General features: G+C 52.4%; 41 protein-coding genes, 2 rRNA genes and 1 riboswitch (1 of these 44 only partly in view). Of the genes, 32 read left to right on the top strand and 11 right to left on the bottom strand.

The annotated features are described in order from the left end of the window. From ETV65_RS20120 to aceK, 6 genes are all read left to right on the top strand, one after another. A 23S ribosomal RNA gene (locus ETV65_RS20120) occupies nucleotides 1-119 on the top strand; the annotation flags it as partial. Between the two features lie 136 nt (nucleotides 120-255). Next, nucleotides 256-371: ribosomal RNA gene (gene rrf, locus ETV65_RS20115) — 5S ribosomal RNA — on the top strand. A 293-nt stretch (nucleotides 372-664) separates the two neighbouring features. Continuing rightward, nucleotides 665-1,594 carry a homoserine O-succinyltransferase gene (gene metA / locus ETV65_RS20110; protein WP_129954852.1) on the top strand — a complete coding sequence of 310 codons (930 nt, stop codon included), beginning with the start codon at nucleotides 665-667 and terminating at the stop codon, nucleotides 1,592-1,594. A 372-nt stretch (nucleotides 1,595-1,966) separates the two neighbouring features. Next, nucleotides 1,967-3,565 carry a malate synthase A gene (aceB, locus tag ETV65_RS20105; protein WP_129954863.1) on the top strand — a complete coding sequence of 533 codons (1,599 nt, stop codon included), beginning with the start codon at nucleotides 1,967-1,969 and terminating at the stop codon, nucleotides 3,563-3,565. A gap of 40 nt (nucleotides 3,566-3,605) precedes the next feature. Further along, nucleotides 3,606-4,928, top strand: coding sequence for an isocitrate lyase (gene aceA, locus ETV65_RS20100; protein WP_129954851.1), 1,323 nt, complete (start codon nucleotides 3,606-3,608; stop codon nucleotides 4,926-4,928). A 52-nt stretch (nucleotides 4,929-4,980) separates the two neighbouring features. Beyond that, nucleotides 4,981-6,696, top strand: coding sequence for a bifunctional isocitrate dehydrogenase kinase/phosphatase (aceK, locus tag ETV65_RS20095; protein WP_129954850.1), 1,716 nt, complete (start codon nucleotides 4,981-4,983; stop codon nucleotides 6,694-6,696). Nucleotides 6,697-6,741: 45 nt separating this feature from the next. Here the strand turns inward: aceK and iclR are convergent, their stop codons facing one another. Continuing rightward, nucleotides 6,742-7,584, bottom strand: a complete 843-nt coding sequence (gene iclR, locus ETV65_RS20090; protein ID WP_129954849.1) for a glyoxylate bypass operon transcriptional repressor IclR — start codon at nucleotides 7,582-7,584, stop codon at nucleotides 6,742-6,744. 247 nt (nucleotides 7,585-7,831) lie between these two features. Between iclR and metH the strand changes: the two genes are divergently transcribed. Further along, on the top strand, nucleotides 7,832-11,533 hold the full coding sequence (metH, locus tag ETV65_RS20085) for a methionine synthase (RefSeq protein WP_129954848.1): 3,702 nt from the start codon (nucleotides 7,832-7,834) through the stop codon (nucleotides 11,531-11,533). A 53-nt stretch (nucleotides 11,534-11,586) separates the two neighbouring features. Here the strand turns inward: metH and ETV65_RS20080 are convergent, their stop codons facing one another. Next, on the bottom strand, nucleotides 11,587-12,297 hold the full coding sequence (locus tag ETV65_RS20080) for a UTRA domain-containing protein (RefSeq protein WP_129954847.1): 711 nt from the start codon (nucleotides 12,295-12,297) through the stop codon (nucleotides 11,587-11,589). A gap of 202 nt (nucleotides 12,298-12,499) precedes the next feature. On the opposite strand from ETV65_RS20080, the gene ETV65_RS20075 reads away from it, so the two are divergent. From ETV65_RS20075 to ETV65_RS20045, 7 genes are all read left to right on the top strand, one after another. Continuing rightward, nucleotides 12,500-13,558 (top strand): ABC transporter substrate-binding protein, encoded by a 1,059-nt coding sequence (locus ETV65_RS20075; RefSeq protein WP_129954846.1) that lies wholly within the window; start codon nucleotides 12,500-12,502, stop codon nucleotides 13,556-13,558. An 80-nt stretch (nucleotides 13,559-13,638) separates the two neighbouring features. Next, nucleotides 13,639-14,436 carry an alkaline phosphatase family protein gene (locus ETV65_RS20070; RefSeq protein WP_129954845.1) on the top strand — a complete coding sequence of 266 codons (798 nt, stop codon included), beginning with the start codon at nucleotides 13,639-13,641 and terminating at the stop codon, nucleotides 14,434-14,436. Between the two features lie 26 nt (nucleotides 14,437-14,462). Further along, nucleotides 14,463-15,305, top strand: coding sequence for an ABC transporter permease subunit (locus ETV65_RS20065; RefSeq protein WP_129954844.1), 843 nt, complete (start codon nucleotides 14,463-14,465; stop codon nucleotides 15,303-15,305). A 22-nt stretch (nucleotides 15,306-15,327) separates the two neighbouring features. Then, nucleotides 15,328-16,113, top strand: a complete 786-nt coding sequence (locus tag ETV65_RS20060) for an ABC transporter permease (protein WP_129954843.1) — start codon at nucleotides 15,328-15,330, stop codon at nucleotides 16,111-16,113. 2 nt (nucleotides 16,114-16,115) lie between these two features. Further along, a complete protein-coding gene (locus ETV65_RS20055) occupies nucleotides 16,116-17,108 on the top strand; it encodes an ABC transporter ATP-binding protein (RefSeq protein ID WP_129954842.1) in 993 nt (330 codons plus the stop codon). Continuing rightward, on the top strand, nucleotides 17,105-17,761 hold the full coding sequence (locus tag ETV65_RS20050) for an HAD family hydrolase (protein WP_129954841.1): 657 nt from the start codon (nucleotides 17,105-17,107) through the stop codon (nucleotides 17,759-17,761). Before ETV65_RS20055 ends, ETV65_RS20050 begins: the two co-directional genes overlap by 4 nt. A 15-nt stretch (nucleotides 17,762-17,776) precedes the next feature. Continuing rightward, the gene (locus ETV65_RS20045; RefSeq protein WP_015699010.1) at nucleotides 17,777-19,429 is read left to right on the top strand and encodes a Na/Pi cotransporter family protein; all 1,653 of its coding nucleotides are present in this window, start codon (nucleotides 17,777-17,779) and stop codon (nucleotides 19,427-19,429) included. A 66-nt stretch (nucleotides 19,430-19,495) separates the two neighbouring features. Here the strand turns inward: ETV65_RS20045 and panS are convergent, their stop codons facing one another. Together panS and lysC are read right to left on the bottom strand one after the other, a co-directional pair. Further along, complete coding sequence (gene panS, locus ETV65_RS20040) at nucleotides 19,496-20,413, bottom strand: ketopantoate/pantoate/pantothenate transporter PanS (protein WP_129954840.1); 918 nt, start codon at nucleotides 20,411-20,413, stop codon at nucleotides 19,496-19,498. Between the two features lie 93 nt (nucleotides 20,414-20,506). Next, the gene (gene lysC / locus ETV65_RS20035) at nucleotides 20,507-21,895 is read right to left on the bottom strand and encodes a lysine-sensitive aspartokinase 3 (RefSeq protein WP_129954839.1); all 1,389 of its coding nucleotides are present in this window, start codon (nucleotides 21,893-21,895) and stop codon (nucleotides 20,507-20,509) included. Nucleotides 21,896-22,001: 106 nt separating this feature from the next. Beyond that, a riboswitch (Lysine riboswitch) is annotated at nucleotides 22,002-22,192 on the bottom strand. 228 nt (nucleotides 22,193-22,420) lie between these two features. On the opposite strand from lysC, the gene pgi reads away from it, so the two are divergent. The 4 genes from pgi to ubiA all read left to right on the top strand — a co-directional run bounded on the left by pgi (nucleotide 22,421) and on the right by ubiA (nucleotide 26,263). Beyond that, entirely contained in the window at nucleotides 22,421-24,067 is a 1,647-nt protein-coding gene (pgi, locus tag ETV65_RS20030) for a glucose-6-phosphate isomerase (protein WP_129954838.1), read from the top strand. 251 nt (nucleotides 24,068-24,318) lie between these two features. Next, a complete protein-coding gene (gene psiE / locus ETV65_RS20025) occupies nucleotides 24,319-24,726 on the top strand; it encodes a phosphate-starvation-inducible protein PsiE (RefSeq protein WP_129954837.1) in 408 nt (135 codons plus the stop codon). A gap of 89 nt (nucleotides 24,727-24,815) precedes the next feature. Continuing rightward, complete coding sequence (ubiC, locus tag ETV65_RS20020) at nucleotides 24,816-25,355, top strand: chorismate lyase (RefSeq protein ID WP_129954836.1); 540 nt, start codon at nucleotides 24,816-24,818, stop codon at nucleotides 25,353-25,355. Between the two features lie 41 nt (nucleotides 25,356-25,396). After that, nucleotides 25,397-26,263 (top strand): 4-hydroxybenzoate octaprenyltransferase, encoded by an 867-nt coding sequence (ubiA, locus tag ETV65_RS20015; protein WP_205951617.1) that lies wholly within the window; start codon nucleotides 25,397-25,399, stop codon nucleotides 26,261-26,263. Nucleotides 26,264-26,362: 99 nt separating this feature from the next. Here ubiA and plsB read toward each other — a convergent pair whose 3' ends face one another. Continuing rightward, a complete protein-coding gene (plsB, locus tag ETV65_RS20010; protein WP_129954834.1) occupies nucleotides 26,363-28,846 on the bottom strand; it encodes a glycerol-3-phosphate 1-O-acyltransferase PlsB in 2,484 nt (827 codons plus the stop codon). Between the two features lie 235 nt (nucleotides 28,847-29,081). On the opposite strand from plsB, the gene ETV65_RS20005 reads away from it, so the two are divergent. The 4 genes from ETV65_RS20005 to ETV65_RS19990 all read left to right on the top strand — a co-directional run bounded on the left by ETV65_RS20005 (nucleotide 29,082) and on the right by ETV65_RS19990 (nucleotide 32,224). Next, entirely contained in the window at nucleotides 29,082-29,450 is a 369-nt protein-coding gene (locus ETV65_RS20005; protein ID WP_129954833.1) for a diacylglycerol kinase, read from the top strand. A gap of 119 nt (nucleotides 29,451-29,569) precedes the next feature. Continuing rightward, nucleotides 29,570-30,178, top strand: coding sequence for a transcriptional repressor LexA (gene lexA, locus ETV65_RS20000; RefSeq protein ID WP_129954832.1), 609 nt, complete (start codon nucleotides 29,570-29,572; stop codon nucleotides 30,176-30,178). A gap of 282 nt (nucleotides 30,179-30,460) precedes the next feature. Continuing rightward, complete coding sequence (gene dinF / locus ETV65_RS19995; protein WP_129954831.1) at nucleotides 30,461-31,825, top strand: MATE family efflux transporter DinF; 1,365 nt, start codon at nucleotides 30,461-30,463, stop codon at nucleotides 31,823-31,825. 189 nt (nucleotides 31,826-32,014) lie between these two features. After that, complete coding sequence (locus ETV65_RS19990) at nucleotides 32,015-32,224, top strand: CsbD family protein (protein WP_013577368.1); 210 nt, start codon at nucleotides 32,015-32,017, stop codon at nucleotides 32,222-32,224. Between the two features lie 151 nt (nucleotides 32,225-32,375). On the opposite strand, the gene zur is transcribed toward ETV65_RS19990, so the two are convergent. Together zur and ETV65_RS19980 are read right to left on the bottom strand one after the other, a co-directional pair. After that, complete coding sequence (gene zur / locus ETV65_RS19985; protein ID WP_129954862.1) at nucleotides 32,376-32,885, bottom strand: zinc uptake transcriptional repressor Zur; 510 nt, start codon at nucleotides 32,883-32,885, stop codon at nucleotides 32,376-32,378. Between the two features lie 99 nt (nucleotides 32,886-32,984). After that, nucleotides 32,985-34,172, bottom strand: coding sequence for an ROK family transcriptional regulator (locus ETV65_RS19980; protein WP_129954830.1), 1,188 nt, complete (start codon nucleotides 34,170-34,172; stop codon nucleotides 32,985-32,987). Between the two features lie 109 nt (nucleotides 34,173-34,281). Between ETV65_RS19980 and ETV65_RS19975 the strand changes: the two genes are divergently transcribed. From ETV65_RS19975 to pspG, 5 genes are all read left to right on the top strand, one after another. After that, the gene (locus tag ETV65_RS19975; RefSeq protein ID WP_129954829.1) at nucleotides 34,282-37,536 is read left to right on the top strand and encodes a DUF5107 domain-containing protein; all 3,255 of its coding nucleotides are present in this window, start codon (nucleotides 34,282-34,284) and stop codon (nucleotides 37,534-37,536) included. Nucleotides 37,537-37,554: 18 nt separating this feature from the next. Continuing rightward, the gene (locus tag ETV65_RS19970) at nucleotides 37,555-38,454 is read left to right on the top strand and encodes an aldose 1-epimerase (RefSeq protein ID WP_129954828.1); all 900 of its coding nucleotides are present in this window, start codon (nucleotides 37,555-37,557) and stop codon (nucleotides 38,452-38,454) included. 9 nt (nucleotides 38,455-38,463) lie between these two features. Further along, nucleotides 38,464-39,903 carry a sugar porter family MFS transporter gene (locus ETV65_RS19965; protein ID WP_129954827.1) on the top strand — a complete coding sequence of 480 codons (1,440 nt, stop codon included), beginning with the start codon at nucleotides 38,464-38,466 and terminating at the stop codon, nucleotides 39,901-39,903. Between the two features lie 129 nt (nucleotides 39,904-40,032). Next, nucleotides 40,033-41,037 carry a tRNA dihydrouridine(20/20a) synthase DusA gene (gene dusA / locus ETV65_RS19960; RefSeq protein ID WP_129954826.1) on the top strand — a complete coding sequence of 335 codons (1,005 nt, stop codon included), beginning with the start codon at nucleotides 40,033-40,035 and terminating at the stop codon, nucleotides 41,035-41,037. 191 nt (nucleotides 41,038-41,228) lie between these two features. Continuing rightward, nucleotides 41,229-41,465: an envelope stress response protein PspG gene (gene pspG / locus ETV65_RS19955; protein WP_129954825.1), complete on the top strand. Its 237-nt coding sequence runs from the start codon at nucleotides 41,229-41,231 to the stop codon at nucleotides 41,463-41,465. A 510-nt stretch (nucleotides 41,466-41,975) separates the two neighbouring features. Here the strand turns inward: pspG and ETV65_RS19950 are convergent. Then, complete coding sequence (locus tag ETV65_RS19950; protein WP_129954824.1) at nucleotides 41,976-42,959, bottom strand: quinone oxidoreductase; 984 nt, start codon at nucleotides 42,957-42,959, stop codon at nucleotides 41,976-41,978. A gap of 182 nt (nucleotides 42,960-43,141) precedes the next feature. On the opposite strand from ETV65_RS19950, the gene dnaB reads away from it, so the two are divergent. Next, the gene (gene dnaB, locus ETV65_RS19945) at nucleotides 43,142-44,548 is read left to right on the top strand and encodes a replicative DNA helicase (RefSeq protein ID WP_129954823.1); all 1,407 of its coding nucleotides are present in this window, start codon (nucleotides 43,142-43,144) and stop codon (nucleotides 44,546-44,548) included. Between the two features lie 179 nt (nucleotides 44,549-44,727). Then, on the top strand, nucleotides 44,728-45,807 hold the full coding sequence (gene alr, locus ETV65_RS19940; RefSeq protein WP_129954822.1) for an alanine racemase: 1,080 nt from the start codon (nucleotides 44,728-44,730) through the stop codon (nucleotides 45,805-45,807). A 3-nt stretch (nucleotides 45,808-45,810) separates the two neighbouring features. On the opposite strand, the gene ETV65_RS19935 is transcribed toward alr, so the two are convergent. After that, entirely contained in the window at nucleotides 45,811-46,590 is a 780-nt protein-coding gene (locus ETV65_RS19935) for a transporter substrate-binding domain-containing protein (protein WP_129954821.1), read from the bottom strand. A 135-nt stretch (nucleotides 46,591-46,725) separates the two neighbouring features. On the opposite strand from ETV65_RS19935, the gene ETV65_RS19930 reads away from it, so the two are divergent. Then, nucleotides 46,726-47,190 carry an Lrp/AsnC family transcriptional regulator gene (locus ETV65_RS19930; protein WP_129954820.1) on the top strand — a complete coding sequence of 155 codons (465 nt, stop codon included), beginning with the start codon at nucleotides 46,726-46,728 and terminating at the stop codon, nucleotides 47,188-47,190. Nucleotides 47,191-47,435: 245 nt separating this feature from the next. Further along, a complete protein-coding gene (locus ETV65_RS19925; protein WP_129954819.1) occupies nucleotides 47,436-48,068 on the top strand; it encodes a YitT family protein in 633 nt (210 codons plus the stop codon). 66 nt (nucleotides 48,069-48,134) lie between these two features. On the opposite strand, the gene ETV65_RS19920 is transcribed toward ETV65_RS19925, so the two are convergent. Continuing rightward, nucleotides 48,135-48,884, bottom strand: a complete 750-nt coding sequence (locus ETV65_RS19920) for a 3-oxoacyl-ACP reductase family protein (protein ID WP_129954818.1) — start codon at nucleotides 48,882-48,884, stop codon at nucleotides 48,135-48,137. 226 nt (nucleotides 48,885-49,110) lie between these two features. On the opposite strand from ETV65_RS19920, the gene ETV65_RS19915 reads away from it, so the two are divergent. Beyond that, the gene (locus ETV65_RS19915) at nucleotides 49,111-50,304 is read left to right on the top strand and encodes an amino acid aminotransferase (RefSeq protein ID WP_129954817.1); all 1,194 of its coding nucleotides are present in this window, start codon (nucleotides 49,111-49,113) and stop codon (nucleotides 50,302-50,304) included. A 94-nt stretch (nucleotides 50,305-50,398) separates the two neighbouring features. Here the strand turns inward: ETV65_RS19915 and ETV65_RS19910 are convergent, their stop codons facing one another. After that, on the bottom strand, nucleotides 50,399-50,587 hold the final stretch of the coding sequence (locus ETV65_RS19910) for a DeoR/GlpR family DNA-binding transcription regulator (RefSeq protein ID WP_129954816.1). The gene runs 597 nt beyond the window's last position; the window shows 189 of its 786 coding nt (coding positions 598-786); its start codon lies beyond the right edge, outside the window; the stop codon is at nucleotides 50,399-50,401.

Here is a 50,587-nt window from a genome sequence, read left to right as displayed (position 1 = left end):
TCCCTGTGGCTTTAAGCCACCTGAAGGGACGTTTAAGACTAAGACGTTGATAGGCTGGGTGTGTAAGTGCAGCGATGCATTGAGCTAACCAGTACTAATGACCCGAGAGGCTTAACCTTACAACACCAAAGGTGTTTTGATTTGAGAGACAGGCTCGAGAGAGTAGATTTTCAGCGGAATGTTCCGGAATTGGTTCGTATGGCGGCGTGGGGTGAGAAACCCTGATGCGCTGCGGTACGGATAAAACAGAATTTGCCTGGCGGCACTAGCGCGGTGGTCCCACCTGACCCCATGCCGAACTCAGAAGTGAAACGCCGTAGCGCCGATGGTAGTGTGGGGTCTCCCCATGCGAGAGTAGGGAACTGCCAGGCATCAAATAAAGCCAAAAGCCCCGTACGAAAGTGCGGGGCTTTTCGCTATGGGGAATTTAAGGCATTGTGTACATTATTTACTCAGTACGTTGCCATGATCTGCAATTTAATTTCTCTTTTTATCCCTTCCTGAACACTCATTTGCTTCCCTTTATAACCAGATAATCTAAATTAATAACTTAAGTTGAAACATTTTCACTTAACGCTTGCAGGCTCGACATCTTAATCAAAAACCGATATCTTCAGCTATCTAGAAGTCTAAACGTATAAATGGATGCAGTGAGGAAGTTGTTATGCCGATCCGGGTTCCAGATGAATTACCAGCGGTGAATTTCCTGCGTAATGAGAACGTCTTTGTTATGACGTCATCACGGGCAAAAACGCAGGAGATCCGTCCTCTTAAGGTGCTGGTTCTCAACCTGATGCCGAAGAAAATTGAGACCGAAAATCAGTTTTTACGACTGCTTTCCAACTCTCCTTTGCAGATTGATGTGCAGCTGTTACGCATTGACAGTCGGGAATCTAAAAATACCCCTGCCGAGCATCTGAATAATTTCTATTGTGACTTTGAAGATATTCAACATGACAACTATGACGGACTGATCGTTACCGGTGCACCTTTAGGCCTGGTCGACTTTTGTGATGTAGCATACTGGCCGGAAATTGAGCGCGTTATTCACTGGGCTAAAGAACATGTCACATCGACCCTGTTTGTTTGCTGGGCGGTTCAGGCGGCGTTGAATGTGCTTTACGGCCTGCCTAAGATGACCCGTGAAGCGAAGTTGTCTGGTGTATATCCCCATCAGACGCTACAACCGCTGGCATTACTGACCCGGGGCTTTGATGAAAGCTTTCTGGCACCTCATTCCCGTTATGCAGATTTTCCGGCAGATGTGCTCCGCCAGCATACGGATCTGGAGATCTTCGCCGAATCCGACGAAGCCGGTGCCTATCTCTTTGCAACCAAAGATAAACGGATGGCTTTTGTTACCGGACACCCTGAGTATGATGCAGGAACGCTGGCTGGTGAGTATCTGCGGGATGTGGCGGCGGGTTTATCGCCGGAAATGCCCTACAACTATTTCCCGCAGGATAACGCCGAGCTCGCCCCAAAGGCGACCTGGCGGAGTCACGGTCACCTGCTGTTTACTAACTGGCTGAATTATTATGTTTATCAGATCACACCGTTTGATCTGCGCCAGATGAATCCAACCCTCGAATAATCCTCTTTTCATGATTTCAGCAGACGATCTTGCCGGTCGTCTGCTCATCCTCTTCTTATCCCCGGATCCCTTTATCTGATCCTTTCCTTCTGTGCCTGTCCCCCCTCATCCGAAATTCATTACCATTTTACGAAAAAATAATTCATTCCTAACTCATTGATTAAAATTAATTATTTTTACAATAAAAAATAAAATGGAAATCGTTTTTGATTTTATGAAATTACTGATTACGCTTAAATCTATCGGGCAATAAATGACCAGAGAAAGATCGCCTCAGGAGCATGGGGGCATCTCCGGTGTGTTTTCGACCGTAACAGCGTCTGTTCAGTGAAGTGCTCTGGCAGATTAAACAGATAAATCAGGAGATAAATGATGTCTGAGCAAATTACCCGCAGTCAGCTTGGTTTTACGCGCCGGTTTGGTGAAAATGAAGCACAGATTCTGACCGAAGAAGCCGTTGATTTTTTATCTGAACTGGTTATCCGTTTTACCCCGCTGCGTAACCGCTTACTCGCCGATCGAATTGCCGTACAGCAGAAGATAGATCAGGGAACGTTGCCTGATTTTGTTTCGGAAACAGATTCCATAAAAAAATCAAACTGGAAGATTCGAGGTATCCCGGCAGACCTACTGGATCGCCGGGTAGAAATCACCGGTCCTGTTGAACGCAAGATGGTGATCAACGCGCTTAACGCTAATGTAAAAGTTTTTATGGCGGACTTTGAGGATTCCCTTGCTCCGGACTGGCAGAAAGTTATCGAAGGGCAGATAAACTTACGCGATGCGGTGAAGGGGACGATCAGCTACACCAATGAATCCGGCAAGATTTATCAACTCAAGCCCGATCCGGCCGTTTTGGTTTGTCGTGTACGTGGTCTGCATTTACCCGAAAAGCATGTGAACTGGCAGGGTGAGGCTATTCCCGGTTCTTTGTTCGACTTCGCTTTGTATTTTTTCCATAACTATCGCGCCTTACTGGCAAAAGGCAGTGGCCCCTACTTCTATCTGCCAAAAATGCAGTCTTATCATGAGGCTGACTGGTGGAGCCAGGTCTTCAGTTTTGCCGAGGATTATGCAGGATTATCGCGCGGCACGATTAAAGCCACGGTGCTGATTGAAACCCTGCCTGCGGTTTTCCAGATGGATGAAATCCTTTACCACCTGCGTGCTCACATCGTCGGACTGAACTGTGGTCGCTGGGATTACATCTTCAGCTATATCAAAACGTTGAAGAATCATGCTGATCGTGTATTACCTGACCGCCAGTCTGTGACCATGACGCAACCTTTCCTCAGTGCGTACTCGCGTCTGCTGATCAAAACCTGTCATCGCCGTGGCGCATTTGCGATGGGTGGCATGGCGGCATTTATCCCAAGCAAAGACGTTAAGCGTAACGAATGGGTACTGAACAAAGTCCGGACGGACAAAGAGTTTGAAGCGAATAACGGACATGATGGTACCTGGATAGCACACCCCGGGTTGGCCGACACGGTACTCGAAGTGTTTGATAAAGCGCTGGGTGATCGCGTAAATCAACTGGACGTATTACGCGAAGAAGACGCCGAAATTACTGCCGGGCAGTTGCTCGAACCATGTTCAGGCGATCGTACTGAAGAGGGTATGCGCGCCAATATCCGCGTCGCGGTGCAATACATCGAAGCCTGGATTTCTGGCAACGGCTGTGTCCCGATTTACGGGCTGATGGAAGATGCCGCCACGGCGGAAATCTCCCGTACATCAATCTGGCAATGGATCCACCACGGCAAAACGCTTAATGACGGACAACCCGTGACGAAGCCGTTATTCCGCCACATGCTGAACGAAGAAATGCTGGTCATTCAGCAGGAGTTGGGCGACCAACGCTTCAGCGCAGGACGGTTCACACAGGCAGCTGCGCTGATGGAAAAAATCACCACACAGGACGAATTAATCGATTTCCTGACCCTGCCCGGCTATCAGCTGCTGGCCTGATTCTTCTTACCCTACACATAAAAAGACCGGAGCATTTGCCATGAAAACGACCCGTACTCAGCAGATTCAGCAGCTTGAAGAAACCTGGAACCAGCCGCGCTGGAAAGATATTACCCGACCTTACACGGCGGCAGACGTGATTAGCCTGCGTGGCTCAGTCAATCCTGAATGTACGCTGGCACAGCACGGTGCGGCGCGCCTGTGGGATTTACTCCACGGTGGATCGCGTAAAGGGTATGTGAATTGTCTTGGCGCACTGACCGGCGGACAGGCATTGCAACAGGCAAAAGCGGGTATCGAAGCCATTTATCTTTCCGGGTGGCAGGTTGCCGCAGATGCCAATACAGCTTCCAGTATGTATCCCGATCAGTCTTTGTATCCGGTAAATTCGGTACCTGAAGTGGTGGCGCGCATTAACAACACTTTTCGCCGTGCGGACCAGATTCAGTGGGCCAATAACATTGAGCCGGGGCTGCCGGGCTATACCGACTATTTCCTGCCGATTGTGGCCGATGCTGAAGCCGGTTTTGGCGGCGTACTCAATGCCTTTGAGTTGATGAAATCCATGATTGAAGCGGGTGCTGCCGCTGTTCATTTTGAAGACCAGCTTGCCGCAGTGAAGAAGTGCGGGCATATGGGCGGCAAAGTTCTGGTGCCGACTCAGGAAGCGGTGCAGAAACTGGTCTCCGCGCGCCTTGCCGCTGATGTTCTTGGCGTCCCGACGCTGTTGGTGGCGCGTACTGACGCTGATGCGGCAGATTTACTGACGTCAGACTGCGACCCTTATGATAGCCAGTTTATTACCGGCGAAAGAACGCATGAAGGCTTCTACCGGACACACGCCGGTATTGAGCAGGCCATCAGTCGCGGGCTGGCGTACGCGCCTTATGCCGACGTGGTATGGTGCGAAACATCAACGCCTGATCTGGCACTGGCTCAGCATTTTGCCGAGGCCATTCATGCAGAGTTCCCGGGAAAATTGCTGGCCTATAACTGTTCACCATCGTTTAACTGGAAGAAAAATCTCGATGATAAAACCATCGCCAGTTTCCAGGACCAACTGGCCGCGATGGGCTATCAGTATCAGTTCATTACGTTAGCAGGTATCCATAGCATGTGGTTCAACATGTTCGACCTTGCTCATGCCTATGCGCAGGGAGAGGGGATGAAGCACTACGTCGACAAAGTACAGGAACCGGAATTTGCAGCCATAAGTCGCGGCTACACTTTCGCCTCGCACCAGCAGGAAGTCGGAACCGGTTATTTTGATAAAGTCACCACCATCATTCAGGGCGGCCGTTCCTCGGTCACCGCCCTCACCGGTTCTACCGAAGAACAGCAGTTTTCCTCTGCGGCACACTGATATTTATCAGGCCCGGTAAAAGCCGGGCCTTTTTCCTCCGGGAGTCGCCACTATGCGTATAGAGTTGTTGATTGCGCAGACTATTTTGCAGGGATTCGACGCACAGTATGGCCGCTTTCTCGAGGTGACATCGGGGGCACAGCAGCGCTTTGAAAATGCCGACTGGCCGGCGGTACAGGCAGCAATGAAGCAACGTATCCATTTGTATGACCACCATGTCGGGCTGGTGGTTGCCCAGCTCAGATGCATTACCGGCCCGCATTTTTATGATGCCGCGTTTCTGATCCGCGTAAAGGCGTGTTACTCCGGATTACTGCCTGATTATCCGCGGGCTGAAATAGCCGAAAGTTTCTTTAATTCAGTCTATTGCCGCATTTTCAAACATCGCGATCTGACCGCAGACAAACTTTTTATTTTCAGTGAGCAGCCTTTCCGGCGGCCGCAACATTGCGCCCGTCCTTTGTCACGTCTTTACCCGGTTCAGGGCCAGCTTGCCGGCACACTCGCAAGAGTTCTTCATGACCTGCCGGTGCGCTTACCCTGGGAGAATACGCACCGTGACGTAGATTATATTGCTACGGCATTACAACAACGTTTCCCCGCTGAGTGGCTTGCAGAGGCTGATATTGAGATTGCCACCGAGATTTTTTATCGCAATAAAGCCGCATGGATAATCGGTAAAATCAGGACCGGCACGCAGGTATTTCCTATGTTATTGCCGGTGCATCTCAGCAGTCATCAGAAGCAGTTGTTTGTTGATGCCTGTCTTACCGAAAGCAACGATGCCAGTATAGTCTTTGGCTTTGCCCGCTCGTATTTTATGGTGTATGCACCGCAGCCTGGCGCGCTGGTTGAGTGGTTACGTGAGATTCTACCGGCCAAAACCACGGCTGAGCTGTACAGCGCTATCGGTTGCCAGAAGCATGCAAAAACCGAATGTTACCGTGAACATCTGCGCTTTATGGCGCAAACCGATAAGTCTTTTATTATCGCACCCGGTGTTAAAGGAATGGTCATGCTGGTATTTACCCTGCCTGGCAGTGACCGGGTGTTCAAAGTGATAAAAGATAATTTTGCGCCGCAGAAAGAAGTGACCGAAGCACAGGTCAAAGCCTGCTATCAGTTGGTGAAAGAACATGATCGTGTCGGGCGGATGGCCGATACGCAGGAGTTTGAGCACTTTGTTCTGCCGAAGAAAAATATCAGTCCTGAACTGATGGCTGAACTACAGCGTGAAGTACCTGCCAAGATTGAAGATTTGGGAGACAGCATTGCGCTCAGGCACCTGTATATTGAACGGCGTATGACGCCGCTGAATTTATATCTGGAACAGGCCAGCACTAAGCAGCTTCATGATGTGATTGAAGAATATGGCAATGCAATTAAACAACTGGCCGCGGCTAATATCTTTCCCGGAGACATGTTGTTTAAGAATTTTGGCGTGACTCGTCATGGCCGGGTAGTATTTTATGATTACGATGAAATCTGCTACATGACCGAAGTGAATTTTCGCGATATTCCTGCGCCACGTTATCCGGAGGATGAACTGGCCAGTGAACCCTGGTACAGCATTGCGCCAGGTGATGTTTTTCCCGAGGAATTCCGGCATTTTCTTTGCAGCGACAAACGCCTTGGTCAGATGTTTGAAACGCTACACGACGACCTTTTCAGCGCCAGTTACTGGCGCGGTTTGCAGCAGAGGATCCGTGAGGGGCATGTCGAAGATGTCTTTGCTTATCGCCGTTCGCGGCGTTTTAGCCATCGTTAATAAACTGAAATCCTGCCGCATAATGGTGGGATTTCAGCATCTCTCTCAGTGTTTTCCGCCGCCGTAGGCCTGCGTGATTTCTTTCGCCGCGTGGATCACCAGAGCCCCCAGTTCAGTCACCCGGTCGTCGGTGATGCGCGAAACCGGACCCGAAATGGAAATGGCCGCATAGGCATCGTTATGCTCGTCATAGATACAGGTCGCCACACAACGCAAACCGAGCGCATGCTCTTCATCATCAAAGGCATAACCGCGTTTACGGGTATCTGCCAGCTCCTGTTTCAGGTTCGCCGGAGACGTTTTTGTTAACGGCGTATAACTGTGCAGACCGATTTTGTGCAGCAGTTTTGCCAGACGTTCTTCCGGCAGGGTTGAAAGAAACGCTTTGCCGGCACCTGACGCATGCATGGGTAATTTTCCGCCAATAGGCGCCGACATTCTCATCAGGGCATTACATTGCACCTGATCGATAATGATCGCCTGATAATCACTGTGATCCAGCACGGCCAGATTGACCGTTTCGCCGGACTCCTCCATCAGGCGGCGTAGCATCGGGTGTACCATGGCCAGTAAATTACGGCTTTGCAGGAAACTACTGCCCACGATAAAAGCGTGCGAGCCTATGGTCCACAAGCCCAAATCTCCGACCTGACGAACAAACCCCTGCTGTTGCATGGTGGTCAGAAGGCGGTGGGTGGTGGAGTTGGGTAAACCCGCTTGCTGGGCGAGATCGGTCAGCGCCACGCTGCCCTGAGCTTCGGCAATATATTCCAGCAATTTAAGGCCACGCGTCAGGGACTGAACTTGTCCGGTTGCAGCACTGCTGTTGGCGGCAGCAGCTTTAGTTTTCTTAGCACGTTTGGCCGGAGCCGATACGGACGTTGCCATGAGCCTGTTCCTTGTAAGATGCGCCAAAAGCTGGCGAAGAAAAATCATTTTTGGAATTGGTTTTCGTTTTTACAGTATGGATCGCAACGTGCCTTTACGCTCATCCGATGTGTTGCATGGCGTTTGCGGGATGTCTTCCCGAATTGAAAAAGTCTCACGTCAGCGCGGCCTTTTGGCTGAGGAAGATATGCTAGGATGTTGACCATAATTTCCGGCGCATGAATGAATAATTTGCCGGGTGTGCGTGATGGGTGATGAGGTGAAAGTGACTAATCGAGTTGAGGCGCTACATAAGCAGCTGGCACAGCGCATTTTGGTTCTGGATGGCGGCATGGGCACTATGATCCAAAGCTATCGTCTGGAAGAAGAAGATTACCGCGGTGAGCGTTTTGCTGACTGGGAAAGCGATCTTAAAGGCAATAATGATCTGCTGGTGCTCTCCAGACCTGAAGTGATCATCGAGATCCACAACGGTTATCTTGCTGCCGGTGCAGATATCCTCGAAACCAACACGTTCAACTCCACCACGATTGCAATGGCTGACTACCATATGGAATCCTTGTCGGCTGAAATTAACTATGAGGCCGCGCGGCTGGCGCGACAGTGCGCCGATGAGTGGACTGCCCGTACGCCGGATAAACCGCGTTATGTCGCCGGGGTGTTAGGCCCGACCAACCGGACGGCATCGATTTCCCCTGATGTTAACGATCCCGCATTCCGTAACGTAACTTTCGATCAGCTGGTTGACGCTTACCGGGAATCTACCCGTGCGCTGATCGAAGGAGGGGTCGATCTGATCATGATCGAAACCGTATTCGACACACTTAATGCTAAAGCCGCCACGTTCGCAGTTGAAAGCGAATTCGAAGCGATGGGTATTGTCTTGCCGGTCATGGTTTCCGGCACGATTACCGATGCCTCGGGCCGTACTTTGTCCGGCCAGACAACCGAAGCATTTTATAACTCATTACGCCATGTGAAACCGCTCACCTTTGGCCTTAACTGCGCCCTGGGGCCTGATGAATTACGTCAGTATGTGGCTGAGTTATCCCGTATTGCAGAATGTTATGTCACCGCACACCCGAACGCCGGTTTACCTAACGCCTTTGGTGAATACGATCTCGAAGCTAAAGAAATGGCTGAGCATATTGCCGAATGGGCACGCTCGGGCTTTCTGAACATCGTCGGTGGTTGCTGTGGTACCACGCCTGCGCACATTGCGGCGATGGTGAAAGCCGTGGAAGGCGTGCCGCCCCGTGCTTTGCCGACCATTCCTGTTGCCTGCCGTCTGGCAGGGCTGGAACCGCTGACCATCGATCCACAGACGCTGTTTGTGAATGTCGGTGAACGTACCAATGTGACCGGCTCCGCGCGTTTCAAGCGACTGATTAAAGAAGAAAAGTATGCGGAAGCGCTGGCTGTAGCCCGTCAGCAGGTAGAAAGTGGCGCGCAAATTATTGACATCAACATGGATGAAGGAATGCTCGACGCCGAAGCGGCGATGGTGCGTTTCCTCAGCCTGATTGCCGGTGAACCGGATATCGCCCGTGTGCCGATCATGATCGACTCCTCCAAATGGGACGTCATCGAGAAAGGCCTGAAATGCATCCAGGGCAAGGGGATTGTTAACTCCATTTCCATGAAGGAAGGCGAAGAAGCCTTCCTGCACCATGCCCGTATGGTTCGCCGCTACGGCGCAGCCGTGGTGGTCATGGCATTTGATGAAACCGGGCAAGCGGACACCCGTGCCCGCAAAATTCAAATCTGCCGCCGTGCCTATAAATTGCTGACTGAAAAGGTCGGCTTCCCGCCGGAAGATATTATTTTCGACCCGAACATCTTTGCCGTAGCGACCGGTATTGAAGAGCACAATAACTACGCCGTTGATTTCATCGAAGCCTGTGCTGATATTAAAGCACAACTGCCGCATGCGTTGATTTCCGGCGGTGTTTCCAATGTGTCCTTCTCGTTCCGCGGTAACGAACCGGTGCGTGAAGCCATTCACGCTGTCTTTCTGTATCACGCCATCCGCAACGGTATGGATATGGGTATCGTCAACGCCGGCCAGTTGGCGATTTATGATGATTTACCGGCTGAACTGCGCGACGCCGTGGAAGATGTCATCCTCAACCGTCGTCATGATGGTACTGAGCGTCTGCTCGAACTGGCCGAAAAATACCGTGGCAGCAAGGACGATGGCGAAGCGAATAAGCAGCAGGCGGAATGGCGCAGCTGGGAAGTAAAAAAACGCCTCGAATACTCGCTGGTGAAAGGCATTACCGAATTTATCGAACTGGATACTGAAGAGTGCCGTCAGCTGGCCGCGCGTCCTATCGAAGTGATCGAAGGCCCGCTGATGGATGGTATGAATGTGGTCGGTGACCTGTTTGGTGCTGGCAAAATGTTCCTGCCGCAGGTGGTGAAATCCGCGCGTGTGATGAAACAAGCGGTGGCCTATCTGGAGCCGTACATTGAAGCCAGCAAGGAAAAGGGCCAGACCAACGGCAAAATTCTTCTCGCGACGGTAAAAGGCGATGTGCATGACATTGGCAAAAACATCGTCGGTGTTGTGCTGCAATGTAATAACTACGAGATTATTGACCTCGGTGTGATGGTGCCGACTGACAAAATTCTGAAAACTGCCATTGAAGAAAACGTCGATATTATCGGGCTTTCCGGGCTTATCACCCCGTCGCTGGATGAAATGGTCAACGTGGCAAAAGAAATGGAACGCCGTGGTTTCACCATGCCGTTGCTGATTGGCGGCGCAACCACATCGAAAGCGCACACAGCGGTGAAAATAGAACAAAATTACAGTGGTGCGACCTGCTATGTGCAAAACGCTTCACGCTCCGTGGGCGTCGTCTCTGCGTTGTTGTCCAATGATCAGCGCGATGCGTTTATCGGACGAACGCGTAAAGAGTATGAAACCGTACGTATCCAGCATGGTCGTAAAAAACCGCGCACGCCGCCGGTGAGTCTGGCAGTGGCCCGCGACAACGCGACTTTTATCGATTGGGAAACTTACACGCCGCCGGTGGCTCACCGTCTGGGCATCCAGAAAGTGGAAGCCAGCATTGAAACATTGCGTAATTACATCGACTGGACGCCGTTCTTTATGACCTGGTCGCTGGCGGGCAAATATCCGCGCATTCTTGAAGATGAAGTTGTCGGCGAGGAAGCGAAGCGCCTGTTCAGGGATGCCAACGATTTGCTGGATAAACTCTCCGCTGAAAAATTACTGAATCCGCGTGGTGTAGTGGGACTGTTCCCGGCAAACCGCACGGGCGATGATATCGAAATCTACAGCGACGAACGCCGTCAGGATGTGCTGGTGGTCAGCCATCATCTGCGTCAGCAAACGGAAAAAACCGATTTCGCCAACTACTGTCTGGCTGACTTTGTTGCGCCGAAATCCAGTGGCAAAAAAGATTACATGGGGGCATTTGCCGTAACCGGCGGGCTTGAGGAAGATGCGCTGGCCGAGGCGTATGACAAGCAGCATGATGATTACAATAAAATCATGATCAAGGCTCTGGCAGACCGTCTGGCAGAAGCGTTCGCAGAGTACCTGCACGAGAAGGTACGTAAAGTGTACTGGGGTTTTGCGCCGACAGAAAACCTGAGCAATGAAGAACTGATCCGCGAAAATTATCAGGGAATACGCCCGGCACCCGGTTACCCGGCCTGTCCTGAACATACTGAAAAAGGGCAAATCTGGAAGCTGCTGGATGTCGAAGCCAATACCGGTATGCAACTGACCGAGTCCTTTGCCATGTGGCCGGGGGCAGCTGTATCCGGCTGGTATTTCAGCCATCCTGACAGTAAATACTTCGCTGTGGCGCAGATCCAGCGTGATCAGGTTGAAGATTATGCAGCGCGTAAAAACATGCCGGTCGCAGAAGTGGAAAGATGGTTAGCCCCTAATCTGGGTTACGATGCCGACTAATAATATAAATGCCCGTTAACGGGCATTTATTTCCCCTTGATTTCCTTACGAATTCAGCTCACTTCCACATCAATGTGCAGTGCGTCATAGCGCCAGTATTCTAAATCGCAGTCGATGACCCGGTCGTGCTGGTCACGGTTGGTTCGCGTGATAAACAGTGCAGGGCTGCCGGGTGCCACTCTCAACGCATGCGAGGCTTCTTCACTCAGCAACGTAGGTACCATATCAAATCGTACGCGTCCGTAATGAATGTCGTAGCGCAGCGCATACAGATCGGTCAGCGATGATGTGAGATCAGCGCTGAGAATATCCTGAAAATACAGCGGATTAAGGTAGTGCTCGACATACAGTACCGGACGGCTATCGATATAACGCAACCGTCTTATGCAAATCACCTCACTCTCTGCCGGCACTAATAACTTCTGACACACCGTATCACTGGCAAGACAGTGCTTCGCATCGATCACTTCGGTTTTTGCGCTGCGTCCCTGATCTTTCGCCATCGCGTGAAAATGACTTCTTTGCAGCGGGTTATAAATAATGCGCGGTGGGGAAACAAACCAGCCCCGGCGCACTTCCCGGTAAATCAGACCCTGTGCCTCAAGCTGGCTCAATGCTTCCCGTAATGTGATACGGGTGGTGGAAAACTGTTCACTCAACGCGCGCTCAGAAGGCAGCCTTCCCTCTGCAGAAAATGCCCCGGCTGCAATACTTTCGCTCAATGCCTTGCAGATAACGGCAAGGGTGGTCTGCGATTCACTCATCGGTTAGCAAGCCTCATTTCAGTGCGTTTTTGCACCAATCTGACTCTGCATCGTGTCAATAATGTGCGCCCGTTAACAGCGATCAGCTTAAAACTGCTGCTTTTTCGCGCTGACATATAATTATCACAATTGAGCGTTAGATTGGCTTGGTTCTTGCTGGACTAGACCAGCACTTCACACACTATCATCTGGAGCATCCGTTATGAAACAGTTGTTCGCTTCTGTGTTAACCAGCGCGCTTGTCCTCTCCGCTTCACCGGCATTTGCCGCTGAGCCTCCTGCTGCACTCCTCAAAGCGGCACAAGCCGAAGGAACGGTAAACAGTGTCGGTATGCCTGATGACTGGGCGAACTGGAAAGGAACATGGAGTGATCTGAGCACTAAATATGGTCTGAAACACAGTGATACCGATATGAGTTCCGCCCAGGAAATCGCCAAATTCCTGGCAGAGAAGGACAATGCCAGTGCTGATATTGGTGACGTGGGCGCTGCTTTCGGACCGGTTGCTGTGCAAAAAGGCGTGACCCAGCCTTATAAACCGACAACCTGGGATCAGGTACCCGACTGGGCAAAAGATAAAGACGGTATGTGGGCGCTCGCTTACACCGGTACTATCGCCTTCATCATTGATAAATCGCAGGTTAAAGATGAGCCACACAGCTGGGCTGATCTGCTCAACAGCAAATACAAAGTGACTATTGGTGATGTGAGCACCGCAGCGCAGGCGGCAAACGGCGTGCTGGCGGCAACTTACGCGATGGGTGGGAATGAAAAGGATCTAAAACCAGGTCTGGAATATTTCGGCAAACTGGCGAAAGCAGGACGTCTGAGTCTGACGAACCCGGTGATCGCTTCTCTGGAGAAAGGTGAGGTGCAGGTTGGCGTCGTCTGGGACTTCAACGGGCTGAGCTATCGCGACAAAATCGACAGAACCCGCTTCGATGTGGTGATCCCATCGGATGGCACTATCACGTCCGGCTACACCACCATCATCAACAAATTCGCCAAACACCCAAATGCGGCAAAACTGGCACGTGAATACATCTTCTCTGATGCTGGCCAGATCAATTTAGCACAAGGTTATGCCCGCCCGATCCGTGCTGACCACATCACTCTGCCAGACGATGTAAAAGCCAAACTGCTGCCATCCAGTGAATACAAAAATGCACATCCGATTGCCGATCCGGCTGCCTGGGACAAGAGCGCGAAAACCTTGCCGCGCCTGTGGCAGGAAAACGTCATGATCAACATGCAGCAATAAATTCCTAAAAATAAGAAGAACCGGGCAGCGAAAGCATTGGTTAATGACAACACCTGTAAGAAATGAAAGGCATACATGTAATGAAAAGCATTCTGGTAGTTCTCGACGGCCTGAATTATCAGGTCGGCAACGACACAATGGGTTATTTACAGGCGCAGTGTGCCGCAGGACGTGGCCGCTTGTATCAACTGGAATGCGAATTGCCTTCGCTGTCCCGACCGCTTTATGAATGCATTCTCACCGGCATCACGCCGGTGGAGAGTGGCATCGTTCATAACCATGTTGACCGGTTATCGACACAACGCAGTATTTTTCACTATGCCCGCGACGCCGGTCTGACGACGGCTGCGGCGGCTTATCACTGGGTCAGCGAGCTGTACAACCGCACACCATTTGACCCGCCGCGTGATCGTCACACCAGTGATGAATCGCTGGCTATCCAGCACGGTCATTTCTATTACGACGACAGTTATCCTGATTCGCATTTGTTCGATGATGCCGAAAGCCTGCGACGTCGTCATGATCCCGACTTCCTGCTGATCCATCCGATGAACATTGATGATGCCGGGCATAAATTCGGCCTGTCGACACCGCAATATCGTAACAAAGCACGGATCGCAGACGGCATCCTGTCACGCTATCTGGGTGACTGGCTGGATGCCGGTTATCAGGTGATCGTGACCGCGGATCACGGCATGAATGATGACCGCAGTCACGGCGGGATTTTGCCGGAGGAGCGTCAGGTGCCGCTGTTCGTTTTTGGCAGTGCGTTCAGCTTCAAAGAGGCCGCACCGTTGCAGACCGAGTTGTGCGGAACCGTTTGTCAGATCCTTAATATTGCCCACGATAAGCCACATTGCTCGGCATTACTGGCCTGAATCCCGTCACTTTTAGAGGATACCCGATGAAAGCTAAGTGGATTGCGGCGTTGTTTATGCTGCCATTTCTGGTGTTTTTCATCGCTTTTCAGCTGGCGCCGCTGGCATGGATTGCGGTGAGCAGTTTTTACAGTGAGACGTATGAAGCCTGGGGACTGGGCAATTACACCGATATTCTGACATCACCGTTCTATTTACAGGCTATGCGTTTCTCGCTGGATATTTCCATCTGGTCGAGTTTATACGGCTTGCTTATCGCGTTGGTGGGCAGTTACTCACTTCGCCAGTTAGGCCCGACAAAGCTGCACGATTTTGTCATGTCGTTCACTAACATGACCAGCAACTTTGCCGGGGTGCCGCTGGCCTTCGCCTTCGTGATCCTGCTTGGCCTGAATGGTTGCCTGACGCTGCTGTTGAAAAAATATGGCCTGATGGAACACTTCGACCTCTATTCGAAAGACGGGCTTATTGTCCTCTATACCTATTTTCAGATCCCGCTCGGCGTGTTGCTGATGTATCCGGCATTTGATGCGCTGCGGGAGGACTGGCGCGAGTCAGCAGCCTTGCTGGGCGCGGGACGCTGGCGTTACTGGCGTCATATTGGTATTCCGGTGCTGTTCCCGGCCTTGCTCGGTACCTTCGTGATTTTGCTCGCCAATGCCCTTGGCGCGTATGCCACGGTGTATGCGCTGACCACCGGTAACTTTAACGTGGTGCCGGTGCGTATCGCGGCGTTGGTCTCGGGGGATATTTCTCTCGATCCGAACATGGGCAGCGCGCTGGCGATGTTGCTGGTGGTGCTGATGGCCTTTATCACGCTGATCCATCAGTGGTTATTGCGTAAAAGTTATCTCAGTCAGCGCAGCTGACGGGCAAAAAAAGGAACGTAAAATGTCGCGCTCTGAAGCGATTTACCACCGTGTGGTGATCTGGATTTTACTGATTGTCCTGATGTTGCCGCTGCTGGCGACGCTGGTCTATGCGCTGGTGCTGGAATGGGGTGCCACTATATTGCCGAGCGGCTTTACGCTCAAATGGCTGGTGGAATTGTGGAGTGATCCGCGTTTCCTGATTGCGCTCTGGCACTCGCTGCTGGTGTGTTTTGGCACACTTTTCCTCTCGCTGGTGCTGATCCTGCCACTCATGTTTGTGATTGCTTACTATTTTCCAAAGCTTGATGCGCTGATGAATATCCTGATCTTACTGCCGTTCGCCGTGCCACCCGTGGTGTCGTCGGTCGGTCTGATGCAACTCTATTCCGCTGAACCGCTGGCGCTGACCGGCACGCCGTGGATCCTGATCGGTTGTTACTTCACCATCGCGCTGCCGTTTATCTATCGCGCCATCTCCAACAACATGCAGGCGATCAACCTGCGTGACCTGATGGATGCGGCGCACCTGCTCGGGGCCAGCACCTGGAAAGCGGCACTGCTGGTGGTTTTACCGAACTTACGTAAAGGCGGAATGATTGCCGTCCTGCTGTCGTTTTCCTTCCTGATCGGGGAATTTGTATTCGCTAACCTGCTGGCAGGCAGCCGTTATGAAACGGTTCAGGTTTACCTCTATAACATGCGCAATGGCAGCGGCCATTTTACCAGCGCACTGGTCATCTCCTATTTCATGGTCGTCCTGATTTTCACCTGGGTGGCGAACATCCTGAACAAAGGAAAGCGCTGATTATGTCGTATTTACAGGTTACTCAACTCAATAAGTCTTACGGCCCGACGCAAATTTTCAACAACATCGATTTTTCAGCACAAGAGGGTGAATTCGTCACGCTACTGGGACCCAGCGGTTGTGGGAAATCCACACTGCTTCGCTGTCTCGCAGGGCTGACGTCGGTGGACAGCGGAAAAATTCTGATACAGGGGCAGGATATTGTGCCGTTGCCGCCGCAGCAGCGCGGTATAGGTATGGTCTTCCAGAGTTACGCGTTGTTCCCGAATATGACCGTGGAAGCTAATGTCGCATTCGGCCTGAAAATGCAAAAGATACCGGCTTCCGAGTTGCATCGCCGCGTCGGTGAAGTGCTGGAACTGGTGGAAATGAACGACTATGCCAAACGTTATCCGCATCAGCTTTCCGGTGGCCAATGTCAGCGTGTGGCGCTGGCGCGTTCACTGGTCACACAGCCGCGTCTGTTGTTGCTTGATGAACCGCTTTCCGCGCTCGATGCCCGTATCCGTAAGCATTTGCGTGAGCAAATCCGCCGTATTCAGCGTGAAATGAACCTGACGGCGATTTTCGTGACACACGATCAGGAAGAAGCGCTGACCATGTCCGATCGGATTGTGCTGATGAACAAAGGACAAATCGTCCAAAATGCTGACGCCGAAACCCTGTATACTGAACCGGTGGATGCGTTCGCCGCAGGCTTTATCGGCAGTTACAATCTGTTAAGCCCTGAACAGGCGATGGCGCTGACCGGCATACGTTATACCGGTCGCGTCGCCATCCGGCCGGAGTCGGTCACGATGTGTGAACTGACTGAAGGCATTCCGGCTAAAATTATCAGCCACAGCCTGCTCGGTAACGTCGTGCGTTATCGCATTTTAGCGCACGGCGTTGAGCTTTCTGTGGATGTCTTAAACCGCTCTGTGGCCTCACTTCGTGCCGATGGCAGCGATATTGGTCTACAGTTAGATCTTGTTACGTTACGGGAAGTTGCATGAAACTGGCGCTGTTTGATCTCGATGAAACCCTGATTAGCGGCGACTGTTCGAGTTTGTGGTCAGCCTATATGGTGGCCAATGGCTGGGTGGCCGATGAACAGGCTTTCCTGCAACAAGATGCCGCACTGATGCAGCAATACGCTGCCGGCCAGATGGATATGCAGGAGTACATGCGTTGTACTTTGGTGCCGCTGTCCGGCCGCCGTCAACGTGATGTCGCGGCAATGGTCGCGAATTATATTCAGGATGTGATTGCCCCGCGTGTTTACGCGCAGGCGCGTGAGTGTCTGGCTGCTCACCGCGCACAGGGCGACCGGACGGTGATTATTTCCGCGTCCGGTGAACATCTGGTGCAGCCAATTGCCCGTTTCCTTGGTGTTGATGAAACGCTGGCGATTGGTGTTGAAATCAAAGAAGGGCGCTTTACCGGCGCCACACAGGGGACGATGACTTACCGCGAAGGCAAAGTTTCGCGGTTACTTGAACTCATCAATCAGGACGAATCCCTGTTGCAATCAGCCAGTTTTTATTCGGATTCCCATAATGATCTGCCGTTGCTGACCCGCGTTGGGCAGCCTGTGGTGGTGAATCCGGACGCCATCCTGCTCCAGCACGCCCGGCAGGCAGGATGGCCGGTCTATGCCTGGCGTTAATGGAGCTGTTTTTTCGTGTTAACCCTTTTGCATCTGTTGTCTGCTATTTCTCTGCTCGTATGGGGTACGCACATCGTGCGTACCGGCATCATGCGCGTCTTTGGCGCCAATCTGCGCCGTGTTCTGAGTAACAGTGTCGAGAAAAAACCGCTGGCGTTTGTGGCGGGGATTGGCGTAACTGCGCTGGTGCAAAGCAGTAATGCTACCGCGCTGCTGGTCACGTCGTTTGTATCGCAGGGGCTGGTGGCACTGGCGCCGGCACTGGTGATTATTCTCGGTGCAGATGTCGGGACCGCCGTGATGGCGCGTATCCTGACTTTCGATCTCTCCTGGCTTTCTCCGCTGCTGATTTTCGTCGGTGTTGCATTCTTCCTCAGCCGTAAACAAACCCGCGCGGGGCAAATGGGCCGCGTCGGTATCGGACTGGGTCTGATTTTACTGGCGCTGGAACTGATTGTGGGCGCAGCAACACCGATCATGCAGGCCTCCGGCGTGAAAGTTTTATTCTCCTCACTGACGGGTGATGTACTGCTCGATGCTCTGACCGGCGCAGTGTTTGCCATCATCAGTTATTCCAGTCTGGCTGCTGTGTTGCTGACCGCAACCCTTGCCGCAACCGGCGTGATTTCGCTTAAAGTATCGCTGTGTCTGGTCATCGGTGCCAATCTTGGCAGCGGGCTGCTGGCGATGATTAACGCCAGTAAAATGAACGCTGCCGGTCGCCGGGTCGCGCTCGGCAGCACGTTGTTTAAACTGATTGGTTTAGTGATTGTGCTGCCGTTTGTCGGACCGTTGTCGACCCAACTGGCGCGGCTTGGGATCCCGGATGAGGAACTGGTGATTTATTTTCACATGTTCTACAACCTGATCCGTTGTCTGGCAATGGTGCCGCTGACTGCGCCGATGGCGAAGATTTGCCAGATGATGATTGCCGATGTGCCGGAAGATGATCCGCGTCTGCGCCCGCGTCATCTTGACGTCAGCGCGATAGATACACCGACGCTGGCGCTGGCCAATGCCGCCCGCGAGACTTTGCGCATGGGCGACGTGGTCGAACATATGCTGATCCTCAACCGGGAAGTGATGCACGGTAAACTGGCGCAGGATCGCGAAGTGCGGCGTCTCGACGATGACGTTGATGTGTTGTACACCGCCATCAAACTGTATCTGGCGCAAATCAATAAAGAAGGGTTGGGCGAAGATGACTCCCGCCGCTGGGCAGAAATTATCGAAATGGCGCTCAACCTCGAACAGGCCGGTGACATTATCGAACGTATGACCGGCGATATCACCGCCAAATCCCACGCTACGCGCCGCGCGTTCTCGCCGGAAGGCTTGGTGGAACTGGATGCCTTACATGAAAAATTACAAGATAATCTGCGTCTGAGTTTGGGGGTATTCCTGTCAAACGATCTCACCAGCGCACGCCGTCTGCGACGTTCCAAACACCGCTTCCGCATTCTTGACCGCCGTTACGCGCATGCCCATGTTGATCGCTTGCATCAGCATAATGTGCAGAGTATTGAAACCAGTTCGCTCCACCTCGGGTTACTGGGAGATATGAAACGTCTGAACTCACTGTTCTGTGCGGTGGCGTATAACGTGCTGGATCAGGATGAGCAGGAAGACGAGCAGCGCGAACCGAATGATGATGCGCAACGGGTGTAGTACGAATAAAAACGGGCGCTGAGGAAGGCGCCCGTTTCTTTTTGCTGTTTTTTTACGGTCTGGACATCAGTCTTTTTTGACCGGTTTGCCGGACCAGTAACCGGCCAGTAAAGAACCTGAAAGATTATGCCAGACCGAGAACAATGCACCCGGCAGTGCGGCCAGCGGGGTGAAATAGATTTTCCCCAGCGTCGCGGCTAAGCCTGAGTTCTGCATCCCGACTTCCATCGCCAGCGTGCGGCAGGTGGTTTCGTCAAAGCCAAACAGTTTTCCACCCCAGTAACCGCTCAGTAAACCAATGCCGTTGTGCAGAATAACCGCCACAATCACGATCAGTCCCACAGAACCGATAAAGCCCTGACTGCCCGCCACGACGGCGCTGATAATGGCGATAATGCACACCATTGAGAAAAGCGGCAGCAGCGGTTCGATGCGTTTTACGGTTTTCGTGAACAGATGATGAATAATCAGACCGGCTAAAATCGGGATGACGACGATTTGCAAAATGCTCAACAGCATGCCTTCCACATCGACCTTGATGTGCGTATCAACATACAGACGTGTTAGCAATGGCGTGGCGAAAACGCCAACCAGCGTGGAAACCGCAGAAATCGTCACGGAAAGCGCGACGTCGCCTTTCGCCAGATAAATCATGACATTAGAAGCAGTTCCGCTGGCCACGCTGCCAACCAGAATCATCCCCGCCGATAAATCTGCGGGCATATGGAACAGCTTTGCCAGTACCCATGCCGCCAGCGGCATGACCAGATAATGCAGGAAAGTAGCGGCAGCAACCGGGCCGGGCCGGGAAAGTACGCGTTTGAAATCACCGAATTCGAGAGTGACGCCCATCGCGAACATGATCAGCATCAGCAGGGTAGAAACGTGCGGGCCGATCGGCGTAAACGTGCCGGGCGAATAGTAGGCCGCGACGGATAACAGCACGGCCCACAACGGGAACAGGCGGGTTATTATGGCTAACATTGAGGATGATCCTTGTCTTTGTTGTTTTGCAAAAGTACAGACAAAAAAAAGACCGGGCACGTGGCCCGGTCTTCTCAGATACCGCGCCCGTCCTTATTCGAATAGGTTGCGGTGTAGAGTTTTAACAACCTGATCGGCATCGTTGCCCGGCACCAGGAAGCATAAATTGTAGCTACTTGCGCCGTAGCAAATCATGCGGATATTGAACGGATCCAGTACGCCGAAGACTTCTTTGCCGACGCCACAGGCCTGTGACAGTTTGTTACCGATAATCGCGATCAGTGCCAGATTTTCTTCGACTTCCACGCGGCACAGTGAGGATAATTCTGTCAGCAGCGAGGTGGTCAGCAGGCTGTCACCCGAGGATGTGGAACCGGTGGTATCCAGCGTCAGTGCGACGCTGACTTCGGACGTTGTGATCAGATCAACAGAGATGCTGTGACGAGCCAGAGTGCCAAACACTTCGGCGAGGAAACCGCGTGAATGGAGCATGCTCAGGCTGTGCAGCGTGACCAGCGTTTGTCTGCGGCGCAGGGCTATCGCGCGGAACAGCGGCGGATTATCGCTGGTATCACACACCAGGGTGCCACCGCCTGACGGGTCCTTGCTCGAGCCTACAAACACCGGAATACCGCGGCGCACCGCTGGCAGCAGCGTTGCAGGATGCAGAACTTTCGCACCAAAAGTCGCCATTTCAGCCGCTTCTTCAAATGCGATACGGTCAATACGTTTTGCCGCCGGCACCAGACGTGGATCGGTAGTATAAATCCCCGGTACGTCCGTCCAGATATCCACCCGGGAAACGCTCAGCGCTTCGCCTAACAATGCGGCGGTATAATCGCTGCCACCACGGCCAAGTGTCGTGGTACGCCCTTTGCCTTCAGAACCGATAAAACCTTGTGTGATCACAAGAGCGTCCTGCAAGCGCGGTTGCAACTGCTGAACGGTTAACTCGTTTAATGCCTGAGTATCTGGCTCCGCCCGGCCAAAGCGATCATTGGTGCGCATAATTTTACGCACGTCGAACCATTCCACCGGCACGTTACGCTGGCGAATGATTTCAACAAACAGCAGAGTAGACATCAGTTCGCCATGGCTCACCAGTTCGTCAGTCAGCGCGGTAGATGTCGCCAGGCTCGCCGCTTCTGACAACATAGCGATATTTTCCAGCATGCGGCCGATTTCTTCGCGGATCACTGTCGGATTATCGAGGCGGTCGATGATGGCGCTCTGGATGCGCCGAATTTCATCAAGCAGGAACACCCGTCGTTCGGTTTCTTTACCTTCGGCCAGCTCGACTAATAAATTGGTGACGCCCGCAGAGGCGGAGAGGACAACCAGACGTACTTCAGGACGCGACAGCACGATATCCGCGCTGCGGTTCATTGCGTCGAAATCCGCCACGCTGGTACCGCCGAATTTGGCGACGATGACATTACCCAAAGGCTGCTGACTGGCGTTGCGGGATACTGCGTGATTCATGTAAAACCTCGTGTCCGGGTCGTCATACCATGACGGCCATCGATTCCATAAGAATTGGCACAAAGGGAAGAGCGGGAAACGGGAGCAGGCGTAGAGATACTACGATACACCCAGAAGCGCCCCACCTAGCCGACACCCTTTCGGGGTGTTCCGGTGACAACCCAGGGGATTCAGCCCCTGTAGTCGATCGTTCGCCTGCCGCGGGCTTATGATCTCGGCGCCGCTCCCCCTGATGTATCTTCGTAGGATTTCGGCTCCTCCGATACACTGCCTGGGCGACGCGCCTCTTCTGGCTCGCGCACCGAGCGCGCGAGTTAGGCGCTTAGGAATAGCCGTTTATCGCCCGTCTGTCAACGGTCAGGCAGCGCATGCGCTACATTTTGAGCGATTCTCATCTAATATTGTTCTCTGTCATTGTGATTAAGCAGATCTGACCTATCGCAAGAAAAGGCATCTCTTCCCGGGAACTTCAGGCTACAATCGGGACAGTTACCTCATATTTATTCTCAGCCTAAGAGCATTGCTATGAAAAATATCAATCCAACTCAGACCGCTGCCTGGCAAGCCCTGCAGCAGCATTTCGACAAGATGAAAGATGTGCAGATTAGCCATCTGTTTGCTGAAGATGGTGATCGTTTCTCCAAATTCTCTGCCACGTTTGAAGACCAGATGCTGGTCGATTTCTCTAAAAACCGTATCACTGCAGAGACGCTCGATAAACTGCAGACGCTGGCGAAAGAGACTGACCTTCAGGGCGCAATCAAATCGATGTTCTCTGGCGAGAAGATCAACCGCACCGAAGACCGTGCTGTTCTGCACGTAGCCCTGCGTAACCGCAGCAACACACCAATCATCGTGGACGGCAAAGATGTTATGCCGGAAGTGAACGCAGTTCTGGCGAAAATTAAAGGTTTCACCGGGCGCGTTATCGGTGGCGAGTGGAAAGGGTATACCGGCAAAGCCATCACTGATGTGGTGAACATCGGGATCGGCGGTTCAGACCTCGGTCCGTTCATGGTGACTGAAGCACTGCGTCCGTACAAAAATCATCTGAATATGCATTTCGTCTCCAACGTAGATGGCACGCATATCGCTGAAACGCTGAAAGATTTGTCTCCGGAAACCACGCTGTTCCTGGTGGCATCAAAAACCTTCACCACACAGGAAACCATGACCAACGCCCACAGCGCGCGTGACTGGTTCCTGGAAACTGCCGGCGACAACAAACACGTGGCGAAACACTTCGCTGCGCTGTCTACCAACGGTAAAGCAGTGAGCGAGTTTGGTATCGATACCGACAACATGTTCGAATTCTGGGACTGGGTCGGCGGTCGTTACTCTCTGTGGTCAGCAATCGGTCTGTCTATCGCGTTGTCTGTTGGGTTCGATAACTTCGAACAATTGCTGAGCGGTGCTCATGCAATGGACAAACACTTCGCGAATACGCCGGCTGAGAAAAACCTGCCGGTGCTGCTGGCACTGATCGGCATCTGGTATAACGATTTCTACGGCACTGAAACCGAAGCTATCCTGCCATACGACCAGTACATGCACCGTTTTGCCGCTTACTTCCAGCAAGGCAACATGGAATCTAACGGTAAGTTCGTTGACCGTAACGGTAATCCGGTGGATTACCAGACGGGCCCGATCATCTGGGGTGAGCCGGGCACTAACGGCCAGCATGCGTTTTATCAGCTGATTCACCAGGGGACTAAAATCATCCCTTGTGACTTCATTGCGCCAGCCATCAGCCATAACCCGCTGAGCGATCACCACGCGAAACTGCTGTCTAACTTCTTCGCCCAGACGGAAGCGCTGGCATTCGGTAAATCTCTGGACGTTGTCGAGAAAGAATTCGCCGATCAGGGCAAAAAACCGGAAGACGTGAAACACGTTGCGCCGTTCAAAGTGTTCGAAGGGAACCGTCCGACCAACTCCATCCTGCTGCGTGAAATCACGCCTTACAGCCTGGGTGCGTTGATCGCGATGTACGAACACAAAATCTTTACTCAGGGCGTGATCCTCAACATCTACACTTTCGACCAATGGGGTGTAGAACTGGGCAAACAGCTGGCAAACCGTATCCTGCCAGAACTGGAAGATGACAAAGACGTGACCGGGCATGACAGTTCGACTAACGGTCTGATCAACCGCTTCAAAAACTGGCGCTAATACCCGTTATCTTTCGCGCTGCCCCGGCATTGGCTGCCTTCATGAACCCCGGTCACATACTTGTGTATGCTCCCGGGGATTCATTCAGTTGCCGCCTGGATGCAACACGAATGATTTAGGGCATTAAGGTTTTTATACGTCAAAATAAAAGGGTTAGCCTTCACCGGCTGGCCCTTTTTTAATGGCGCTTTTCCTGTGCTGACTCTGTGGTATTCTGCGGGTATTAATAACAAAAGTGGGATGTAGATCACATGGCAGGATCAAAGCGGGCATTAATGATATCCGTCATTATGCAGCGAATTTTGAATATATTCTTATTAGGACTGGCCGCAATCCTGATGATTTTTATCGGGCGTGAAACCTACCACTTAGCAATGGTGCTGTTCGTGAATAACGATCAGTCGTCCTCGTATCTGCTCATCGAGGGGATTGTGATTTACTTCCTCTATTTTGAGTTTATTGCCCTGATAATTAAATATTTTTCATCGGGCTATCATTTCCCTTTACGCTATTTTATTTACATCGGTATCACCGCGATCATCCGTTTGATCATCGTTGATCACAAAAGTCCTTACGACACATTGGTTTACGCCTGCGCCATCCTGGTGCTGGTTGTGACGCTGTTCCTGGCCAATGGCGAACGTCTGCGTCGCGAATAAATGAGGCAATTACTGCCTCGCATTCATACGCTAGAATGTGAGGCAGATAATTCATTGGAGGTATGAACACCTTCATTACGGAGCCATTGATGTCTGATTCCCATTCCACCGAAAAATCCCCGATCCACTGGTTTGACGATCCTTCGCAGGTGCCTGCGGATGTGGCTGACTGGCTGATGGAAATGGGATCCATGACCCGCCGGTTTGAAAAACAGGGTGTGACCGTCACCGTGAAACCGCAAAACGAATGTTTTGTCAGCCGCGAAGAACTGGGTGAAAGCGAGGCGCAGCAGTTGCCGGAAAGCGCCCGTTACTGGATCCGGGAAATCGTATTGTTTGGTGACGCACAACCGTGGCTGCTGGGGCGCACGGTCATTCCTGAAGAAACACTGACCGGGCCAGATCTGGCGCTGGTCGATTTAGGGACTGTGCCGCTGGGCCGCTACCTGTTCAGTGGCAATAATCTGTCCCGTGATTATATCCATCTGGGTCAATTACACAGTGAGCAGGGCGAGTTATGGGCACGCCGTTCCCGCCTGCGCTTGTCTGACAAGCCGCTGTTGTTGACCGAAATTTTCCTACCGGACTCACCGGTTCATCGTCCGCAAAGCCAGGCGGAGCAGGAATGAGTCAGACTAACCAAGCAGGAGAACAAAGAGTGTCAGGAAGTATGACTCAGGGCACATGGCGTGATTACTGCCGCCTGATGCGTATTGATAAGCCGATCGGCTCATTGTTGCTGTTGTGGCCAACGTTATGGGCGCTGTGGGTAGCCGGTGGCGGAATGCCCTCTGCGAAGATTTTGCTGGTCTTCGTGCTGGGCGTGTTTTTCATGCGTGCCGCCGGTTGCGTAGTGAATGACTACGCCGATCGCAAATTTGATGGTCATGTAAAACGTACCGCTCAACGGCCATTGCCGAGCGGGGCGATCACTGGCAAGCAGGCGAAAATATTATTCGTCGGACTGGTGCTGGTGTCATTCCTGCTGGTTCTGCTGCTTAACCGCATGACCATTTTACTGTCTCTGGCCGGACTGGCGCTGGCATGGATTTACCCATTCATGAAGCGCGTCAGTCATCTGCCTCAGGTCGTTTTAGGCGCAGCGTTTGGCTGGGCTATCCCGATGGCTTATGCGGCGGTGAGCGAAAGTGTGCCGCTCAGTTGCTGGTTAATGTTCGTGGCAAATATCTGCTGGACGGTGGCTTACGATACGCAATACGCGATGGTCGATCGTGACGATGATGTGAAAATCGGCGTGAAATCGACAGCGATTCTGTTTGGACGTTTTGACACGCTGATCATCGGCCTGCTGCAACTGGCAACGCTGGTTCTGATGGGCATTGTCGGCCATCTTTCCCAGCTCGGTGCACCGTTTTACTGGTCGCTGCTGCTGGCTGCTGCGCTGTTTGTACATCAGCAGAAGCTGATTGCCAAACGTGAACGTGATGCCTGTTTCCTGGCTTTCCGCCAGAACAATTATGTCGGGCTGGTGCTGTTCCTCGGCATTCTGATGAGCCTGTCAGGGTTCACGTTGTAAATATTCCTGAACTGATTCAACGCCCATAAAAAAACGCCCGGCCTCCGTAAAGAGTCCGGGCGTTTTTATGCAGCCAGCACTGGCTGGCGCTAATGGCGGTTAATGATTGGTATCGCGCACATCCAGCTTCGGCTCCGCCGGAGGCGCAGTCGGTTGCGGCAAATCAGACGGCATACCCGCACTCTCAATGGTCAGCTTGATGTCTGATGTCATCAGATCACTGAGCATGAGATAAATTTCACGTGTTTGTTCCTGAATGGCATCACCGCTGTCACTGATATAGCCTTCAGCGCGAAGTGTACCGACCAGCGTCGAGAAAACGGCTTTATCGAAGAATTCAGGGGCATTGATACCGTGCAGTACGGACAAACGCTGCGCCATAATCCGGCTCTCTTTCTCCAGCGCACCACGGTTGATACTTGGGTTATTGGTGAGCAGGGAGAAGGTAATCGCGTAGCGTTGCAGCGTTTCACGTACACCGGCCGCCAGCAGTTGCAGGGTACGGATCCGCGCCGGATTAAGGGTCAGTTCATCATCTTCAAGATGAATGATTTGCTGGCGTGCCAGTTCCAGCGTCAAAACATCCAATACCTGTGGCAGCTCAGACGTCTCGAAATGCATAAACAATTCGGCTTTGAGCATCGGATAAATCAGTTCGACCTGACGCAGTAATTCCGCGCGGCTGACCTGACGGTGATGCATCACAATGCTTGAAATCAGCGACGGCAACACCAGCATATGATGGATGTTGTTGCGGTAGTACGTCATCAGAACGGCCTGTTCGCGCGGCAGTACGATGATGTCGCCAATGTTGTCTTTCTCAACCTGGAACTTGTTCATGTTCAGCGCGTGATCGAGCAACTGATCGGCAGTCAGATCCGGCACCGTTGAATCCGCGTTGTAAGGTACGTTACGCAATAATTGCAGGTAGCAGTCGATTTGCTCGGTCAGTTGTTCACGGGTCAGTGAACGCTGGCGTGAGGCCAGCAGCGCGGTACAACACAAGTTCATAGCATTGGCTGCTGCTGAATTGTTGATACGCACCATGATCTGTTCTGCTAAGTCCTGTACCGTTGGCGTCAGCCAGCTAGGACGTTGTGCTTCGATCGGGTCGATGGCTTCACGCCAGGTCGGCACATTCTGGTTCAGGTAAGTGGTCAGATGCAGCGGTTCACCAAAGTTCACATATCCCTGGCCAAGGTTGCGCAGCTTGCGCAAGCCGTTAAGCATTTGCGTCAGGCTTTCTTTCTCTTTGGTCGCACCGCGCAATTCTTTGGCGTACGTACCGACTTCCATGACGTGCTCATAACCGATGTAAATTGGCACCAGCGTGATCGGGCGTGAACCACCGCGCAACATGGCCTGAATAGTCATGGCCAGCGTACCGGTTTTCGGCTCCAGCAGGCGTCCGGTTCGCGAACGCCCCCCTTCCACAAAGTATTCCACCGAATAACCACGGCTGAATAGTTCGCCCAGATATTCACGGAACACCGTTGAATAGAGCTTGTTTCCTTTGAAGGTTCGACGAATAAAGAACGCGCCCAGACGGCGGAAAATCGGGCCAGCTGGCCAGAAATTCAGGTTGATGCCAGCGGCAATATGCGGCGGTACCAGCCCCTGATGATAGAGCACGTAAGACAGAAGCAGATAGTCCATGTGGCTGCGGTGGCAGGGCACATACACAATTTCCTGGCCGTCCAGCGCCAGCTGGCGTACACGCTCAGCATTATTAACATTGATGCCTTTGTACAAACGGTTCCACGTCCAGCTCAGTACGCGATCAGAGAGGCGCACGGCTTCATAAGAGAAGTCAGCGGCAATCTCTTCCATCAGGGCGATGGCATTTTGCTGGGCTTTTTCGTGGGAAATTTTCTTGCTGCGGGCTTCGTCTTCAATCGCTTTTTCAATGGCTTTTGAGGACAGCAATTTGTTGAACAAGTCCTGACGTGCCGGAAGACGTGGGCCAACGGCGGCCAGACGTTGACGGGAGAAGTGCATCCGCGCCACACGTGCCAGCTTTTGAGCAATGGTTTTATCTGTGCCGTGTTCCGTCGCCATATAACGCAGGGAAACGGTATTGGAGAAGCGGACAAAACTGTCCCGCCCCAGCCAAAGCACAGCGAAGAATTTCTGGATGCCGTTCAGTACGCGCAGATGTGGCGTGTCATCCTGACCTTCACGGCCCGGTGCCCGACCAAACATCACCGACACCGGCAACATCTGAATGTCTAAATCCGGGTTATTGCGGTGCAAATCAAGGTAGTCGTGGAACAGCTTTACGGATTCCTGCTTCGGCGTGTAATAAGAGAATACGCGCGGACCTTCAGCAATAAAGACATGGCTTGGCAGCAGGGTTCCGTCAATTTCCAGCGGAATAAGGGGATCAGGCAGATTCTGTGCCAGACATTGCGCACGCAACGTCAGCAAATCGGCTTTGGAATTATAGGGCAATACATACAAAATCGGCCGCGTCGGGTCTAAATGCAACTCGGTAACCGGATCTGAAGGTATGACCTTGCTCTTTACCAGCAATGAGAGCGGTAAATTCAATAATGTGTAATAAAGTCTACGCCAACCTGACATAAAAACGTGAAGCCTCTTGTTAGCCATTTCGCCGCAAGGATACCAGAAAGCTCAGATGAGATCTGTGGTGATGCAATACCCTTCTTATTTCAAGCCGCAGGGGTGTTGGCTTAAGACGTTCACCCGAATCACTTACTCATGTAAGCTCATCAGGATTCACTTCTTTACCGCCTTTCTGCACCCCGACTATTTGGGGTATAAAGTGCGGCAAATTCTCTAAGGATCAGTAAAAGAAATGGCTAACCAAGTCACTGGATTTACCCGAATTTATAAAGCAGCTGGCTATTCCTGGAAAGGGCTGAAAGCGGCATGGCAAAATGAAGCGGCCTTTCGCCAGGAAGCCAGCGTCGCTATTCCGTTAATTTTGTTATCTTTTTGGTTTGATGTCAGCCCCGTAGAACGCATTCTGCTGGTGGGATCCGTTGTTTTGGTCTGTGTCACTGAACTGCTCAACAGCGCGGTAGAATGCGCGATAGACCGTATCGGATCTGAGTTTCACGTACTTTCAGGTCGTGCAAAAGATATCGGCTCGGCTGCCGTACTTCTGACCATCATATTGGCGTTTTTTGTCTGGGTCAGCATCTTTTGGCCACGATGGTTCTGATTTGGAATCTGCATTCCAGGAATCAACGTTATGCCCTGTTTTTATTCAATCTTAGGTTTTCATTGATCGTTTAGCTGTATATACTCACAGCAAGACTGTATAAACAACCAGGGGGCGGAATGAAAGCTTTAACGACCAGACAACAAGAGGTCTACGACCTTATTCGCGATCATATCTCCACCACCGGTATGCCACCCACCCGCGCAGAGATTGCATCACGTCTGGGGTTCCGTTCCCCCAATGCGGCGGAAGAGCATCTCAAAGCGCTGGCGCGTAAGGGTGTTATTGAGATTGTTTCCGGCGCATCACGTGGCATTCGTTTGCTGATGGAAGAAGAAGAGGGTTTACCGCTGATCGGCCGGGTTGCTGCCGGTGAGCCGTTGCTGGCCCAGCAACATATTGAAGGACACTATCAGGTCGATCCGGCCATGTTTAAGCCGAGTGCCGATTTCCTGCTGCGTGTCAGCGGTATGTCGATGCGTGATATCGGTATTCTTGATGGCGATCTGCTGGCTGTACATAAAACGCAAGACGTGCGTAATGGACAGGTTGTTGTGGCCCGTATAGATGATGAAGTCACCGTGAAACGTCTGAAAAAACAGGGCAGTGTGGTGCAGTTATTGCCTGAAAACAGCGATTTCCAGCCGATCGTGGTTGATTTACGTGAGCAGAATTTCAGCATTGAAGGGCTGGCCGTAGGCGTCATCCGCAACGGTGACTGGATCTGACCTTCGTACTTCGGGCTGCAGATGCGTTGGCTGCGTGCGTTCACCCGAATCACTGACTCCTGTCAGCTCATCGGGATTTTTTTACTTGCCGCCTTCCTGCAACTCGAATGACTCGGTCAGATATTACTGGGTCAAATTCTTGATCCCAATGGTCATATTGTTGATTTGCGGGTTCGTTAGCCGCCTCTGACATACCGCTAAGCTTTAACGTTTCATCTCGTCGCCCCTTCCGGGGCGATGTCACTTACAGGCATAACCTGAACCTCCGGCATGAGATTCTCTATGCAACATCATTCCCCGCGACAAACACTCAAAAACACCTTTTTAAGCCCCGCCGATAAGGCGCTCTGGAGGCTGGCATTGCCGATGATTTTTTCAAATATCACGGTGCCTCTTCTCGGGCTTGTGGATACGGCGGTGATCGGTCATCTCGACAGCCCGGATTATCTCGGCGGAGTGGCTGTGGGTTCGATGATCACGACTTTCCTCTTTATGCTCTTACTTTTTTTACGGATGAGTACCACCGGCATGACCGCTCAGGCGCTGGGCGCGAATGATAACCGGTTGCTGGCGCGCGCTTTCGTACAACCCTTTCTGCTGGCCGTATTGTCTGGTCTCACCATAGTGTTGTTCCGGCACCCCCTGATGGAACAGGCGTTTCATATCGTCGGGGGCAGCCAACCGGTGCTTGAACAGGCGAGGCTGTTTATCGAAATTCGCTGGTTCAGTGCCCCGGCTTCACTGGCGAATCTGGTGATCCTTGGCTGGCTGTTGGGCATTCAGTATGTTCGCGGGCCGGTGATTTTGCTGATTGCCGGGAATCTGCTGAATATCATTCTGGATCTGTGGCTGGTGATGGGGCTGGGCTGGAATGTGCGTGGTGCTGCCATGGCGACGGCAAGTTCCGAGTATTTCACGCTATTTATCGGGCTGTACTTTGTCTGGCGGGTAATGAAGCAACGGGGTATAACCGGCGCACAAATCACCTCGGCCTGGCGTGGTAACCTGCGCCGTCTGCTGGGGCTTAACCGCGACATTATGTTGCGTTCACTTCTGCTTCAGCTTTGCTTTGCCTCACTGACCGTTCTCGGCGCACGGCTTGGCAGCCACATCGTGGCGGTGAATGCGGTGCTGATGAACCTGCTGACCTTCACCGCTTTTGCGCTGGACGGTTTTGCCTATGCTATCGAAGCGCATTCCGGTGAAGCATTCGGTGCCCGGAATCGCCAGAAATTGCTGGATGTCTGGCATGCCGCGTGCCGTCAGGCCGGGCTGGTTGCCCTGATTTTTGCCCTGATTTATGCGCTTGCAGGCGGGGCGATCATTGATGCGCTGACGTCACTACCTGAGTTACGCGAACTGGCGGACCATTATCTGGGCTGGCAAATCATCCTGCCGCTGGTAGCTGTCTGGTGTTATTTACTGGATGGCATGTTTATCGGTGCCACGCGCGGGCGGGATATGCGTAACAGTATGGTCGTGGCGGCGATAGGATACGGGCTGACGCTTTTCAGCTTACCGCTGTTGGGCAACCATGCCTTGTGGCTGGCATTGACGGTTTTCCTGGGGATGCGGGGATTATCCCTTGGCTGGATTTGGTGCCGTTACTGGCGGCACGACACCTGGTTTTCGCTTCATGCGGACTGATTTGTATGCTTTTCAAAGGAATAAACCCCGCCCTGGCGTTATTTCCTGCTTTGGATTAATCCTAATAACGGGTTTTATCTCTGTTTCAGGAGGATTAATCGAGATTCTCTACTAACCTTTGAAGTGTTAAGGACGAACTGCAAGCCAGAAATGCAGTTCACAAAACCCAAGGTAACAGGAGATATTATTATGAATAAGGATCAAGCCGACGGTAACTGGAAACAGTTCAAAGGGAAAGTGAAAGAACAATGGGGTAAATTGACTGATGATGACCTGACAGTGGTTGAAGGTAAACGTGATCAGTTAGTGGGTAAAATTCAGGAGCGCTATGGCTATCAGAAAGATCAGGCCGAGAAAGAGCTCAATGAATGGGAAACCAAAAATAAATATCACTGGTAACATGCGACTCCCCCTCGCATATCAGTGACGTATCCTGAAAAATGCTGCTCCTACCCGGAACAATTCAGGATACGGGTACACGGAAGTACCCAACCTTTGCATTTCACCTTCCCGCAGTCTTTCAGTTCCTCTTCCGTAACACCTTCATCTCTCAGCGTTTTTTCACCACTATACTGTGGTCGTGATCACACCGGTCATGGCTGTCACAGGTTTCCACTACTTTACATTCTGCACATAATCCATGCGCTTCCACCACAGAATGGCGAAGATCAAAGCCGGATTCCATTGCCAGTTTTGCCAGGCGTTCTTCGATGCCATCGGTGGTTTTTTCTGTGACCAGCCCACAGCGGTCACAGATAAACAGCGCAGAAGTATGGCTTGGCTCTTCAAAATGATGGCAGAGAACATAACTATTTGCAGATTCAACGCGGTGAATAAACCCCTGTTCCAGCAGAAAATCCAGCGCCCGGTAAACCGTTGGCGGTTTCGCCTGAGGTTCGCTCACACGCAACAGATCCAGCAAATCATAGGCGCTGATCGCACCGGGTTGTTGCGTCATCAGACGCAGTACTTCCAGCCGCTGCGGGGTCAGGCGAACATTGCGCTGCTGGCAAAGCTCTTCAGCTTGTGAAAGTAATTTTTCCGGGTTATTCAGGGTCATGGCAACGGTCTCTGAGCGCAGATTGGAATAAAGAGGCCACATCATGCGACCCGTGATGATTTTACCATGCTTGCACCAAAACGACGAATTATGCGCCATTCAACCTGCCATCGCGTCCAGCGCCTTTTCCACATACAGATATCCGATACCCATAATCTGCTGCTCCCGGCTCAGTATTCCCGGTGCAATATGCGTAGCCTGAATTTTGACGTGATCGATACGATCAAAGGGATTGAGGCCGCTTTGTCCGCAGACGGTTTTCAGCCAGGCATCGCCAAAACCACAACTGCGGCCATAAAGATAAATGTGATTGATATTCAGAATGTTAAGAAAGTTATACAGACTCAGCCCCAGCGCGCGGGCACCTTCCATAACCTGCTCGCAAATGGCACTTTCACCCCGATGATAGCGGTCGATCAGTTCCTGTGTTGAAGGCGTTCTCCTTGCCGGATCCGCAGGCTCAAGCTGACGGGCCTTTTTCTTTAATGCTGACAATGAGGCCAGCGTTTCGAGGCAACCATATCGTCCGCAGGCGCACCGGTCGCCTTGGGGATCAATGATGGTATGGCCGATTTGTCCGCTGCCAAACAGATTACCGCGATAAATTTGCTGGTTAATCACGAAGGAAGAACCGATGCCGTAATCGACATTAATTACACAAAAATCCTGATGATAATTAATGCCTTGCCATTTCTCCGCCAGCGCCAGCATGATGCAGTCATTGTCCATCAGGATGTCAGTTTGCAACTTTTCTTCCAGAAGATACTTAATCTCAATTTCACCGGTCCAGGGTGCCTGCGGCATCCGCTGTGATACGCCGGTAGTCGGATTAACCTGCCCGTGGATCGCCAGTGCCAGCCGGATTTTCAGTCCGGGATAGCTTTTTTTGTACTGATGAAAGCAGGCTTCGATTTGCGTCAGCAGTGCATCCGGCGTTCTGACCGAAATCTCCGTCATTTGATAGTCACTCAGCGGTAAAACGAGTCTGCTGACCAGAATACTTTCGATGCGGTAAGGCGTGATATTCAGGCACAGCACGGCGCTGCCGTCGGTGGCTATCTGGTAACTTCCGCCGCCCAGCCCGCGCGAGTGTAAATTGACCGGACTGTGGATGATTAAGCCATCATTTTGCAGATCGTCGAGGATCTTACTGACGGCCGGGATCGACAGACGGGAAAGCCTGGCCAGCGTGGATTTACTGGCATTTTTCTCGCGATATAGCAACGTCATCAGCACCTGCTTATTGAACTGACGCAGCCGCAGATTATTCAATCCGGTTACCGACATTTACTAAACCCCGTTTACTGAATTGCGTGACCGTAGCAAATCCTCCCTGTCAGTACGCTGCGTAGAATCTCGAAATTGATATTTCGATCCAGCGCACTGAGGGGAAATCATGAGCACAGCGGTAAAAGTCTGGCAGGAAGCGATCGAGCTCCCGACCTGGCTGACAGGAAAACAGGACACGCACCCGATGTTTCTGGCACACCGGGTTTATCAGGGGTCTTCCGGTGCGGTATATCCGTACGGCGTGACGGATACGCTGACCGGTGAGAAGGTTATGAAAACCTATCAGGCGCTGTATCTGGAAAATGATTTTCTTAAAATCATGCTGCTACCGGAGCTGGGTGGTCGTGTCCACCGTGCCTGGGACAAAATAAAACAGCGTGATTTTGTCTATTACAACGAAGTGGTGAAACCCGCGCTGGTCGGTTTACTGGGGCCGTGGATTTCCGGGGGTATCGAATTTAACTGGCCGCAGCATCACCGTCCGACCACTTTTATGCCGGTGGATTTCACTCTTCAGGCACACGATAACGGTGCTCAAACCGTGTGGATGGGCGAAGTGGAACCGATGCGCGGCTTGCAGGTAATGACCGGTTTCACCCTTTATCCCGATAAAGCGCTGCTGGAAATCAGCGCCAAAATTTACAACGGCAATCCGACGCCGCGCCATTTCCTGTGGTGGGCTAATCCGGCAGTTACCGGCGGTGATGGCCATCAGAGCGTATTTCCGCCGGATGTCACCGCCGTTTTCGATCACGGTAAACGGGACGTTTCTTCCTTCCCGATAGCCACCGGCACCTATTATAAGGTGGATTACTCGGCGGGCGTGGATATCTCGCGCTATAAAAACATTCCCGTTCCGACGTCCTACATGGCCGACAAATCTGACTATGACTTCGTGGGCGCGTATGACCACGAACAGCAGGGCGGATTACTGCACATCGCTGACCATCATGTATCGCCGGGTAAAAAGCAGTGGACGTGGGGGAACTGCGATTTCGGTCGTGCGTGGGATCGTAATCTGACCGATAACAACGGGCCTTATATTGAGCTGATGACCGGCGTATTCACCGATAATCAGCCGGATTTCACCTGGCTGGATGCATTTGAGGAGAAGTGTTTCGTTCAGAATTTCCTGCCTTACAGTGCCCTGGGTACGGTGCAGAATGCCTCCGGGCAGGCGGTGATTAAACTTGAGCGTCACGGGCCAAAACTGGCGTGGGGCATTTATGCGGTCAGTCCGTTGCAAGGCGTGAAAATCAGGATCAGTTCTGAAGATGGCACGCAAATTCTGCTGGAAAAGGACATGACTTTGCAGCCTGGAGACGTGGTTCAGGGCGAACTGAGTGGCGAATTCCCATCGCGCCTTCAGCTGCGCTTGCTGAATGAACAGGGGCAAGAGCTGTTGTCCTATCTGGAACATCAGGCCAGTGAGACGCCGTTACCGTCGCCTGCCAGCGCGCCCTTGCCCGCGCAGGACATCACTTCTGCAGATGAGGCCTGGTTTATCGGTCAGCATCTTGAGCAATACAACCATGCCAGTCAGGGGGCTGTGAATTATTACCGGCGTGGTGTGGAACTGGATGCGCTGGATTATCGCTGCAATCTGGCGCTGGCAACACTCAGCTACAATCAGGCTAATTTTACTCAGGCCCTGGCTTTTGCTGATGTGGCGCTGAGCCGGGCACACAGACTGAATAAGAATCCGCAATGCGGGCTGGCGAGTCTCGTTCGTGCGAACGCGCTTGAGGAGACCGGTGATTTTGACGCGGCTTTTGACAGCTATTACCGCGCCGTCTGGAGCGGCAACGCTAAATCCGGGGGCTACTTCGGGCTGACACGGATAGCCATCCGCCGTGAGCAGTATCCGCAGGCGCTGAGTTTCTGTGAGCAAGGGTTGGCGACGCAGGCGAATCATTACGGCCTGATCGGACTGAAAGCCACGCTGCTGTGTCTGCTAGGTCAGGACGCCGAGACGTATATCGAAGCACATTTAACACGTTACCCGCTGCATTACCTTCTGCACTTCCTGCGTTATCACCTTTCGCCTGTTGCGAAATCGGCAGCGCAATTGCGCGATGTCACCGGCCGGCGTGGCGAAAACGCCATGAATATCGCCATTCAGCTGACCGGTTGCGGACTGGATGCGCTGGCACTCGAAGCGCTGGACGTGCTGAAAAGTCAGGAAACGTTACCGCTGTATTTGCAAGCGTCCCTGCAAAAAGAAGGGCGCGAGGCATTGTGTCTGGCAGCGCGAAATGCTTTCCCGCAGCATGTTCGTTTCCCGCAATGGCTGGCGGAAGTTCGCATGCTTGAGGCTTTCCCTGATGACGCATTTGCCTTGCATTTACTGGCGTCTTTCCATTACAGCAAAGGTAATACACAAACGGCGGTGGACTGCTGGCAGCGTTGTCTGGTGCTGGAACCGGACTTTGCGGATGCATGGCGCGGACTGGGAATTGATGCGTGGAACCGTCAGCAAGATAGTGCAAAAGCGCACCACTGTCTGGAAGAGGCGTGCCGTTTACAGCCACAGGATGCGCGGCTGTTATTTGAATCTGATCTGCTTAATCGCCTGACCGGCGTTGCGCCGCAAATCCGTCTGGCGCGGTTGGAAAAAGTGTTGTCCGTCGCCACACAGCGTGACGATCTGATCGCTGAACTTCTCAGTTTATATAACCAGTGCGGACAGTTACAGGCAGCACGGGCACTGCTGGCTGACCGGAAATTCCATCCATGGGAAGGCGGTGAAGGGCGCATCACCGGTCAGTATCTGCTGAATAAACAGTTGCTGGCGTTTGAATATCTCAGTGCAGGAGATGTGATTGCCGCGCAGGCGCAGCTGTTATCCGCGCTGGAATATCCGCAAAACCTCAGCGAAGGACGGCTGGTCGGGCAAACGGATAACGATATCTGCTTCTGGCTGGGTATTTGTGCGCAAAAACTTCAGCAGCATAAACAGGCGCAGACTTGGTTTGAGCGTGCGGCGGCGGGTGACAAAGGGATTGGCGAGCGGCGCTATTACAATGATCAGCCGGTAGATTATTTGTTCTATCAGGGTATGGCACTGCGCAAACTTAATGATATAGAGCAAAGCCGTCAGGTCTTCAGGCACATGCTGGAATGGGCGGAGAGCACAGCGGACCAGCCTGTTCAGGCTGATTTCTTCGCGGTGTCATTGCCGGATTTAGTCGTGCTTACCAGCGATCGTCAGAAAGAGCATCGCATTCATTGTCTGCTGGTGAAAGCGCTGGCCCTGCGTGGTCTGGAAAACGAGGCTTACGCCGATGTGTTGCAGCAAATCTTTGCGCTGGATCCTTCCTGTGCCAAAGCACATCTCTTTTCACAATTACCGGATTGCTGAGTGAAGGAGAAGAGAAAAATGGCTCTGTATTCTCTGGAAAATCATCGGCTTGCATTGACTGTGTCGCCATACGGCGGCACTATCCTGCAACTGCTGGCAAAGCGGGCGGATGACAATGTCCCTCTGCTGCGCCCGTCAGTACTGAGTGAGGATACCCCAGCCGCAGAGTCGGCCTGTTTTCCTCTTCTTCCCTTTGGTAACCGTCTGAAAGGCAACGCTTTTGATTTTGAAGGCCGCCATTACACTCTGCCGCCCAACACCGGGGACGCGCATTATCTGCATGGCGATGGCTGGCTGGGAAACTGGCAATGCGTTTTCCAGAGTGAGGTCGCGCTGACGCTGGCGTTTACGCATCGCAGCGACAGTTACTGCTATCGGGCGGAGCAGCATTTTTCTTTGCATGATAACCGGCTGGATATCAGCTTATGTATCACCAATCAGGGGGCTGATCCTCTGCCTTTCGGGCTGGGATGGCACCCGTTTTTCCCGCTCAGCGAAACCACCCGTCTTCAGGCAACAGCGTCCGGTTACTGGCAGGAAGACGCGCAGTGGCTGGCGGGCAAACATCATAACAAGCTGCCTGCCGGTCTGGATTTCTGCACGCCTCAGCCCCTTCCCCGCCACTGGGTGAATAACGGTTTTTCCGGCTGGGATGGCAAGGCAGAGATTGTCTGGCCAGAATCCGGCCATACGCTGCGGCTGACCACGTCTCCGGACTGCCCGGTGTTCTTCCTGTTTATATCCGACAGCCGTTTTGACCCCGGTTGTCAGCATGATTTCTTCTGTTTTGAACCCATGACCCATGCGGCAAACGATCATCATTTGCCGCACGGGGGCTCGCTGCGGGTGTTATCTCCCGGCGAATCTCTGACACAGCAAATGTCGCTGCACAGCGCGACGATTAACATCCCGGAATGAGGAATGCTTATGTCTGACTCAAAAGCTTTGAATATGCCCTACGTGTGGATGATTTGTCTGGTGGCTGCCTGCGGAGGCTTATTGTTTGGCTATGACTGGGTGGTGATCGGCGGCGCAAAACCTTTCTACGAGGCGTATTTCGGCATCACCGATGCGGCAATGTCTGGCTGGGCCATGAGCTCCGCGCTGCTGGGTTGTGTTCTGGGCGCGGCAGGTTCGGGCTCACTTTCGGACCGGTACGGACGTCGCCTGCCTCTGATTATCGCTGCCGTTCTGTTCACTGCATCAGGTGTCGGTACGGCACTGGCATTCAGCTTTAACAGCTTTGTGTTCTGGCGAATTGTGGGCGGTGTTGGGATTGGCCTGGCTTCCGCGCTGGCCCCGGTTTACATCGCAGAAATCAGTCCGGCAGAAAAGCGCGGGCGCTTTGTGGCCGTGAATCAGCTGACAATTGTGCTGGGGGTGCTGGCCGCACAGCTTATTAATCTGATGATAGCCGAACCGGTCGCCTCTGCCGCTGTGCAGGCGGACATTTTACAGAGCTGGAACGGTCAGACCGGCTGGCGTTATATGTTTGGTGCTGAAGCTATCCCGGCCGCCATCTTCCTGATCCTGATGTTTGTGGTACCGGAATCCCCGCGCTGGCTGGCGAAAGCTAACCGTTATCCGCAGGCCGAAAAAGTTCTGCAACGGATCGGTTCCGTGGAATATGCCCGCGTTACGCTGGCGGATATCCGCCGGTCACTGGGCTCGGAAAACCAGAAAGTGCCGTTTTCCACGCTGTGGGAACCGCGCGTCAGGCCGGTCATTCTGATGGGGATTGTGCTGGCAATTTTCCAGCAATGGTGCGGCATCAACGTGATATTCAACTATGCACAGGAAATTTTTGCCTCGGCGGGATTTGACATCAACGATACGCTGAAATCGATTGTCGCCACCGGCCTCATCAACCTTATTTTCACTTTACTGGCACTGCCGCTGGTGGACAGAATCGGCCGCCGTCGCCTGATGCAACTGGGGTCTGCGGGGCTGACCGTCATTTATATTTTGATCGGACTGTCTTATTCGTTTGGTGTCACGGGGTTACCGGTGTTACTGCTGGTGCTGGTGGCTATCGCCATTTATGCCATGACGCTGGCACCGGTGACCTGGGTATTGCTGTCTGAAATCTTCCCTAACCGGGTGCGTGGTAACGCGATGGCGGTGGGCACGCTGGCATTATGGATCGCCTGTTTCCTGCTGACTTACACCTTCCCGCTGATGAACGCAGCGCTGGGTGCGGCGGGCAGTTTCTTCATCTACGCTGTTATCTGTCTGGCGGGTTGGATTTTCATCCAGTGCAACGTGCCGGAAACGCGCGGGGTGACGCTCGAAGCACTGGAGCAGCGTCTCAGCCGTACCGACGCCGAGCGAAAAGCTGAAAAAGCGGCGATGTCCGAAAGCCACTAAACCCCATACGATGCCGAATCTTTGTTCTGTGGTATAATCAGCGATTAACTTCCCTCTGGCGTTGCGCCGGAGGGAGCACCACGAACCCCTTCAGCGAATGTCAGGCCGATGTCAGAAACTCAACACGCAATGCCCCAGCCCACCTCTTTTTCCGCCCAGCGTTTTTCCGTTGCGCCGATGCTCGACTGGACCGATCGCCACTGTCGCCATTTTCACAGGCTGTTAACCGGTCAGACGTTGCTGTATACCGAAATGGTGACCACCGGTGCCATTATTCACGGCAAAGGGGATTATCTGGGGTTTGGTGAAGAAGAACATCCGGTTTCATTGCAGCTTGGCGGCAGCAACCCGGCCGATCTGGCGTATTGCGCGAAGCGGGCGCAAGAGCGTGGTTATGATGAAATTAACCTGAATGTTGGCTGCCCGTCTGATCGTGTGCAGAACGGCATGTTTGGGGCCTGTCTGATGGGGCAGGCATCGCTGGTCGCCGACTGCATTAAAGCGATGCGCGATGTCGTCTCGGTTCCGGTTACGGTCAAAACCCGTATCGGCATTGACGATCAGGACAGCTACGAATTCTTGTGTGATTTTATCCGTCAGGTCTCTGAAAACGGCGGTTGCGATACTTTCATTATTCATGCGCGTAAAGCCTGGCTTTCCGGCCTCAGTCCGAAAGAAAACCGTGAAATTCCGCCGCTGGATTATCCGCGCGTGTATCAGCTCAAGCGTGATTTCCCGCACCTGACCATGGCCATTAACGGCGGCATCAAAACCCTCGAAGAAGCTAAAACGCATCTGCAACATATGGATGGCGTGATGGTCGGTCGCGAGGCTTACCAGAATCCGGGTATGTTGCTGAACGTTGATCGTGAATTATTCGGCTCTGATGCACCGCTAAAAACCGGGCCGGATATTATCCGCGCGCTGTATCCGTATATCGAAGCGGAACTGAGCAAAGGCACTTACCTCGGCCACATCACCCGTCATATTCTCGGCCTGTTTCAGGGGGTGCCGGGAGCGCGTCAGTTCCGTCGCCATCTTAGCGAGAATGCACATAAAGCGGGTGCGGGCATCGATGTGGTCGAACAGGCGCTGCAAATGGTTGCTCAGCAGCAAGTGACAGCGCAGGCCTGAAAACAGGTGAGTAAAATCACTATTTATTAGTCAAATTTACTATATTTTCGCAGGCTGTACGTGCCTGTGAAGATTTTTTCCGTTATTATTCAACACATTATTTACCCTCTCATACTGGCACGTTTCTTGTAATGGCTAATACGTGTTTGGACGCTACGTCTTATTGCACATGGCTTATTAAGGAGCACCCGATGCTGGAAATTCTCTTCGTGCTTGGTTTTTTCTTTATGCTGATGCTGACCGGCATTTCTCTGCTGGGTATGGTTGCGGCTCTGATCGTAGCATTTGCTCTGATGATGTTGGGCGGCTTCCTGGCTATTGTTATAAAAATGTTACCATGGCTGGTTCTGGCCGTGATTACGGTCTGGATTTATCGGACATATTTCCGGCCTGATGAGCCGAAATACCGCCGCCGTCGCCTGCCGTAATAACAGCTTCAATTTATAGATTTACGTAACCGCATGAAATCATGGTGATTGCTGGCTGTGTTTTGAGCGCAAAAAAATGTAACCGTTGCAGCGATAACTTTTGCTTATGTGCTAGCGATCACAAGCTGAATCAGAATGTGCGGTCGAAATACATAAATCATATTTTTTAACATGGGTGACTGTTAGGATGGAATTCATTGGCAGCCAGCAGGCTGTAAAACGAATTCATCAAGTCCGCTGAGGCACACAATAGTCGCTTAAGTGACATCGCCCTGCGGATTTACCCGGCAGTACCCTACAGCAGTACCCGTCTGATATCAGAGGTCGTCTGAGTCAGGCAGTAAAAAAGGCTTTCACATCCGTGAAAGCCTTTTTTGCATTTTTCCCCGTCGCCCTTGCCACCACAGCTGTATTAGCTGCACTCACTCACCCGAATCACTTACCTGAGTAAGCTCATCGGAACGCATTCGTTTGCTGCCTTGCTGTAACGTCAATGGCTTAAGGAAACTGTTATGGGAGGAGCAAACTCGAGCCTTGCGTCACGCGGCTTTCCAGCGTTTCATGTGCGCGTTTTGCCTCGGAAAGCGGGAATTTCTGGGCATCGCTGACCTCCACTTTTATCGCGCCACTGGCGATCAGTGAGAACAACTCACTGCTTGCTTCCAGCAGTTCTTCCCGGTTAGTCACGTAGCCATTCAGGGAAGGACGCGTCACAAACAGCGAACCTTTCTGATTGAGTATCGCCAGATCTACGCCTTTTACCGGGCCGGACGCATTGCCGAAACTGACCAGCAAACCGCGGCGTTTCAGGCTGTTTAACGATTTTTCAAAGGTATCTTTGCCGACGGAGTCATAAACCACACCGACTTTTTCACCGTTGGTCAGTTCTGCCACGCGGGTTGCGATATCTTCTGTCCGGTAATTAATGGTTTCCCACGCACCGGCTTGTCTGGCACGTTCAGCTTTTTCATCGGAGCCCACGGTGCCAATCAGTTTTACACCCAGTGCTTTCGCCCACTGGCAGGCAATCAGGCCTACGCCACCTGCTGCGGCATGGAAGAGAATGGTTTCACCGGCCTGAACTTCATGGGTTTTGCGCAGTAAATAATAAACTGTCAGCCCCTTAAGGAAAGAGGCTGCGGCCTGTTCAAAGCTGATCGCCTCCGGCAAAAGAGCAATTTTTTCCTGCGGCACGTTATGGAATTCGCTGTAAGCGCCAGGCGCGGATTGTGCATATACCACACGATCGCCCGGTTTGATGTCAGTGACACCGCTGCCAACTTTGCTGACTACGCCTGCCGCTTCCGTGCCTAAACCCGCCGGAAAACTGGCTGGTGCATAAAGACCGCTGCGCACGTAAGTATCAATATAGTTGATGCCGATGGCTTTATTCTCGACCTGGACTTCACCTGCCTGCGGATCCCGGGGCTGATAATCAACGTATTGCAGGACGTCCGGGGAACCTGTTTCAGAAAACTGGATGCGCTTTGCCATGTTTTTTCCTCGTGATGGAGACTGATTTCAACCCTAGGCTAAATGTCCCGGACAATCCAGATTTTCGGCACTAAGGGTTAATACCCTTTTGAAATGGTTTATACTGTCGCGCGAGTCAGGCTCCGATTTTTGGAAACCTGACGCTCATAAAACAGGCGCTTAGAGCAGGAAATAATCCACAGATGGCAGCAAAAAAACCGACCAATCAACAGAACGAAAACCGCGATCGCCAGATGGAAGGCTTGAAACTTCCGCCGCATTCGCTGGAAGCTGAACAATCCGTTCTGGGCGGGCTGATGCTGGACAATGAACGCTGGGATAACGTGGCCGAGCGGGTGGTCAGCAATGATTTCTTCAGTCGCCCGCACCGCCTGATTTTTACCGAAATGCAGCGTTTGCTGGAAATGAGCAAGCCGATCGACCTGATCACGCTTTCTGAATCTCTGGAACAGAAAGGCGATCTGGATTCTGTCGGCGGTTTTGCTTACCTGGCAGAACTTTCTAAAAACACCCCAAGTGCGGCGAACATCGGTGCTTACGCGGACATTGTACGTGAACGTGCTGTGGTCCGGGAAATGATCTCCGTCGCTAATGAAATTGCCGACGCAGGCTATGATCCGCAAGGCCGCAGCAGCGAAGACCTGCTGGACTTAGCCGAATCCCGGGTATTCCAGATTGCCGAAAGCCGCGCCAGTAAAGACGAAGGTCCGAAAAGCATCGACCGTATTCTGGAAAGCACGGTTTCCCGTATCGAAGAGCTGTTCCAGCGTCCGCACGACGGTGTAACCGGCGTTTCAACCGGTTATGCTGACCTCGACAAGAAAACGGCAGGTCTGCAAAAATCTGACCTGATCATCGTGGCGGCGCGTCCGTCGATGGGTAAAACCACTTTTGCGATGAACCTCGCCGAAAATGCCGCGATGATGCAGGATAAACCGGTCTTAATCTTCAGCCTTGAGATGCCCGGCGATCAGCTCATGATGCGTATGCTGGCGTCGCTTTCCCGCGTCGATCAGACCAAAATCCGTACCGGTCAGCTTGATGATGAAGACTGGGCGCGTATTTCCAGCACCATGGGGATTTTGCTCGAAAAACGTAACATGTATATCGATGACTCCTCCGGCCTGACGCCAACCGAAGTTCGTTCGCGTGCGCGACGCATCTTCCGTGAGCACGGGGGCCTGAGCCTGATCATGATCGACTATTTGCAACTGATGCGCGTTCCGGCGTTGTCCGACAACCGTACGCTGGAAATCGCCGAAATCTCCCGCTCGCTGAAAGCGCTGGCGAAAGAATTGCAGGTGCCGGTGGTAGCGCTGTCGCAGCTGAACCGAAGCCTGGAACAACGTGCGGATAAACGCCCGGTTAACTCCGATTTACGTGAATCCGGTTCCATTGAGCAGGATGCCGACTTAATCATGTTTATCTATCGTGACGAGGTCTATCACGACAACAGTGAAGAAAAAGGCATCGCGCAAATTATTCTCGGCAAACAGCGTAACGGCCCGATCGGTACCGTCCGCCTGACCTTCAACGGTCAGTGGTCGCGGTTTGATAACTATGGCGGCCCGCAATACGACGAAGATTAGTGTGGGGCTATTTTGCTTGCCATTTTGTGGCCGGGCAGTGCTCACTTTTTTTGGAAAGATTGGCTCGTGTACTACGTGTACGCTCCGGTTTTTCCGCGCTGGCCGAACGCAAACTGGCTGCGCCAATAACGCCCCTTTAGGCTGCTAAAACCTCAATAATTTCATGCAAAGGACTTAAAATGAAAGCGGCTACGGCTGTCATTGATCGCCGCGCTCTGCGACACAATCTGCAACGGGTTCGTCATCTGGCGACACAAAGTCGTCTGGTTGCGGTGGTGAAAGCAAACGCTTATGGGCACGGTCTGCTGGAGACGGTGCACAGCCTGCAGGATGCCGATTATTACGGTGTTTCGCGGCTCAGTGAGGCACTGATGCTGCGTAAAGCCGGTGTGGTAAAACCCGTCCTCCTGCTCGAAGGTTTTTTCTCTGCCAGCGAATTACCGCTGCTGGTCGGCCATCAGCTGGATACCGCCGTTCACAGCATCGAACAACTTGAGGCGCTGGAAAGTGCTGATCTCGCGCGTCCGCTGAATGTCTGGTTGAAAATCGACACCGGTATGCACCGTTTAGGTGTCCATCCGGCACAGGCCGATGCATTCTATCAGCGTCTGAGTGCCTGCAAAAACGTGGTTCAGCCAGTCAATATGATGAGCCATTTCTGCCGCGCGGATGAACCGGAAAGCGATGCCACACCGAAACAGCTGAGCTGCTTTAATGAATTTGCCAAAGGCAAGCCGGGGCAAAAATCCATTGCGGCTTCCGGCGGTATTTTACTGTGGCCGGAATCGCATATGAATCTGGTTCGCCCGGGCATTATTTTATATGGTGTGTCGCCGATGGAAACCGGAACGGCCAGCGATTTTGGGCTTCAACCGGCAATGACCCTGACTTCCAGCCTGATTGCCATACGTGAACATGCCGCCGGTGAACCTGTCGGTTACGGCAGTACCTGGGTCAGTGACCGCCATACCCGCCTTGGTGTGGTGGCAATGGGATACGGCGACGGTTATCCGCGCAGTGCGCCAAATGGTACACCTGTGTGGGTTAATGGCCGTGAGGTACCGGTTGCCGGGCGCGTGTCGATGGATATGATCACCGTCGATCTGGGGCCGGAAGCCACAGACAACGTAGGGGATGAGGTGATTTTCTGGGGCGAGAAATTACCGGTTGAGCGCATTGCGCAGGCAACCGGTATCAGTGCTTATGAGCTGATTACCCAACTCAGCGAGCGGGTCGCCCGCGTTTATATTGGCGACTAAACCTTACTTTTTCACCGCCAGCCACTGGCTGACAATTTTCTGATATTCGCCGGTGGCTTTACTCAGGTGCAGCCACTGGTCGACATACATCTTCCAGCTTATGTCATCACGCGGCAGCATGTAGGCCTTTTCGCCATACTGCAGCGGCTTCTTCGGGTTCACCGCACACAGTTTCGGATAATGTTTCTGCTGATACAGCGCTTCCGACGCATCAGTGATCATCACGTCCGCTTTCTTATCCACCAGCTTCTGGAAGATGGTCACGTTATCGCTCAGTGCCAGCGTGCCTTGCGGCAGATGGCTGTGCACGAAGGCTTCATTGGTACCGCCCGCCGGTTCAATCAGGCGCACGGACGGACGATTTAACTGCGCAATCGTCTGGTACTGACGCACATTTTCACAGCGCACCAGCGGGATTTTCCCGTCCTGATCCAATACATTAGCGAACCAGGCTTTTTGCTGGCGTTTAAGCGTCACTGAAATTCCGCCCATCGCGATATCACAATGCCCGGCGCTCATTTCGTCCGGCAGTGATTTCCAGGTGACCGGCACCCAGTTCACTTTTACATCCAGACTTGCCGCCAGTGATCCCGCCATCGCAATATCAATACCTTCGTACTCTCCGTTTTCTTTCAAAAACGTATACGGTTTATAGTCACCGGTGGTACAGACATTCAGCGAGCCTTTCTGTAATACGCGCTCAAGGTGTGAAGATGGGGTGTCAGCTTTTGCCAGACCGGGCAAGGCAGACAGCAAAGCGAGAGAGCAGAGTACTTTTTTCATTATTTTTTCCTTGCGTTTAAATCATGCGCAAGTATAAGAAAAAATCGCCGGGAAGTATTTATAACTGGCCAGAGTGGGAATGTTTTTTGCAATAAGAATCCGACACATAAAAATTAAAACGACAGGAACACTGCCATGTACAGCATTGATGATTACGATCTTAAAATTCTGACCTTATTACAAACGAACGGAAGGCTGACCAATCAGGAATTAAGCGAACTGGTGGGGCTGTCAGCATCACAGTGTTCACGTCGGCGGATTGGCCTTGAACAGGCTCAGATGATCCTCGGCTATCACGCGCGTCTGGCACCGGAAGCACTGGGCTTGGGGATGATTGGACTGATTGAAGTCAGGCTTATAAACCATTTACCTGCACAGGTCGATGCATTTCACAGCATGCTGGGTGAAGTTGATGCGATTATTGATGCCTATAAAACTACCGGGGATGCGGATTATCTGCTGAAAGTTGCGGTGAAAGATTTAGCCGGTTTAAGTACGTTGATCAGCCAAATCCTGTCAGCGCATAAAAGTGTCTCCCATGTAAAAACATCGGTAGTGCTTAACCGTCTAAAAGAAAACGGCTTATTGACGATTGCCTGAAAAAATCCCCCCTTTATTTTGCGTGCACTATTAAGGTGATTTGTTTTGGTGCAATATCACTTTTATGGTGCATTATTTTGAATTAATATGCGTGTTTTGTGCATGTAAAGAATAATTAACGCGTCATAAAATCTTATTTTCGATTTTTGATGCAAATTGCGCGCGTGAATATTGCCTTAATTCTCTGTCTCAATAATTATCTCAAAATCAGACGTTAGAATTATTATTTTGGGGTATGGGGAATTATGGCAACTCTTGATGACATCAAACAGCCGGTTGAACAGCCGCGCATCGGGCATACGCTGATTGAAGATGCGCTGGCGATCATTATCGGTACACTGATGGTCTCTTTTGGCGTGGTGATGTTGCGGCAGGTCGGCGCACTGACCGGCGGCACGGCAGGAATGGCATTTCTGGCACATTACGTCACGCAGGTTTCGTTCGGTACGGCCTTTTTTATCATCAACTTACCTTTCTATTATCTCTCTTTTCGTCGTATGGGTTTGCCGTTCACGCTGAAAACGTTTGCCGCTGTTGCACTGGTTTCCGTCTTCTCCGATCTGCATCCGCTTTTCGTGCACTTTGATCATCTTCAGCCATTCTACGCGACGTTGTTTGCTAACGTGATTATGGGCATCGGCTTTATTGTGCTGTTCCGTCATAAAGCCAGTCTGGGCGGCGTGAACATTCTGGCGCTGTTTCTGCAGGACAAATACGGTATCCGTGCCGGTAAACTGCAAATGGGTGTGGACTGCTGCATCGTGCTGGCATCGCTGTTCGTGGTGAGTTACGAAATGCTGATTGCCTCGGTGCTGGGTGCGGTGATTGTGAATCTGATTATCGCGATGAATCACCGTCCGGGGCGCTACAGCGTCTGACGACATGGATGAAAATGACGCAGGGTTCAGAGACCTGCGCCATTTTTGTCAGTACATCGGCATAAATTATGCGCCGAAGCCGCCGTCAATCGTCAGGTTTGCACCGGTGATATAACCCGCTTCAGGGCCGGAAAGATAAGCCACAAAGCTGGCGATTTCACTGTCTTTGCCGTAGCGGTTGAGCGCCATATAAGAACGCATGCCATCAGCCATTTCGCCGTCAGCCGGGTTCATATCGGTATCGACCGGGCCGGGTTGGACGTTGTTCACGGTAATGCCACGCGGCCCTAAATCCCGTGCCAGACCTTTGGTCAGGCCGACGATAGCTGATTTGCTCATGGCATAAACAGCACCACCCTGGAATGGCATGCGATCGGCATTGACGCTGCCGATGGTGATGATGCGTCCGCCGTCAGGCATATGGCGCGCAGCCTGTTGGCTGGCGACAAAAACGCTGCGCACATTGATGGCGATGGTACGGTCGAAATCATCCATCGTCAGCGCATCGATTTCGCCGAACGCCAGCACACCGGCGTTATTGACCAGAATATCGATTTTACCGAATGCTTTCGCCGCGCTGTCGATGGCGGAGCGGACGCTACTTTCATCGGCGCTGTCGGCTTTAATCGCCAGCGCTTTGCCACCGCTGGCTTCGATAGTTTTCACCAGCGCCTGCGCTTTATCTTCAGATGAGACATACGTGAAAGCCACGCTGGCACCTTCGCGGGCCAGACGCTGAACGATAGCAGCACCGATGCCGCGTGAACCGCCCTGAACAAATGCGGCTTTACTTTGCAATGCGTATTGAGTCGTCATATTACGGTACTCCGGATGGATGAGGTGATGGTTTGATCGTAGCTCATAGCAGCAAATCAGAATCTCAGGTGAACGGCCGGTTTGATATGCAATACGTGCCCGAAAATTGCCAACATAGTTGTCATCTTTTTTAACGAACTTTGATAGTCTGTGAAACAGTTGTGATGCGCCGGCTTACCGGACGTGGATCGCAGCGCCACTCAACCCAACCCAGGAGATGTATACCGTGTTCCAACATGTCGATGCCTATGCCGGTGACCCGATTTTGTCGCTGATGGAAAGCTTCAAGACCGATCCGAGACAAGATAAGGTAAACCTGAGTATCGGTCTTTATTACGACGGGCAGGGTATTATTCCGCAACTGGCGGCGGTGGAAAAAGCCGAGCAACAACTGAATGCCGGGCCGCAGGCCGCGTCAGTCTATCTGCCAATGGAAGGGTTACCTGCGTATCGTGCAGGTATCCAGGCGCTGCTGTTTGGTGCCGGACATCCGGCGCTGAAACAACAGCGTATCGCGACTATTCAGACCGTCGGCGGTTCCGGTGCACTGAAAGTTGGCGCTGATTTCCTGAAGTTTTATTTCCCGAATTCTGAAGTTTATGTGAGCGATCCGACCTGGGAAAACCATGTGGCTATCTTCAGTGGCGCAGGTTTCAAAGTGCATACTTATCCTTACTTTGATCCTGAAACCTTGGGAGTAAATTTCCCGGCGATGATTGACCGCCTGAAAAGTTTACCAGCGCAAAGCATCGTTCTCCTGCATCCGTGTTGTCACAACCCGACCGGTTCTGACCTGACGCCAGCACAGTGGGATCAGGTGATTGAAATCACCAAACAGCGTGAGCTGATCCCGTTCCTCGACATCGCTTATCAGGGCTTTGGCGCGGGCATTGACGACGACGCCTACGCTATCCGCGCGATGGCCTCTGCTGGCGTTAACTGCTTTGTCAGTAACTCCTTCTCGAAAATTTTCTCCCTGTACGGTGAACGTGTCGGCGGCCTGTCTGTGGTCTGCGAAGACAGCGATGCGGCGGGACGTGTGCTGGGTCAGCTGAAAGCAACCGTGCGCCGTAACTACTCCAGCCCGCCAAGCTTCGGTGCAAAAGTCGTTGCAGAAGTTCTGAGCGACAGCGCCCTGAACGCCCAGTGGAAAGCGGAAGTCGAGAGAATGCGCATCCGTATTCTGGAAATGCGCCACACCCTGGTCGACAGCCTGAAAACGGCCTTACCGGGGCGTGATTTTGGCTACCTGCTGCAACAGCGCGGTATGTTCAGCTACACCGGTTTCAGCGAAGCGCAGGTTGTCCGTCTGCGTGAAGAGTTTGGCGTTTACCTGATCCTCAGCGGCCGCGTCTGCATGGCCGGTCTGAATCACCATAACGTCAGGCAAGTGGCTGAAGCTTTCGCCGCGGTCCAGTAAATCCCCGTCATATTTCGGGCTGCGGATGCGTTGGTTGCGCTCATTCACCCCGGTCACAGGGTACGCTTAAAGGCCGACAGAAATGTCGGCTTTTTTATTCCGCCGTGCTGACTTTGATGACTTCTACCTGATGGTTTTTCAGCACTTTGAGCAACCCGGCGGCCGGAAGTTCGTCAGTGAACAGCGCTGTGGCTTGCGAGATATTGCCGATTTCGACCGCTGCAGAGGCATGATATTTGGTATGGTCAGCGGCCAGCAGAATATGACGTGAATGCGCCATCAT

Source organism: Rahnella sp. RFA10(1/100) (assembly GCF_004195115.1).
In the GTDB taxonomy this organism is placed as follows: Bacteria; Pseudomonadota; Gammaproteobacteria; order Enterobacterales; family Enterobacteriaceae; genus Rahnella; species Rahnella perminowiae.
Note: the sequence above shows the minus strand (reverse complement) of the source record. Positions and strands in the feature narration are given on the sequence as shown.

Coding starts and splice junctions, on each gene's coding strand:
- lexA (WP_129954832.1), top strand. CDS start 29,570: ATGAAAGCTTTAACGACCAGACAACAAGAGGTCTACGACCTTATTCGC.
- ETV65_RS19975 (WP_129954829.1), top strand. CDS start 34,282: ATGAGCACAGCGGTAAAAGTCTGGCAGGAAGCGATCGAGCTCCCGACC.
- aceA (WP_129954851.1), top strand. CDS start 3,606: ATGAAAACGACCCGTACTCAGCAGATTCAGCAGCTTGAAGAAACCTGG.
- ETV65_RS19950 (WP_129954824.1), bottom strand. CDS start 42,959: ATGGCAAAGCGCATCCAGTTTTCTGAAACAGGTTCCCCGGACGTCCTG.
- alr (WP_129954822.1), top strand. CDS start 44,728: ATGAAAGCGGCTACGGCTGTCATTGATCGCCGCGCTCTGCGACACAAT.
- dinF (WP_129954831.1), top strand. CDS start 30,461: ATGCAACATCATTCCCCGCGACAAACACTCAAAAACACCTTTTTAAGC.
- aceK (WP_129954850.1), top strand. CDS start 4,981: ATGCGTATAGAGTTGTTGATTGCGCAGACTATTTTGCAGGGATTCGAC.
- ETV65_RS20070 (WP_129954845.1), top strand. CDS start 13,639: ATGAAAAGCATTCTGGTAGTTCTCGACGGCCTGAATTATCAGGTCGGC.
- ETV65_RS19965 (WP_129954827.1), top strand. CDS start 38,464: ATGTCTGACTCAAAAGCTTTGAATATGCCCTACGTGTGGATGATTTGT.
- dusA (WP_129954826.1), top strand. CDS start 40,033: ATGCCCCAGCCCACCTCTTTTTCCGCCCAGCGTTTTTCCGTTGCGCCG.
- ETV65_RS20075 (WP_129954846.1), top strand. CDS start 12,500: ATGAAACAGTTGTTCGCTTCTGTGTTAACCAGCGCGCTTGTCCTCTCC.
- ETV65_RS19990 (WP_013577368.1), top strand. CDS start 32,015: ATGAATAAGGATCAAGCCGACGGTAACTGGAAACAGTTCAAAGGGAAA.
- ETV65_RS19920 (WP_129954818.1), bottom strand. CDS start 48,884: ATGACGACTCAATACGCATTGCAAAGTAAAGCCGCATTTGTTCAGGGC.
- metA (WP_129954852.1), top strand. CDS start 665: ATGCCGATCCGGGTTCCAGATGAATTACCAGCGGTGAATTTCCTGCGT.
- dnaB (WP_129954823.1), top strand. CDS start 43,142: ATGGCAGCAAAAAAACCGACCAATCAACAGAACGAAAACCGCGATCGC.
- iclR (WP_129954849.1), bottom strand. CDS start 7,584: ATGGCAACGTCCGTATCGGCTCCGGCCAAACGTGCTAAGAAAACTAAA.
- ETV65_RS20060 (WP_129954843.1), top strand. CDS start 15,328: ATGTCGCGCTCTGAAGCGATTTACCACCGTGTGGTGATCTGGATTTTA.
- psiE (WP_129954837.1), top strand. CDS start 24,319: ATGGCAGGATCAAAGCGGGCATTAATGATATCCGTCATTATGCAGCGA.
- ETV65_RS20055 (WP_129954842.1), top strand. CDS start 16,116: ATGTCGTATTTACAGGTTACTCAACTCAATAAGTCTTACGGCCCGACG.
- ETV65_RS20065 (WP_129954844.1), top strand. CDS start 14,463: ATGAAAGCTAAGTGGATTGCGGCGTTGTTTATGCTGCCATTTCTGGTG.
- ETV65_RS19930 (WP_129954820.1), top strand. CDS start 46,726: ATGTACAGCATTGATGATTACGATCTTAAAATTCTGACCTTATTACAA.
- pspG (WP_129954825.1), top strand. CDS start 41,229: ATGCTGGAAATTCTCTTCGTGCTTGGTTTTTTCTTTATGCTGATGCTG.
- ubiA (WP_205951617.1), top strand. CDS start 25,397: ATGACTCAGGGCACATGGCGTGATTACTGCCGCCTGATGCGTATTGAT.
- pgi (WP_129954838.1), top strand. CDS start 22,421: ATGAAAAATATCAATCCAACTCAGACCGCTGCCTGGCAAGCCCTGCAG.
- aceB (WP_129954863.1), top strand. CDS start 1,967: ATGTCTGAGCAAATTACCCGCAGTCAGCTTGGTTTTACGCGCCGGTTT.
- lysC (WP_129954839.1), bottom strand. CDS start 21,895: ATGAATCACGCAGTATCCCGCAACGCCAGTCAGCAGCCTTTGGGTAAT.
- ETV65_RS19935 (WP_129954821.1), bottom strand. CDS start 46,590: ATGAAAAAAGTACTCTGCTCTCTCGCTTTGCTGTCTGCCTTGCCCGGT.
- ubiC (WP_129954836.1), top strand. CDS start 24,816: ATGTCTGATTCCCATTCCACCGAAAAATCCCCGATCCACTGGTTTGAC.
- panS (WP_129954840.1), bottom strand. CDS start 20,413: ATGTTAGCCATAATAACCCGCCTGTTCCCGTTGTGGGCCGTGCTGTTA.
- ETV65_RS19925 (WP_129954819.1), top strand. CDS start 47,436: ATGGCAACTCTTGATGACATCAAACAGCCGGTTGAACAGCCGCGCATC.
- ETV65_RS20050 (WP_129954841.1), top strand. CDS start 17,105: ATGAAACTGGCGCTGTTTGATCTCGATGAAACCCTGATTAGCGGCGAC.
- plsB (WP_129954834.1), bottom strand. CDS start 28,846: ATGTCAGGTTGGCGTAGACTTTATTACACATTATTGAATTTACCGCTC.
- ETV65_RS20005 (WP_129954833.1), top strand. CDS start 29,082: ATGGCTAACCAAGTCACTGGATTTACCCGAATTTATAAAGCAGCTGGC.
- ETV65_RS20080 (WP_129954847.1), bottom strand. CDS start 12,297: ATGAGTGAATCGCAGACCACCCTTGCCGTTATCTGCAAGGCATTGAGC.
- zur (WP_129954862.1), bottom strand. CDS start 32,885: ATGACCCTGAATAACCCGGAAAAATTACTTTCACAAGCTGAAGAGCTT.
- metH (WP_129954848.1), top strand. CDS start 7,832: ATGGGTGATGAGGTGAAAGTGACTAATCGAGTTGAGGCGCTACATAAG.
- ETV65_RS19970 (WP_129954828.1), top strand. CDS start 37,555: ATGGCTCTGTATTCTCTGGAAAATCATCGGCTTGCATTGACTGTGTCG.
- ETV65_RS19980 (WP_129954830.1), bottom strand. CDS start 34,172: ATGTCGGTAACCGGATTGAATAATCTGCGGCTGCGTCAGTTCAATAAG.